Source organism: Pseudomonas sp. Irchel s3h17, from assembly GCF_900187505.1.
Taxonomy (GTDB): domain Bacteria; phylum Pseudomonadota; class Gammaproteobacteria; order Pseudomonadales; family Pseudomonadaceae; genus Aquipseudomonas.
Genome location: NZ_FYDL01000001.1, coordinates 1 through 57671 on the forward strand (window position 1 = coordinate 1; position 57671 = coordinate 57671).

A 57671-nucleotide genomic window follows, 5' to 3' on the forward strand; every position below is an offset into this window, starting at 1 on the left:
GCGACAACAGGTCGCGACCCAGCTCGTCGGTACCGAGCAGGAACTGCATTTGCCCGCCTTCCAGCCAGGCCGGTGGGGTCAGCAGGAAGTCGCGGTATTGCTCGCTCGGGTTATGAGGGGCAACCCAGGGGGCGAAGAGCGCGCAGAAGATCACCAGCAGCATGAACATCAGGCCGGCAACGGCGCCCTTGTTCTTGGAGAAGGCTTGCCAGAACTCTTTGTACGGCGACGGGTACAGCAGGCTCTGATCCACGACGGGCGTGGCGGTGGCTACTGAGGATGTTGGAGTGCTCATGGGTATTGACCTCAGCGCTGATGACGGATGCGTGGGTTGGCAAAGCCGTAGAGGATGTCCACTACGAAGTTGACCAGGATCACCAGGCAGGCGATCAGCAGAATGCCGTTTTGTACGACGGGGTAGTCCCGGGCGCCGATGGCTTCGATCAGCCACTTGCCGATGCCGGGCCAGGAGAAGATGGTTTCGGTCAGGACCGCACCGGCCAGCAGGGTGCCGACTTGCAGGCCGACCACGGTCAGGACCGGAATCAGCGCGTTACGCAGGCCGTGCACGAACACCACGCGCGACGGCGACAAGCCTTTGGCGCGAGCGGTACGGATGTAGTCTTCACGCAGCACTTCGAGCATCGACGAACGGGTCATCCGCGCAATCACCGCCAGCGGGATGGTGCCCAGGACGATGGCCGGCAGGATCAGGTGATGCAGGGCATCGAGGAACGCGCCGACGTCATCGGCCAGCAACGTATCGATGAGCATGAAGCCGGTACGTGGCTCGATGTCATAGAGCAGGTCGATCCGCCCGGAAACCGGGGTCCAGCCCAGGCTTACCGAGAAGAACATGATCAGGATCAGGCCCCACCAGAAGATCGGCATCGAGTATCCCGCCAGGGAAATGCCCATCACTCCATGGTCGAACAGGGACCCTCGCTTGAGTGCCGCGATCACCCCGGCCAGAAGGCCCAGGATGCCGGCGAACAACAGGGCGGCCATGGACAGTTCCAGGGTCGCGGGGAACAGGGAGGTGAATTCGGTCCAGACGCTTTCACGGGTCCGCAAGGATTCGCCGAGGTCGCCCTGGGCCAGCTTGCCGATGTAATCCCGGTACTGGGCATATAGGGGTTTGTTCAGACCTAGGCGTTCCATTGCCTGAGCGTGCATTTGCGGGTCGACTCTGCGTTCGCCCATCATGACTTCCACGGGGTCGCCCGGGATCATGCGAATCAACGCGAAGGTCAGCAAGGTGATGCCGAAAAACGTGGGGATCAACAACCCCAGTCGGCGGGTAATAAAACTCAGCATTTGGGCTTATCACTCCTTATTATTTTTGTAATGCCGGTCAGCGTGCTGGCCGTTCACAGCAGTTCAGGCCGCGTGGGTAAAGGCTCCGGCTCGACGTTTCCCGGTGGGGCGCTTATTTTTTTTCGTTGTGGCAGGTGAGAAAGTCCTCGCCGGTCTGGCGCCGGCTCGAGGAAGGGGAAGGGGGCCGCTTGGCCGGCCCCTGTTGCTCAGTGTTCGTTGTAGACGCCGTAGAAGCTGCTGAGTCCGAAGGGGCTGATCTGGAAGTCCTTCACACTGGTGCGCATCGGCTGGTAGACCGTGGAGTGGGCGACCGGGGTCATCGGCACCTGCGCTTTCAGGACATGCTGCGCTTCTTTGTACAGCGCGGTGCGCTTTTCCACATCGGCGGTGGCCTCGGCGGCCCCCACCAGTTTGTCGTAGCCAGCATTGCACCACTTGGAGAAGTTGTTGCCGTTGACCGCGTTACAGGTGTAGAGGGTGCCCAGCCAGTTGTCCGGGTCACCGTTGTCGCCAGTGAAGCCGATCAGCATGGCGTCGTGCTCGCCGGCGTGGGCGCGCTTGATGTACTCGCCCCATTCGTAGCTGACGATGTTGGCCTTGATGCCGATTTTGGCCCAGTCGGCCTGGAGCATTTCGGCCATCAGCCTGGCGTTGGGGTTGTAGGGGCGCTGCACCGGCATGGCCCAGAGGGTGATTTCCGTGCCTTCTTTCACGCCTGCAGCCTTCAGCAGCTCCTTGGCCTTCTGCGGGTTGTAGCCGGCGTCCTTGATGGTCTCGTCGTAAGACCACTGGGTCGGCGGCAGGCCGTTGACGGCCAACTGGCCGGCGCCCTGGTAAACCGCGTCGATGATGGCTTTCTTGTTTACCGCCATGTCTAGCGCCTGGCGTACTTCGAGCTTGTCGAACGGCTTGCGGGTGAAGTTGTAGGCGATGTAGCCAAGGTTGAAGCCTGGTTGACTAGGCATCTTGATGTTCTTGTCTTCCTGCAGCGGCTTGATATCGGCCGGGCGCGGGTAGGCGGTGATCTGGCATTCGTTCTTTTTCAGCTTTTGCATGCGCACCGAGGCGTCGGTGGTGATGGCGAAGATCAGATTGTCGATCTTCACGTCTTCAGGCTTCCAGTAATCCTTGTTGCCCTTGTAGCGAATCTGGGCGTCTTTCTGGTACTTGCTGAACACGAACGGGCCAGTGCCGATCGGCTTTTGGTTGATGTCCTGGGCCTTGCCTTCCTTGAGCAACTGGTCGGTGTATTCGGCCGACTGGATCGAGGCGAAGCTCATGGCCAGGTTCTGGATGAAGGCTGCGTCGACACCCTTGAGGGTGAACTTGACGGTATGGTCGTCGACTTTTTCGACCTTGGTGATGTTTTCGTTCATCCCCATGTCGGTGAAGTAGGGGAATTCGGTGGGGTAGGCCTTGCGAAACGGCATGCCCTTGTCGAGCATGCGGTTGAAGGTGAACAGCACGTCGTCGGCGTTGAAGTCGCGGGTCGGCTTGAAGTAGTCGGTGGTGTGGAACTTGACCCCGTCACGCAGGTGGAAGGTGTAGGTCAGGCCATCGGGAGAAACGTCCCAGCGGGTTGCCAGGCCCGGGATGACCTTGGTGCCGCCACGCTCAAACTGCGAGAGACGGTTGAATACGGTTTCGGCTGAGGCGTCGAAGTCGGTCCCCGTGGTGTATTGGCCTGGGTCGAAGCCAGCTGGGCTGCCTTCGGAGCAGAACACCAGGTTGCTGGCGGCGTGGGTGAAGCCGGAACCGAGGATCAGGCCGGCGGCGATCATGGTCTTGAGCGTGGTGTTTTTGCGCATGCGAACCTCATTGTTGTTATTTTTGAGGGCGGCAGATCAGGTAGTCCATTCCTGGGAGGGGATGCACCTGACCCTGCGGCTTTACGGGCTGTAGGCTGCCCGTCATTTGCGAACAGGCAGCCGAAGGCCGACGTGCTGGCTCGGGTGGTAGCGCTGAAGGGGGGAGAGAGGGATGCTCGCGCCGCCACCGGCCGAGGCAAAAATTAAGTTATTCTAAAATTAATTTCAACTTAAATTCAGTGATACTTACTTTTTGATGGCGGCCGGTCAGGCCGTGGGGTGATCGTCGAGCAGACCCCCCATGGTGGTGACGACCAGCACTTCGGCAACTTCGTCGCCAGAGTTAGCGATGGAATGCTGCTTGGTGGAGTCGAAATGCACCGAACCCCCCGGGCCGAGCGGGTAGGTGTGGCCTTCGATGGTGTAGATGATTTGCCCGGAGAGCACATAGGTAAACTCTGCGCCTTCGTGGGAGATGAGCTCGGACTGGTAGCCCACCGCCATGGTCATCTTCATCGCGTTGATCAGGTTGCCGGGGAAGTTGCTGGACAGGCGCTCGTAGACCAGCGGCTGGCTGCCGATGGAGTACCGTACACGCTGGCCCTGGTGGGAGTCGGGCTGGGGTTGGGCGGGCTGGTCGAACAGGGTGTTGAGCGGAATGCCCAAGGCATTTGCGATTCTCGCCAGCGAGGAGATGGACACGCCAGTGAGGTTACGCTCCGCCTGGGACAGGAAGCTGGCTGTGAGGCCTGTTTCAGTGGCGACTTGGTTCAGGGTCTTGTTGGCGGCGCGGCGGTGGCGGCGCAGCCGTTCCCCGATCTGTTCTGCGGTCATTGGCGTGGCTCGTATTCTGGAAGGCGCCAGTATAGCGGGCGGCGCATCGCAGAAAAGGCTTTTTGCCTAACTGAAATTAAGTGGCACTGAAAATATGCGTTGACGGAAGTTTAAGTCAGGCTTAAATTTCGAGCATTGCACATAATTCGGGAGAACGAGATGACAGTGGGTGTAGGTGGCAAAACTCCGCAACAGGCGCTGGCCGGCCTGGCGAAGATGACCGCGGGCATGCAGCCCATCGGCCTCGACGAATACCAGTCACGCATTGCCAAGGCCCAGGGCCTGATGCGAGAGCAGGGCATCGCTGCCCTCTATCTGAACGCTGGCAGCAACCTGTACTACTTCACCGGGGTGAAGTGGAGCCCGAGCGAACGCATGGTCGGTGCCGTGCTACCCGCCAACGGCCCGCTGGCCTATATCGCCCCGGCTTTTGAAGAGGGCACCATCCGCGACTTCCGCGAGGTGGATGGGGTTATCCATGGTTGGCAGGAGCACGAGAGTCCCTACCGCCTGCTGCTCGACATGCTCGCTGGAATGGGCATCGCCGCCGACGCAGTGGTGGGCCTGTGCCCGTCCCTGGCGTTCTGCATGTTCGACGCAATCCGCCGCCTCGGATCGGGCTTCGAGTTCGTAGACGCTTCTTGCGTGATAAACCTGTGTCGCTATCACAAGTGCGCTACAGAATTGGCGCTGATGCAGCGCGCCAAAGACATGACCTTGCAAGTGCATAAGGCTGCCGCCAGCATCCTGCGCGCAGGCATCAGCACCACCGAGGTTGCCGAGTTCATCCGCGAGGCGCACCGCAAGGTGGGCGCGCCGGGTTCGACCTTCTGCATCGTGCTGTTCGGCGAGGCCAGCGCCTTCCCCCATGGGGTGAAGCACGCGCAGGTGCTCAAGGACGGCGACATGGTGCTGATCGACACGGGCTGCCTGCTCCACGGCTACCAGTCGGATATCACTCGCAGTTACGTGTTCGGCACCCCGAGCGACCGCCAGCGCGCCGTGTGGAACCTGGAAAAGGCCGCCCAGCAGGCCGCCTTCGACGCCGCGCGCCTGGGCGTACCCTGCCAGGTGGTGGATGCCGCCGCGCGGCTTAGCCTGGAAACCGCCGGTCTCGGCCCGGACTACCAGTTACCCGGCCTGCCGCATCGCACCGGACATGGCATCGGCCTGGACATTCACGAAGGGCCCTACCTGGTGCGTGGTGACCAGACGCCGCTGGCCGAGGGCATGTGCTTCTCCAATGAGCCGATGATTTGCGTGCCGGGCGAGTTCGGCATTCGCCTGGAGGACCATTTCTACATGACCGCCACTGGCCCGCGCTGGTTTACCCAGCCGAGCCATTCCGTAGACGACCCGTTCGGGTTGGAGGCCTGAGGGCAGGCTTGTGACCCGGCGCGGACAGCACCTTCGCGTAATTACCGGCTAGCGGGTTCCCGGCTACCGCAGCGCTATCCAGAACTGCCATTGAAGCAACCTCGCTGATGGTCTGATTCAAGCATCGCCAGCAGAGCCGCTGCGTTTAGCGACTTGAAGGCAGCGAGTGGAGTTGGATCTGGGAATGTTTCGGGGCCGTCCTGCGGTGGCCTACATATCGGACCTATGGCATAAGGCCGCTATTGTAAATGCGGCATTAAGGTTGGTGCCATCAATTGTGCGGGAAAAGCCCGAGCCACTGGCCGTTCCCGAAGCGATCAATAAGTGCTGGTCGATGGACTTCATGCACGATCAACTAGCCGACGGACGCAGCTTTCGGATTTTCAATTTGATTGATGACTTCAACCGCGAAGCGTTGAGCATGGAAATTGATCTGTCGCTACCGGCCGAACGTGTGGTGCGCGCACTGGATCAGGTGATTGAGTGGCGAGGTAAACCACAAGCCATCCGCAGCGATAACGGTCCCGAGTACATCAGGGCGAATACTGAATTTCACTTGTGGGCTATGTCAGATGTTCACTAATAACTTAGCTCCAGAAAAACGAGGCTTTGGCGTATGTGAACCATCGTGATGGTTCACGGATATTCGTTCATGAGCAGAACTCCTCTATCGCTGGAAATCGCTTTGCGTTCAGTGCCATCATCACGCCATATGAAAATGTCGCCAATGGAGGGGATGAAGTGCCAGATTTGAAGGAAGACGGGGATCTCAGAGGCGCCTGTGCCCACTTGCTAGAACAGGTCCTGTCCTTGTCGGGGAACCAGCGCTGGGTTGAAGAATTTCAAGGGTGGCTGGTACGGGTTCGGGATGTTTCTCATGATGAGTTCGTGAGTGAGGAGTTTCAGCTTTCTCTTTGGAACACAGAGGCTGTCTCTGCCACTGGTATGGGTCATGTTGACGTCTCCGCGGTAATCAAAAGCGCAGAGATTGCAGAGAGTTTGTGGCAGCTCAAGCAGAAGTACGCCACGACCGAGGATGCGGCTGAAAGTGAACTGCTCATTTCCGAAGCCTGGAGACTAATTGCGGCTGACGTCGCACTCCTGACCAAACGAAACCCAAAGCTCAAGATGTATCGGCTTTTCGCCTTGCTGTGCCCTGGCTCGTTCACCTCAATCGCACATTTTCGCAAGCTTCGAGAGCTGGCGTACACCATGGGTCTGCCGCTACGTGGCCAGCGTCGACACCTGCATCGATTGGTGCTTAACCGACTTAACGACGTGTTTGGGGAGGTGCCCGACTATTTCTCGCGTGACGGTGTATCAAGGCTTACGTTGCCATGGCTGCTATTTGTCACCTATGTACAAAATCCAGAGGCTGAGGCCACTGAGACGTCTGATCCAGTAACTGGAGAAGAGGTGCTTAATCCGCTCCCGCCAGAGCGCAGAAGACGAGGAATGCTGGCGATTGGTGGAGGCACCGCCACCATACAAACCATGATCGAGTTTGCCGCCGATGGATGTACGCGCGAAGACTTCATGCAGCATCTTCAGTCGATCAACCCTCAATCGAAGAAGTCCACATTCAATACTCAATTGAACGCGTTGATCGCTGAATGGGGAGTGCTCAAGGCGGTCGGCAGCGATTTGCAACTGACCTTACGGGGTGAGGCATTTTTAGAGTCTGGGGAGCCCGACGAGGTGATCGATTGGATGATCACTCGCATTCTTGGCTTTGACTATTTGCTGAACGCATTGCGAAACGCATCATTGTCCAGTCGCGACGCGATCCTTGTACTTCGAAAAGCCAACCCGGGATGGACATCCGATTTTGCGCCCACAAGCCTAATCAGTTGGTTGCGCAACCTGGATCTTGTTAGTGTAAACAGCCGAGTGTTGGAACTCACTGAGAGAGGAACACAGTGGGTCGAGCGGATTCATTGGGTTCCCACAGAATTAGCTGTCCGCAATGGCCTGGATTCTGTGACGTCGCAAGTCGATCCGCAGCAGCCTGTTGCGGTCAACGTTGAAAGGCCATCCCTCAAGAACATCATTGCCGGCTTTAGCTCAGACTTCCCATTCCCCGAAGAGGTGGTTGGTCAGTTAGATGCTGGCCTGTGGAGTCATTCGAGACGTCACTTTGCCGTTCTAACAGGGTTGAGTGGCGCAGGTAAGACTCAATTGGCTCGTGGTTACGCTCTAAGCCTATGGCAAGGTGATCCCGAACCTTCCGAGGGCTTGCTTATCTTACCCATCCAGCCTGGTTGGCATGACTATTCATGCCTTTTGGGTTACGTCAATCCACTCGAACCTGATTCGTATGTGCGTACTGGCGTGTTGGATTTTCTGCTCCGGGCAAGCTCGAACCCTTCGAAGCCTTACACGTTAATTCTGGATGAAATGAACCTGTCTCACCCGGAACAATATCTGGCGCCGTTGCTGTCAACGATGGAGACCGGAGAGGCGATCGTATTTCACGGCCAGCCTGAGGATATCGACGGCGTACCGCCAGGTATTCCTTACCCGAGTAACCTTGTGATCATCGGTACGGTCAACATGGACGAGACTACCCATGGGTTGAGCGATAAAGTGCTTGATCGCGCTACAGTGATCGAATTCTGGGATATCAATGTTGTTGCCTTTCCTGGCTGGGCAACCTATTCATTGACATCAGACCAAGCAGTGATCGTGCGAGACCTGATGGTCGTGCTGATGGATATTCTTCGTCCTGCCCGTTTACATTTCGGATGGCGAACACTGCATGACATCCTCGGTTACCTCCAGCAAACCCAGCGAGGGGAGGTCATCGAGTTTTCACGTGCTATTGATCAGGCCATATACTCCAAAATCCTTCCGAAACTCAGAGGCGAAGACAGTCCGCGCCTTCAACGGGTATTCGCGTCACTCAAGGCAGCTTTGACCAGCGCAAAAATGGATTCGTCATTGAGTAAAGTTACCGAAATGTCTGAAGAACTGAACCACTGCGGCTCCACCAGGTTTTGGCGCTGACAATGACCTTTATATTGCGAGTGGAGCGCGACGGAACGTTCTTTGATCTTGATCCAGGGACCCTGAATACGGGTTTCATGGAGAAGGGGGCTTATCGATTTGCAGTGGTAGAAGGTTACTCATTCTACATTGACGATATTCGCCTTGATGACTCTAGCCATCAAGGTGGGCGAGCTTGGTGCTGGTCACCTGGCTACTTTGCTGGCGAGGTCGTGGCTGAGCTTTTGAACGAGCTGGGTGAGACGGTTGCGACGTATCGTTTGGATGTGTCAGCGGACGACAAGAAACTGGGTGGAGAATCATATGCCGACATGGTTAATACGATTTTGAACTTTGATCCGTCACTTTTATTCGGCACAGAGGAAGCCCAATTAGGGATTGGAACCCTGGGTGCATTGATCAACCCTCATCTGCAATACGCTCGTCTTCGACGGTACGGCGACCGAATGCTGGGCGCCCTTGTGCAGGTGAGTCAAAAACCACTGACATCACTGCGCACGGAACGCACAGCGGTTAGCGCTCATCAGGTCAAACGCCTGGACGTTTCCGGGGTTCGTAAGGCCCTGATGAGCCCTGCGGGTCTGGCGCTCCTGCATCAGGGAAACCCGCACAAACCGCCCCTGAACATTGTTCGGTTCGACGTTTCGACCGCTTACGAAGAGCAGGACAATCCTGCGAATCAGGCGCTTGGGCTTGTCTTGTCTGAGGTGATCAGACGATGCCGACAAGTCTGCAAGTCTCTGAAGGAAGTCGTGGCTACAGAGTCATTCAGTGAGACCCGGTCACCGCTTAGCCCGAGATTAGCGCGACGTATTGCCTTCATTGATAGATTGCTACAAAAGCTTGAACGAATTCAACGTACGCCGCCATTTCGCGACCTGACTCAAAGACGTCTATCAGCTGCAGGGTTAAACGCTATTTCTGCTCAGCCAATATATGCGCGGGCTTATCGGTTCGGATGGTATGCCTTGCGCACAGGAGTATTGGGCCAGGAAAAAAGCGAGTCGCTCTGGCTTAGCCCATCATGGGAGATCTATGAGAGGTGGTGTTTCGTAATAGTGGTAAATCAGTTGAAATGCCACTACCCAGATCTCAAGTGGAAACGCCGTTCTTCCTCCATGAAGGCGGGTCGGATTCTGTGGCGTGGTGTAGGCGACGGCATCACTCTAGATGTGTGGTTCCAAGTTAGGTGTCCAGCGATTGATCGCAAGCCGTATCACGGATTTTCGAGCCTATCCAGACTACGGTTACCTGACATCGTCGTAACAATGAGGTCACCCAAATCTCAGCGGTTCATTGTCCTAGATGCCAAGTACCGCAGCAGTCGGTTTGGAGTCTTGGATGGCATGGCATCAGCTCACCTCTATCACGACAGTTTATCTTGGGAAGGCCGCAAACCTGACGCCTCTCTGTTATTGATTCCCCGTGGAGGCGCTGTTCCGACGTTGGAAAGTGCCGAGTATCAGTTTGCGCATGGCGTAGGTGCTTTGGTGGTCAGGGATCGGCTAGGGAGCGAGGCCGTTGGCAATGAGTTGAAAAGGATCTTAACCGCTGAAATCCAGATATGAATTACAGGCAAGCAGGGGAGCTCCAGCATCGAAATTCGATAGCCAATGGAGCGTCGTTTGTGCCTGACAACCGTCGCTTCTCAGGGATGGCGTAACTATCCAGTAAAGCCAGAATCGCCTCAAAGTGGCAGCCCAAGATGGCATCATCAATATTCAGGTCTCGGCTTTTCGCATAGGTATAGAAAGTCTGGATCGCCCGCAGATGCGCCGCCGTAGTGTTGTACGCGGGTATCCGAATCCGCGTACCAGCAACCTATTAGATGAGCTCAAGCTGTTCGTATTGAACAGCCACCATCACCATCAGGCATTTTCGCACCGAGAAGAATTCATTCGTGAATTCGTGATCTTGGCGTCTTGGTGGCACACCCATCAAGAAGCGTACATTGAACGGCACTTCGTCTATATGAATATCCGAATTTACTGCGACATGATCAATGTTGCGGCTCCAAGTTGGACGCTTGTGAGGAGGCGGTTGTGCAAGTTAGAGAAGTTGAACAGCAACCGTAAAGCTAGGAGATGATGAAATGAGCCAGGAAAATGAAAAAAAAGGGGTGAGCCAGAAGAATGCAAAGAATGAGTTCGCCCAGTCGAGTCCAGAGGATGACAGGGCTCAACCAAGTTCAAATGGTGAGATGCCCCAGTCAAGCTCAAAGAGCCCGCCGCCTGGATTGAGTGATCAGCACAAAAAAGAGCTGGCCATATTCGTGGAAGATCGATTTGAAGTTGATGACGTCGTGCTGTTGAAGGACGATCCAGATCACAGCTACCGAATTGTCGGTCTTGGGAACGATGCTGATGTATACGTGGTGGAATCCGACGATCACACACTCAGAAGCGTCCTCAAAGAAGAACTGTTTGGCTTCACTCCCGATGACATCCGGGTGTTGCATGAGAAGCTCTCCGCGAGAAAGCTAGAGGCTGAGACTCAACCCTTGCCAGAGAGCGTTGTGTGCGCCGAAACCTATACTTGGGAGCAGCAAGAGGAAGCGCAGCGCCGTGAGAAAATACTGCTGAACTTCGAATCCAAGGTGATCAAGACCAAAGAAGAAGCAATGGAAAAAATGGGGTTAAAATCCACTGCCTTTGGCGATGTGAAACGCGCTTATGCGAAAGATCCGAGGTGGCAATCTCTCGTGCCCAAGCAGCCAGGTAGGGGCGTGGGCGAGAATGATCGTGATCCAGAGGTCGTTGATCTCTACATGAGGGCGTTTGATCTGACGTATAGGAACGATGGCGCAACAGCAGTGGCTATCTACCCTGTATTTGAGGAGCTTTGCCGGGATGCCGGTAAGCAACCCTTCTCCAGATCCACCGCCGTTCGGGTTTTCAATGAAATCGATCCAAGGTTGCGCGATCTGAGGAAATGGGGCAGTGACTACGTTTCAAAAAAGTATGGCGCTTACCCCAGCGACTTCGAGCCAAACGGGCCGCTCTCACGTGTGCAGATTGATGGCACGACCGGGAGCATCATGCTTATCGATGACGAAACGGGAAGGCTATTGGGACGTCCTTACCTGACTGTGGTGATCGATGACTATAGCGGTGCATTTCTAGCCGTTGACATCTCCTTCTGCCCACCCTCCCGAGCGACGACCGCGGCCGCCATGTATCAAGCGCTGATGAATAAACGAAGTTTGCTGTCTGCGCTCGGCATGAACGAAGAAGCATGGCCAGTATATGGTTGGCCAAGTAGCATTTTGGTCGACAAAGGATCTGAATACGATAACCATTATCTTCGGGCCACCTGTGACAAGTTTGGGGTTGATTATGAGTATCGTAATAGGGTTCAGCAAGGAGGCGAAGCAGAAGATGGAGTGAAGCTGTTGGATACCTTATTTGTGCAAAGTTTGGAGGGAAGCACAGGGGCACGCCCAAGAGGAGACGCTGATTTTAATCCAGAGGCGAAGGCGGTATATAACCTTAGACGGTTCACTCAGATGTTGTACGGTGAAGTTATTCGCCTGAACAATACCGTGCGTGAGATCGATCGACTGACCCCCATCCAGCGATGGGAAAATGGCTTGAAACGTCTCGGCATACAGCGTCCGCCTGCATTGAGCGCCAAGAAAGCTGAAGCATTTATGATCAACATGCTCCCAGGCGGCCGCGTGCAGGTGAGGCCAGAGGGCATTAAATATAAAGGGGTCGTCTATAATCACGGGCCAACACGGGCGCTCATAAATCGACACAAGAGCGTTTCGGTGCGTCGCAATCCATTGAACCTGCACCAGCTGTATGTATTGTACAACGGACTCTGGCACACCGTTAGAGCCCTCAAGTCCGGTAGGGTACCCCGTACCCATATCGAACAGCAGGCAATGCGGCGCTCTAGAATGCTTGCTGGCAGCATGACTCCACATGGCGTGGAAGCCCATCAAATAGTCCGCAAGCTTATTATCACTAGCAGGAAAGAGGGCAAGAAGTGTTTGAGGGCGAAAGCTTCAGTGGAGCAAGCCCAGAGGATGGGTCTCATCCCGGCTGACACACTCGAACCTGCCACCAAACCGGTAGAGACCAATCAGTTTGCCAACGTTGCCCCCTTCAAGGTGGAGGAACGGTCATGATTGAGCTCACTCCTGAAACACTCGCGCTCTTGCATCTGCCTGCTGAGGAGCGTGCGTTGGCATGCATGCGTGAGATCTGGATTGATTATCCGGCGGCGACCAGAGCTATGGATCTGGCTATGGAGCTCGTAAAACTTCCACGCCGCACCTACAACCCTGGAATGCTGATCACAGGCGCAATTGGCGCCGGTAAGTCGACGATGGTGCAGCGATGGGCTGACCAGAGCTGGGAACCAAACAGTGAATGGAAACGGAAAATCGTTTATGTCGACATGTCTGAGAATACCAATGAGCTTAACGTGCAGAAACGGGTTATCGAAGAAATAGGTATCCGGTGTGATCGCCCCTATATCCGTATCGCCACGGAGGCATGGCGTGCCATCAAGGACTTTAATATTGGCGCGCTGGTTGTCGATGAGTTTGGCGAAACAGAGGAAACCAGTATCGGTCGAATCTGGAAGAAGAACTTGCTGTCAGCGCGTGGTTTAGCTGGGCGACGGTGGTTGGTGAACCTCATCCTTGTTGGAACAGATGCGTTTTCTGACACTGTTATGGGAAATGAACATCTCAGATCGCGTTTCGCCAACCGTAGGCAATCTATGAAATCTTGGTTGTTAAATGCGGATCTCGCAGGCCTCATCGCTGCGTATGAGTCGTGCATGCCCATGAAGCAACACTCAGCAGTCACCACAGATTCCTTCCTTAGCGCGTTGCTTCAGCACAGCCTCGCGCCACCTGAAGGTAGTGACGCGGCAGTCGCTTCGTTGCGCCTGATTATCGATTTGTTTGCTGAGGCACACCGGTATGCGTTGCTGCATGGTCAGGAGTACGTGGACGAAAATACTCTGCGCGACACCCACTCCTACATGAGCAATTCGATGCCAACAGTTGAGTGGGGATCGCTCAAGGTTCTGGTCGATAGCGAGTGAGGCCGAAGACTCATAAACGCATTTTGTGACCGGAGCAATGAACCATTACGTGCGGGCAAGGTGTCAGCCATGGCCAGTCTTGATGAAGCGCCTTCAATTGATTTCTCTTGTACACCTGCTTTTCTGCAGCCTGCCCATGACCGTTGGCTCAGGAGTAGCGGAAATGAACGTGCTGTCATTAGATGCTTGGAAATGTTGTTGTCAGAATGCGAGCCGAGGGTAATCCTGATCGCTGGCGAACATAGCTCGGGATTGAGTTCAGTCGTCTATGAGATCGAGCGTAGATTGAGCCGAAGCAAAGGCCGGGCACTTGCCCTTTATGAAGATGACGACAGTGATCCGCGCTTCGTTCTGCAAGGTGTCGTCGAAGCGCTGCAGATGCCCAACAGGATCCGCAAAGACGCCAATCAGAAGATGCCCGCAGTTTTTGAGAGCGTGCTAGCCCTACGCGGTTATCGGTATTTCTTGATTCATGATGCTGGTAGATTTCTGATGTTCACCCCTCCTATTACTCGGGGTACATGTGCTTCGCTGACATACCTCTTGTCGTTACCTATGCGTGCGAAGCTTGTGATTGCCGCGACACATAACTATGTAAATAAGTATCTCCAGCTTCTGGAAGCATTGAACCCTGAGTGCCTGAGATTGGCCCCAATGACTAATGACAAACGTTACGCTGCTTTCGTGCAGGGTCTCGTGCAGCAAAATCTTTCAGCCCGGAGCACCTTTGCCCCTGATGTTAATGCGATTCATCACAAGACCCGCGGACTGGTAGGCGAGACGGCAGTCGAGGTATTTCAGCAATGCCAGGTGTGCGCTTGAGTTCGTGTAGTTAATCTTGTTAATAATGGTGAATGACATGCCAATATGCTCAAGACTGCTCAGCCCGGTTTACGACGAAACGCTTTCGTCTTGGATCGCACGACTGGTTCTGGGCAGATTTGTAGACCGAGCTCCTATCCAGGCGCACATCAAAGCTCACCTCCTTGGAATGTCTGGTGACATTGATGCTTTGGTAGTAAGCGAGAGTTTTACTCAACAGTTTGATGCTTTTTTCAGTGTCCGTAGTGCTTCTGTGTTCCGACTGCCAGAAATGCCGTTACTGATGTTTGATTCAAGTACAGTTTATTGCCCCGAGTGCCTCTGCGGCGATGTGGCAAGCAATCACGCACCTGCGTGGCGTCGCTCTTGGCGCGTCCAAGGTGCAGCTGTTTGCTTCCTGCATGAATCGCCGGTGTTGTTGAGAAGGGTGAAGGAGACCCGCTTGAATTACGTAAACAAAGCATGGGTTGCATTTGAAGAATATGTCGGCAGTCCCGCTATGAGGTTACAGGTCAACTTCGCATTGTCCAGTTCGAGTTCACACGTCGCTCTCGCGGAAAATCGTTTTCTGCTGCGTTTGACTGTACGGTCGCAGCAATGGCTCAATGTTCAGGTTAGACGCGGAAACATATCTGAACTGAGCTTCAGTTCTGCGAGATTCTTGATGTATCTATGGCTTTGGCGCGATGCCGGCGGGGGGGTGGTATCCGGATTCGCCAGCCAGTATTTCCGCCCCTTATCCGGACGGAGGTTTACGAGGTATCGCAGCGAAGTCCTTGGGGTTGATGCTGTATTCGATGAGGCAGAACCCATTCATTTATGTGTAGCGTATTGGCTGCTCGGTATTGCCTATGGGGTGATTTCAAAGCATGAGGCTGAGTTGATACAAGCGATGACTCGCTCGACCACCTGGTTTTTTCCTGTTGATCGTGCGGAAATTGCAGAGTGTGGGCGAGCAGCGTTGGGCAAGGAGGCCGTCATGGTTGCAAGGAAAGAGGCTAGTGAGCAGCTCTCCGCCCTCGAGCTTGAACAAATCGCTTGGGCGATCGGAAACCCTACTTGACCCTGACACTCACCTGCGTCTCCCCACAGTCTCCTTGCTAAGCTATTCAGGCTTGAGTCAGAGAGCTTGATCTGGCCTCCGGTAGTTGTTCGTCAGCAGGAAGGCCGGTTCTTTGTTCCGCAGGATTCATTGAGAAATCTAGTCGAACACGTAACGCCTGGTTGTGAAGGTGCGGCTTTCAAAGGTTCAGCCTGTAGTGTTTACCTGAGAAAGCTCTGCAGACTTTTGTTGTGCAAGTGACAATTTGAAAGCGCGCTGTGTTGGTGTTTAGCACGCTGACTGCGCATTCCACGCCATCTGGCCACCCAGTCCACCAACATCCGGCCACCCGTTCCACGCTCATCCGGCCAGGCAGTCGGAGCGCAGCGACGCAGGTTTGCATTGTTAGTCTGAAGTCCCTAGTGCCGTCAATTTCGTTGCGCGCCTGCGCATCGATTCGCCCTTGAGTTCGATGCGGTAAGCGTTGTGCACCAGACGGTCGAGGATCGCATCGCCCAAGGTTGGATCGCCGATCAGCGCATGCCATTTGTCCACCGGCATCTGGCTGGTGACCAGCGTCGAGCGGTTCCCGTAACGGTCGTCCAGCAGTTCCAGCATGTCGCGCCGTTGCGCAGCGGTAAATGGCGCCAGGCCCCAGTCGTCCAGGATCAGCAGGTCGGTCTTGGCGTAGCCGGCCATTAGTTTCGCGAAGCGGCCATCGCCGTGGGCCAGGCCAAGCTCTTCCATCAAGCGCGGCAGGCGCAGGTAGCGCACGCTGTAACCGTCGCGGCAGGCTTTGTGGGCCAGCGCGCAGGCGAGCCAGGTTTTGCCTACGCCAGTGGGGCCGCCGATGATCAGGTTCAGGCCGTCGCGCAGCCACTGGCCGCTGCCCAGTTGCAGGATCAGAGACTTGTCCAGGCCACGCGGGCTGCGATAATCGATGTCTTCCAGGCAGGCGTTGTGGCGCAGTCGGGCAGCTTTGAGGCGAGTCGTTAGGCGGGCGTTTTCGCGCTCGGTCAGCTCGCGATCCACCATCAGGCCGAGGCGTTCGTCGAAGCTGAGATCGTTGATGTCGGGCGTGGCGTGTTGCTCGCTCAGTGCCTTGATCATGCCGTGCAGCCTAAGGGTTTGCAGCTTGTCGAGTGTTGGATTGGGCAGCATGTTCGTACTCCTTTTTCAGGTCAGTGGTAGTAGCCAGGGCCGCGCAGGTTGATGTGCTCGTCGGGTAGTAACGGCAGGTTTTGCTGGGCCAGTGGCAGCCGTTCCAGTCCTTGGCGCAGGATCGATTCGAGGCTTTTATAACTGCATGCGCCCAGCGCCAGCGCACGCTGGCAAGCGGCTTCCAGCCGCTCTTCGCCGTGCTGTTTGCTCAGACGCAGGATGCCTAGGCAGGCGCGGAAGCCGTGCTGCGGATGGATTCGGCGTTCAAGGATGTAGGCGATGACGCCAGCGGTGTTCGGCCCGGTCTGCTCGGCCCAGCGGATCAGTCGCTGCGGCGTCCACTCGGCATGTTCGCGATGGCTCTTGGGCATGTGCTCGGTCTGAGTGGTGTGGCGGCCTTTGTGCGGCGAGCGACGATGGCTGGCCACGCGCTGGTTGGCATGGAAGCACTCCACCGTCTGCGCGGTCAGCCTCACTTCGAGCTGATGCTTCACCAGTTGGTACGGCACCGAGTAGTAAATCACAGGCGGCGTACGTCTGGCTCACTGGAGAACTGGACAAGCCCTTCGCCGGTAAAACTATTGTCGTCACGCACCATGCTCCTACGTCGGAATACGTGAGTCAGGCTTTTCCTGCGCACCTCATTGCCGCGTACGCAAACAATTGGCCTGAGCTTCTGGAGAAGGCCGATCTTTGGATTTATGGACATACCCACATCGCTGCGGATTTCGTTAAACGAGGATGCCGAGTAGTGTCAAATCCTCGCGGATACCCGACCGAAGAGACCGGTTTCGATCAGAGTTTTTTGCTCGAGATTTGATGCGCGGCATTCAGCGATAAACCTCAGCAATTTGAGTTTTTCCCTACGTTCTAGCGCTGGGATGACTTCCATTCGTGCGATCTAAACCTAAATCGATCGAGAAATTCACATGGTTACGTTAGAAGAGATTTCCCAGCTCCTTTACGGCGCAGGGGAGGAGATGCTCGGCTGACGTAGTTTTCTTGAGTTGCTTCGGTCGGGTGAACGCCTCGAATCTGATCCACGACTGAATTCTTGATCTCAACGGATGTGGAGACGTGACCGCATGCCAGATGAAGAGCGCTGGACGATTACTCGAGCAACGAGCAATTTCGATGAGTTGCTCGAGAAGGTAATCACGACTCGTAAACCGGTTCTCATCAGGGGGGGGAACGCAGGACTGCGGTGCTCCTTTCAATGATGGAATGGGAGTCGATTCAGGCCAAAACTCATTTCTCGAGCTCCTTCAGACCTCTGAAAAATCGCTTGCTAGCCATCTTACGGTTTCAATCAGCAGCGCTCCGAGTTAGCCGTGCGGAGCGCTTCAGACTGCCTCTATCCTGTGATGCTCATTTTGCCGTCGGAGAGATTCACAGCTCGCCTTAGCTCAGTAACCGTACTCGTTCAGCAGTTTCTGTAAAAACTCACGTCGCCGTTGGACGATGCTCAAAATGAGATAGTCGCGGTCGGTGTCTCTTGTCGACAAATGTCCAGCGTCCACAAGGCCATGGATGTAGCCTTCAGCTCTGCCTCTTGCTTCGAGCAAAGCCTCTTTGGATGTGCTTTTGTAGATGTCTTCAGCGATGAGCTGCCACCGCTTTTTCTGGCGGTGCCCAATAGGGTCATCGGAAAATTTAGGTGCGTTGATCAGGGTGGTGAAATCGGAGCGCGCGTCAGGTGCGTTCAAAGCGGATTCTCAGAACAGTGATAACTGAGCGGAGGCTATCATGCGCACACTATATCGCCTGCTGTTGGCTGGCTTTTGTAGGCGCTGGCGCGAAGAAACGATTTCAATGATGGTGCATGCTTTCGGTGGCGTCTTTGAACATTGTGGAGCGTATAGACAGTGCCATTCAGCGAGTACATTCTTAGCCCGGAGTTCGATATGGGATACCTCAGCCTAGAGGACATCTACCCCGATGACGTAGAAAAATATGGCCATCTGCGGGTAGGAATGACCGACCTCTACGTAAAAGACAATCACGCCATTTATGGTGTGGTTACGCTTGGCGAATACCGCGAGCTGACCAGCAAGTTACTGCGTGACAAAGCGGTGCAAATGATCATCAGCGCTAAGCTCGCCGCGTTGCCCGAGGACTACGATCCGTGGATTAGGCGGATCGAACGCAATCGCGCCTTACACGCTAGGTATGGGGACAAATTCGATCCCTGGGGAGACGACTGACAGCTCTCCGCGTCCAATCACGAATGCAGCGCCTCATCTTACTCGGCCGACCTTGTAGCTACGCTCCTCGAAAATCCATCGGTATTGTAAATAGTGGGGCGAACACGGCTACAATGACAGATCACGCTAACAATCGTTGTAAAGGATAGGGCGTTGAAGATATTCCTAGATTGCGAATTTACCCAGCTCAATCAGGACTCGAAACTGATATCCCTAGCGCTGGTATCGGAGTCAGGCGAAGAGTTCTATGTTGAGCTGACTGATACTTATTCGGTCGAGGACTGCAGTGATTTCGTCATCCGGAATGTTCTACCGCAGCTCGATCCTCTGCGATATGGGCAGTCGCTTGTCGAAGCCCAAGCGTCTCTTCGAAGATTTCTAGACGGTTTCGACGAGGAACTTGAGGTGTGTTCAGATGCGCCACAGTGGGATTGGGATTTTTTCTGCGATCTCGCTCGTGCAGATCATCAACCCTGGCCAGGCCAGGTTATGAATCAACCTACCAACCTCACGATCCTTTTCCATCAGGTAAATGCAGAAGCTCTTGAACAGGTAGAGCTGTGTGATCTACCACACCATGCGTTGCTAGACGCACGAGCGCTTGCAGAGCTTTTCAAGCTCTTGGCATCCCGGCTTGTTTTGTCACCATAAGGCGCATCTCAGTTCGACAGCTTCTTTTGTATCGTCCGGCATTAATGGCAGATGGCCTAGGAGCCAGCGAATGTGCCAACGATCCGGAATGGGGGGTGCAGGGAGATAATGAGTCAGCGCTTCACTGCAAGTGATTCGAGTTTCGCCATCGACAGAGGGGTGGGGAAAACGGCAAAACAGGATTATTCCAAATTATGGCTCAGCCATAATTATTGCTGAGCCATAATTTTTGGCTTCTCTGTTTCAGTCTCAGTTGTCGCAAGCAGTCCCTATTGCGATGACCGATTTGCAATATACTGTTAGGCAACTACCGAAAAGAGAACCGTCATGTCTAAACTCGCAGAATTCCGCCAGCTCGAAAAACACCTCGCCGAACAGCTTCAAGCTCTCGAGGCGCTGAAAGGCGACGCTGGCCTCAAGAAAGAAATCGAATTTGAAACCAAGCTGCGCGCTCTGCTTGCCGAGTACGGCTACAGCCTGCCGAACGTGATCAACCTGCTTGATCCGAAGTCTGGCCGTCGCGCACCAGCAGCCGAATCCAAATCCAGCAGCCGTAAGCCACGCCAAGTGAAGATCTACAAAAATCCGAACACAGGTGAAGTCGTCGAAACCAAAGGTGGCAATCACAAGACGTTGAAAGAGTGGAAGGCTGAACACGGTTCTGCAAAAGTCGAGTCTTGGCTGACCAAGTGATTTTGGTTTGAGTACAAACAAGGGCCCTGCGGGGCCCTTTCACTTTGGTAGACGATTCGAGATTTGATACATTGGAATGGTTACGTATAAGACTGATGTTAAACAGACGAGACCGAACAACGCTGCGAGTAGTTTTGGAAATAGCAAGGCTCCGCTATCGCACTAAGATCGGACGCTCATAGAATTGAAACGTCGACTCAGATACTGTAACATTTGATAGTTCATCCATGCCTTACTGATATACCTGATGGTGATTATGAGGCGCTGTGATGCTGACGCCTCGTGCACCCACCTTCAGCTCTCAGCAAGTCTGGTTAGACGGCAATCACCTTCATCCGTGGTTTAGCCTTGGCTAACGTCAATGCAGCATGCGTCAACGAAGCCTCGGTAGCATCCCACCCCAAACATGCATCAGTCACTGACACGCCATATCGCAGGGATTTGCCTAATACCTGACAGCCTTCATAAAGATGGCTCTCAAGCATCATCCCTTTGAGGGAATGCTCTCCGTCCAAGCGCTGCTCCAGTACGTTTGCAAATACTCCGGGTTGACGAGTATGGCTCTTACCGCTGTTGGAATGACTGCAGTCAACCAAAATCCGCGAGGGAAGGGCGGCTTTATCCATGGCTGTCTTAGCGGTAGCAACACTGAAACGATCATAATTCGGGCCTGCTATGCCGCCCCGCAAAACTAGATGAGTATCTGGATTGCCATCGGTTTTAATAACCGCCGCGACCCCTTGGCTGTTTACTCCAAAATGGGTATGTTGATGTGCTGCGGCGCGCATAGCATCACATGCAATTGCAACGCCGCCGTCGGTGCCATTCTTGAAGCCTACTGGGATGCCTAAACCGCTAACTAACTCTCGATGGACTTGCGATTCGGTAGTTCGAGCCCCAACAGCAGCCCAGCTCATCAGATCATCGAAGTATCCGGCTGCTATAGGATGAAGGACTTCATTTGCAATAGGTAAACCCTTGGCCACGATGTCTCGCAACAGTATCCGCGCAATCTCCAGTCCTGCATGTACATCGTTGCTACCGTTGAGCCAAGGATCATAAGCCAAGCCCTTCCAGCCAACCGTCGTGCGCGGCTTTTCAATATATGTACGCATCACTAAAAAAATTTCGTCATTTAACGATTGAGCTAAAGCTAAAAGCTTTTCGGCGTATTCAAGTGCAGAGTCTGGATGATGGAGCGAACAGGGCCCCACAATCACTAGTAGTCTTTCATCTTCACCGTTCAGAATTGCGCGTATTGTATTGCGATTGTCTTGGACTTGGCGCGTAAGCGCATCCGTTATTGGGAGTTTTTGTTTTAGTCCAAGAGTGCTTGGTAGCTGTAGTTGTGTGTCAGAACATACTGATAACGATGACGGTGACGTGCGTGAATTGGAGTTCATATTGGCTACCTGATCATAAGCAGAAATTCTGCAGCTCCCAATTAGCAGGAGCCGCAACTAAACCATTTCAAGGTTTTGTTTTTCGTCGAAAACAGTGATCGATAAAATCGACCATTTACGATTGATTCAAGCGGTTATGTACGTTTCTCTTGGCTTATAATTGTAATTGAGGTATGGCAGCAGAAGGGGCGCGATTTAACCCCTTAAGCAACTCTCCCAACAGTCCCAGGGATTGCAAGTCCGTTACATATTTTCGAATCAGAGATTTAGATATATGTGGGATTGCAAAGGTCTCTGAACCGGACTCGAATGCGTCAACGGCTCCTTGAAAACGATCGGAAGGAATGGTTGAGCCACTGATGACCTCTGTTGGTTTGCTAAAACCATGCATGAGCGGTAGTAACGAATGCTGTTTTAGGTGTTCCGGAAGGCCGCGCAACGCCGTTTCGAATCGATTATGCCAATCAGCATAGTCAAAAACTTTTCTGATGTTGACGCCATGGTCGATCATCCAGTCGACAAATGTATCCAGCGAAATTCCATCATTATGCGGATTCACCAGATTGAATGACCGATACGAATCCGCGTATTGTCTTACCCCAATTTTCAGTATCGCGGAGGCAGTGAAGTCGACCGGTAAACCATCGTAATGAGGCAGTCCCCCGTTTCCGGTGGAGCGATAAAATGATGATGGAGCAATGCCTGTGAGTGCGACGCTCAAAAGAAGGCGAGTAAACATATCGGGGACATTCAACTGTCCAGGATATTGGCTATGCGCCAGAATCATGCTTGAGCGGAATGTGGTGACAGGCAACCCGTAATGGTTGTGTGCTTCTCTAAGCAATACCTCACTCGCCCATTTACTGAGTCCATAGCCGGCTGCGTAGGTATCGTCCGCTTCAATTTCGGCGGCTGCAATACGGATGTCAGCGTCCTCATCCAAAATGGTTCGGGTGTTCACTAAAGATGCCACGGCAATGCTGGACAAGAATACAACAGGCTTTAGGTGGTGTGAGAGAGCCAGGCTGATGATCTCCGCTGTACCGGTCACATTGGCGTCAAACAAGTTACTGTACGGAAGGACGTGGTTCACCAGGGCTCCTGCATGGACAATGGTGTCTACTTCCTTACCTAGTCTGTCCCAGGTTTCCGGATCCAGTCCAAGCTTGGGTTCTCCAATATCGCCTGCCAGTACCTCAAGGTGTAGAGCGGACAGTGATCGTAGTTTTCTGAAAACCTGTGAGTTCTCGCTACCGAAGGACTCATGAAGCCGTTTGGTCGCCGACGCCACATTTTTACCTCGCACGACACAGATCAGCTTGCCTCCCGTTTCACCAAACGCTTCTAGTAACTGCAGGCACAAGAACCTACCTAGATAACCGGTCGAGCCCGTGAGCAGGATTGTTCGAGCTGAATTGGCGGACGCTTTTAGCCCTCGTGCTTTCTGCAGGACATCTGGGCTAATGAATTTTTCGAGTGAGAGATCCTTTGCGTGGAATACGTTTGGCTTTGCACCATGAATTGATGCAGCCGAGGGACGAATCTGGCCCGACTGGAGCGTCTTTTCAATGTAGTCAGAAACGTGCTGCAGATCGTACACGGGGCTAATCAGCATATCGACGGGAATGGTGATTCCATAAGCATCAGAAAGTATTGAAGCGAGACTGACCGCGGATAACGAGTCTCCCCCAAGCTCTCTGAACTGTGCATGAGGGCTGATTTCTTCGGTAGCTCCCCCCACTAAGCTGCGTACCGCTTGTTTTAGCGTTTCGAGTACCGACTGCTGGTTTATCCGTTCGTGAATATCATGGAGCTCATCCAGCTCTTTGGATACAAGCTGATCGTTTAGCTCCTCAAGCCGCTCAGCATACCTTTCGCGGAGCTTAGGCCACAAAGGTTTGCCGTGATCAGAAAGCAACCCGTTAGATTGGGTAAAGGGTTCACTTTCGATCAACAAGTCCCGTGGAATTTCATAGCTGCGCAGCTCGGATTTTTTCGCCAGCTTGCGAATGGCATCACCGAGAAATTGCTTGATCAGTTCTGCTTTACCGTCGAAGCGTTTTGTAAGTTGTTTGGAGGGAACAACAACAGCAAGTAAGTGAGACCATTCGCTTCTTCCATACACGAAGATACTTTGGATCTCTGGTATTGCCGAAAATGTAGTCTCCAATTGAGCCGTCGCGACAAATTCGCCTTGGGACAATTTGATCACATTCTTACGTCGATCTACATAGACCAGTCGATTATGACCTGTTTCGGCCACAATATCTCCGGTTTTGTAGTATCCATGTTCATCGAAGAGCTCAGTGGCTAACTCCGGTCGTTTGTAGTAACCAGGGATGATCGACTGCGTTTTCAAAAGCAACTCGCCGCGAGGGAAGGGCGAATCGGTACCGTAATAGCCGAGCTCGGGTACATCGATAATTCTATAGTCTTCGACTGGAGGACTGAGTAGCTCATTGTCAATCCAGATTGCACCTGCCTCCGTGGAGCCGTAAACATTGTGAAGCGGAATATTCAGTAGCTTTTGCGTAAAAATTTTCAGCTCATTGGACAGCGGGGCGGAACTGCAACTGGCCCAGCCAACTTGTCCTCCCAAGACATTTACCCGGATATCCTCCAAAATCGCCAAGGATGTATCATCGCCGTGGCTAGCTTTTTTTCTGACCAGTTCTGTTTGATATTTTTGATAAATCATCTCGCATATCCGTGGCACCAACGATAATTCCGTTGGCTTGCTTAACGAGATGTCTTCGAGCAAGGTGGAAAGATTGCTCTTGGCCGTGAAATAGCAGGTGCCGCCTCTAGCAAGAGTGCTTTTAAGCGAAGAGTGACCAGCGACGTGGCTCATCGGCATGTAGTGAAATGTAATAGCTCTCTCTTCTGAAAAAATAGTGGCCCACGAGCCGCCCCACATTCCAGATGCAAGCTTCTGTGTGTACATGGCACCTTTTGGCGTGCCTGTGCTGCCTGATGTATATATCAGCATCGACAGTTCGTCATCCGAGGACAGGCTGTTATACAAGGGGGGCTCAGGTAAGGAGGCCCCTTTTGTAAGCAGATCTTGCAGAGGAACGATTGATACCGCACTGGAATTGCTGTCCAGGTGACTGCGTACGGCATCGAGTTTTTTCGAGTGTTCGGACACCTCTGAATAATAATCCAGTAGCAAGACTCGACGAATAGAAGGGGTTTTCAATGCAACTTCCACAGCGATATCCAAGTAGTCAATACCTGCCGCGAAGATCAGAGGTTCGGTTTCTTGTAAAATAGAGTCTATTTGAGCTTGGGACGATCCTGTTTGAAGAGGGACGGTTATTGCACCGAGACGAATGCAAGCTAAATCTAATGTGGCGTAATCGCCGCTCGTGAAGGCCAGAAATGCAACCGAGCTGCCTGCAGTCAGAGGCGCACAGGTGTTGTGGTGTAGTTCGGCTGCCAACGCACCTGTTCGCTTCCAGAGTTCGCCATAAGTTATCGTGCTGTAACTTGGTAGCAGCTTAAATGACACCTCTTTACTGTATTCATCAGTAATAAACGTTCTGTCTCGCTCCCCAATAGCAGGGCGATCTGCGTACTTGCTCATCGTGTCAGCGACGATTTTTGCCAAGCTCATAATTCGTTCCTTGATAAAAAATTTGCGGATAGTGCTCAGATAATCGAATAATCCGATCCAGTGATTTATTCGGGAAGTGTCTTGGGTAGCCAGTAGATAGCGAGTAGTCCTACGGCAAAGGTAAGTAGGCCAGCAACAGCTATTGCGAGGTGCATGCCAGTCAAGAATGCCTGCTGTGCTTGGGCTATCGTTTCGGCGGCGAGACCTGACGTATCGAGCGTTTCGTTCAGAGTGCCAGCAATGTCAGGGCCCGATAGGCGAAACCACAGTGCTGCGAGTGAACCGAGTACAGATATACCCAAGGCGTTGCCGATCTCGTTACTGGTCTCTGCTATAGCGGCTGCAGCACCTGCTCGTTCAGATGGTACTGCTGATACTGCAATCTCGGCGACCAGGCTGAAGGAAAGGCCGTATCCGACGCCCGCAATTATCGTTGAGGCAACAAAAAATACTGCGCCATAGCTGGTGTCCGTCATAAGTAACAGCAACATCCCACCACTGATCAGGAAATGCGTGGCTACAAGCGCCCATTTCTTCCCGATTCGTTCAACGATCTTGCTAGTCCAAATACATGTGGCGGTGAGGACGAGTGCTCCAGGCACAGTGAGCATTGCAGTGGTGAAAACGTCGAACCCGAGTACTGATTGAATGTAGATACCTACGAGATAGCCGGTAGCAGACCAAACTACTAGGGACAATAGTCCGGTCAAAATCGCAATGGTGAAAATCCGATCTTTGAACAGGCTCACATCAAGCAAAGGGTGCTTAAGATGCCGCTGTCTACTGACAAACCAGAAAAGTCCAATAACTCCAATCACGCCAGAGACCAGCTGGCTGGTGGAAATGCCGTACGCAGCTGCCGTTTTGAGTGAGTAGGTGAAGAGCAGGATGCCAATAAACGACAGAGCGAGACTCGGTACGTCGATTCTGCCTGTCGACTCAGCATGTACCTCGCGTAGTAGATATGGCGCGGAGAGCATGAAAATCAACACCACGGGAACGTTGATAAGAAAGACAGACCCCCACGTGAAGTTGTTCAGCAGCATTCCGCCGATCAGTGGCCCGACGGCAAATCCGCCCGCGAAAGTCGCTGCAAAAATCCCAATAGCTTGCGCACGCTGCTTAGGGTCAGGAAAAAGATTGCTGACAATTGCCAGGCCAGAAGGCAATAGCGTTGCTCCTCCCAATCCCATAAGTGCTCTGAACGCAATTAGGCTCTCAGGGGTTGTCGAGAGTGCAGCTCCAACGGATGCCCCGCCGAAGATCATCGCTCCTACCATCACAAGCTTCAATCTTCCGTATCGGTCACCGATGTTTCCGAACGCCACCAGAAGTGATCCGACTACGAAACCGTAAATATCCAGAATCCATAGTGCTTGGTCAGCACTAGGCATAAGAGAGGAGGTGATTCTGGGCATAGCTAAGTACAGAACGGAACCATCCATCGCGACCAGTGCAACCAGTCCCAGTACCGTAAGTAATCCTAGCCATGCTTGCCTATCCGCAGGCTGAGCGATAGTAGCTTGGTGCATAATAAAATGACCTTTAGTTATGAGTTTGTTTGTGGGGCGAAGTTTTAGTGGGTGCTTCTTACTTAAGTAAGTCGCAAATAGCCGTGCCGAGTATTTTTGCACCGTGTTGGGTCAATACGGATTCCGGATGAAACTGAAAAGATGAGAATAGTGGCCCGCGTAGTGCATGCACTTCACCGGACTGAATATCATGGCTAACCTCAATCGTTATGCCTTTACTATATTGAAGTTCTGAGCAGTTTGTCATGGCGGCAAAGGTGTTATAGAAGCCAACTTTTTCTGCGACTCCAAAAAGATCAATTTCTTTCTGAGTTCCTTGATTTGGGGTTTCTTTGCGCATCAATTCTAGCCCTAAGTGAGAACAAAGCACTTGGTGGCTTAGACAGACAGCCAAAAAAGGGCGCCGTTGCTCAAGCAACGTTTTAACTGCATTATGCAGGCTGTTAATTCTCGCATCTTTTTGGTCGCAAGGGTCTCCTGGGCCAGGGCCTAATACAAAGATGTCGTAGCCATTGTAATCTATTGGTTTATTTGCATTTGCTACTGTCACTGACAGACTGAGCGCACTGAGTTGGTGGCATATCATCGAGGTAAACGTGTCCTCGGCATCCAATACCAAAACTCTAAGACCCTCTAGCTCCTTTTGTGGACGAGCACGGTCTTTCGCAGACGCTTGCCAAAAACTTGAAATGTGGTCATTACGTTTATTAAGCGCGGCGCTGATGCGAGGATGGGTGACGAGGTCTTTATATCGATTTTCAGGAGACGGTTCACCGGGCTTGGAATTAAGAGTCCCGGCTGTTGTATCCAAAACGCCAAGAGCTGAAAGCAGACCTGAAGCTTTTGCTCGGGTTTCGGCAGCTTCTGAAGTCGGGTTCGAGTTTCTTACCAGTGTGGATCCGGTAGAAATTCTGATCGTTCCGTACTTATTTATATCTGCAGTGCGGATCAGGATCGATGAATCAACGTAGTGCTGACCGCTTCGTTCGCGGCCTAACAGCGCAACGATTCCGCTGTAATAGGCGCGGCCCTCAGGCTCATATTTTTTGATGACTCGGCAGGCGTTTTCGAGTGGGCTTCCTGTGATAGTTGGAGCAAACAACGTCTCGCGCAGAATTTCCCAAGGTTCCGATTGGGTTTCCCCTTTTATGAGATATTCCGTGTGTGCCAGACGAGTCATTGCCTTCAGATAGGGGCCTTCGATAGTGCCTCCTAGGGTACAGACATTGCCCATCATCTTGAGCTCTTCATCCACGACCATATACAGTTCTTCGGTCTCCTTGCTGTCAGATAGGAAATCCAGAACTCCTTCGACGCTCGGCCCTGATGCCGGATATCGATAGGTACCACTGATGGGATTCATGGTGGCCACGTTCTGCTCCATGCTGACGTGCCGCTCTGGCGTCGCACCGACGAAGACTCTGTCACCGGTGTGGATGATGAAAATCCAATATGCTCCAATCTCCTGTTGCAACAGCCGGCGAAAGAGTGTCAACGCTTTGCGATGACTGAAATCATCAATGGATGCGAGGAATGAGCGTTTCAATACGAAATTCGAACCTGCCCCCATGCCAATTTCATCTTTGATGATCTTTAAAGCAGTCTCGGCGTAGGCGTCATCGTCGATGTCGTAATGTTCACCGCTTATTGTGATACCCGTATCAGGGATTTGCTCCAGGACTTCGCGTTTTGAGAGGGTCGTTGCTGCATCAATGGTCAGTGCGATCAGCGGTTCTTTATCATCAACGCATTCGAAGCCCCGTTCAGTTATCTGGCGGTAAGGAATGATCGCCAATACGTCATGTCCGCCTATTGTTGACGCTCGTGGACGATAGCACCTGGATAGATCAGCGAGTTTTTCTAAGTGCTCAACTGTACCTGTCAGAATCTCTACGGAGTCGCCGTTCGCGGACTCTGGCCGATAAATCAGCGCATACGCAGGAGGCGACATGGAAAGAACGCTATTGAGCAGCTCGTCTTTATTGTCGGGCGCGTTCAGAGGAGTGGTCATATAAAAACATCCTCAGTCGTGCAAACAACGGCGCAACGTTGTGCCGCATACTCGAGGGCAAGGCGATGATGTTTTTCCGAAAAGTCTGCGACGGCGTCTGCAACTAGAAACGTCTGAATGTCGTTGGTGAATGCTTCGACTGCGGTGAACAGTACCCCAACATGGGCGTAGACCCCGCAAATTACGAGTTGGTCACGACCTGCTTCACGCATGCGCTCGAGTAGGCCTGAGCGAAAGAAGGCGCTGTAACGCCATTTGGTAGAGATCCAGTCGTTGGGTGCAGGTGCTAGCTCCTCAACGATTTTTCGATCTTCCGGATCAACCTTCATTCCTGGGCCCCAAAAGTCCTTCAGCAAACCCCGTTGCTCTGGACTCATCCCACCTGGTTGGGCCGAGTACGCAATAGGTACACCCAATCTCCTGCCGCGCTCGCACAGTAATGAGATGTTTTGAACAAGGTGAGTACGATGTTGCCCATCGAACGGCTGAACGAAGTACCGCTGCATGTCATGAATGAGCAAAACAGCGCGGTTGGGGTCAATATCCCACTGGGCGATGTTTGGGGGAAGGTCGAATGAGGTGGGCATTTCGTACGGTGAAATGGAAGGTATGCCGGTCATGATTCTCTCCTTGAAAACCAACAAATGAATGCAACCTCTGCGAGGACAGTGCCCGCTAACGGACTACGGTACACATGGCGGATAGTCCATGCGCTTGCGTCAAATAATCCTGTCACTGCGCGACAGATTATGTCAACTGACAAAATTCGCAAGGTGATAACATTCAGCTTGCGACTAAAATTAAGTGTATTGTTTTCAATCGCTTAGAGATTTTTGTACCAAAATGATTCCGATTAAAAGTAAAAGCAGGCTCTCCATCCATTGATCGCAGCTGGTCTGGATAACCACCCCTGCAAAGGAGTCGTGTCCGCCGTCGAGATTTAGTTCGTTATCACGTAGTTTCGGCTCTCGGTGCGTGCGGGGGGTAATATTGGCGCTTGGCGCCATAGAAACTCGGGCAGTCGTGCCAAGGTCATCTAACATTGAGCTCAGCACAGCGTCACACTGACAGCCCTTGTTTAGGGGGGATGAACGCCCGGTTGTCATAATGACCAGAATAGGCTCTGCTGAAATCTCATCGCCATCTCTCAACGTTCACAGTGCAGAGGCCAAATCAGCAATTATTCAGTCGATGACATTTGTCTTGATGTGTTATTTATCTCATTGAGAAAATAGTCTGGCTGTGTTAAAAGCTTTAGTCGCTAAGCTGGCAGCGAGACGAAGGCGAGCAATAGAAATTAATCGGCAAGAGGTACATTGTGAAGGCACCTGAGGATCTCGGCCGCAGAGAGCGGAAGAAATTGATGTTACGTGAGGCTCTGATCGAGTCAGCGTACAATTTGTTCGAAGAAAAGGGATTTGACGAGACTAGAATCGAAGATATTACGGATAAAGTTGATGTCTCTTCGCGTACTTTTTTCCGATATTTCTCATCAAAAGAAGACGTAGTACTTGATTATCAAGAAGTCGAGCATGATGAAGTCATCGCAGCCTTGAGTGCGAGACCTGCGGGCGAGCCCATATTGACGGCTTTGCGTCACGCAGTTGTCGAGGTAGTCAATGGTTGTGAGTTGGGTTCTTATGGGCTGGACTCCGATAGATTTAAAATTCTAAAGCACCTGATTCGCGGCCATCCATTGGTTTGCGCCAGGAATTTAGAACGTACACAAATCCGGCAAGCTTCGCTGGTTTCAGTAATTGCAAGTAAGATGGGCGTCGATCCTGCTGAGGATATTCGTCCGGGTGTCGTCGCGGGAGTGTTAGAGTTTGCGTATAGCGCAGCTTATGATGTTTGGAAGGATCTTGAAGCACGCTCCGTCCTCTATTCGGATGTACTTGATGATATATTCGTGCTAATCGAAGATGGGCTGAATTTTAGCTGTCAGGGCTAGTACGAGTCTTGCTGTTAGTCTTGTGCGTGAGTAATTATCAATTGAGGAGCTATTTTAAATACTTGTGAGCTTAACAATCGCTCGTCGTAACCTACAGGAACTACAAGTAGTTGTCTTAACCTTCCAGCTATAGCGCATTTTTATATGGTTTTGAGGCTTTTTGGTCTAGGGAAGTGCTCGTGTAGTACACGTCAGTAACGCTGCGCTTCCTTATTTATCTATGTTTTGCACTTTTCTTGAGAGGTAAAGTATAACTTTGTGGGTGGTGTGTTGCTGGCTTGTTAAGCTTTAAATGTATCGACTGCTTTTGTTGTCATGCTGACTTAAGGCGCCGATCAATTAAATTTCTGGCGCGCTTTCTGGGTGAGTTGTGCATGCATAAACTTAACAAGGGCTGTTTTTGTTATTGTCAGATTCTCAATAATACCTTTGCTTGAAAGATATGCTCACGCGTCCATCTTGTTGGTGGGTGAGTGACATTTGTTCACCACGGACGCATAACTGAATGCCGGTTTAGTTGCAGGGGTGGGGCATTTCTCGAGACCATTTGTTTTTTCGTTGACCATTAATTACATTGATACTGAACGTCATTTTCATCAAGCCTTGGCCAATGTCGGTCGAAGATGAGACCAACAGATGACGTCGACACACGATATTTCAAACCATGGAAAAAAAACTTTCTCCCTTGCACATACACTCCCCGGATGCAGTGAACAGATTACGACCGAGAGTTCGTGCTGCTTCTAGGTGAAAGATTGGATCTCGGTTTTCCGACTCGAGCATCAGTTCAGATGTAACGACGCATGCACCGCAGTAATCGAAGATCCCGTGCTCAATCTGCGTCCTCATTGCATCAGCATATCCGTGTCGAGCGTAGGTTCCCTCATCGGCACCTCCGACAGCCACTAGATGAACCCGCAGGTGACGAAGTTTTTTCACAAGAGTGGTTTCCGGATTGAAGTCGAACGCCCAGCCATTAGTGAACACCCGATCAATCCACCCCTTGAGAAGTGCCGGCATTGACCACCAGTAAATGGGGTAGACCAGAACAAGTGCATCGGCACGATCAATCCTCGTCTGTTCGGCAGTAACATCTGCGGGAGGCGGCGCTTCCCTATGATGAACTGCGAGGTCATTCGTGGTGAACCTTGGATCGAAAGCCTGCGCCGAGAGGTCGGCAATTTCGAATGAGTTATTGGGGTCGCTGGATACGCCTTTAGCGACCTGCTTAGCGAGACTATGGGTGAGTGACCGGGAATCATGGTGAGCAATCACGATGAGTGCGTGCATGGCGAGAACTCCTGCTAGTGATTGAGAAGGAATGGCACAAACTATATACTTTTGGTAGGTTTCTATCTGTAAGTTACTTTTGGTATATAGCTATGTCAAGCACTGAAACAGGCGATAAGGACTTCAATCTAGAACCGCGTCGCCGTCTGTCGAGGGAGAATAGGCAGCGTCAGTTACTGGATATCGCCTGGCGGCTCGTTCGGAACGAGGGGACGGAAGCCCTGACACTCGGAAGACTCGCTGAACTCGCGGGCGTCACAAAACCCGTGGTTTATGACCATTTCATCAGCCGATCTGGTTTGCTCGCGGCGCTCTATCGGGAGTTCGACGCACGTCAAAGCGAACTCATGGACGCTGCTCTTCAGACCAGTGAGCCGACTTTGTTGAGTGCGGCCAAGGTCATTGCATCGTCTTATGTCGACTGTGTGATGCTCCAGGGTACCGAGATACCCGGCGTGATTGCGGCGTTGGCCAGTTCACCGGAGCTCGGGATGATCAAGCGCAAGTATGAAGAGGTTTTTCTGAACAAATGTCGGATGGTCTTTCTCCCCTTTGCTGGAAAGGGTGATATCTCATCGGCGAGCCTGCGAGCGATGCTTGGCGCGGCCGAGGCGTTGTCCCATGCCGCTACCAATGGAGAAATTACCCCCAAGCAGGCCATGGACGAGCTTTTGGAAATAATCATCGCGATGGTCGAAAGAAGTTCACGCCATGGATCCCCAAGCGCCATATAGGCAGACAGTTGCCGGCTACCGTATCTGTCCCCCCTACACTATTGTGACACCGCGCAGAGGCGATCTTGCATCACAAAGCACCACGAACGTTGCTGGCGACCTCCGCTGATCCGCGCTGCTCGACCCAAAGGGTAAGCTCCATAATCGCGGCTTCGAGGGCTAGCTGGTTCTGATTGATCTTGAAGAGCAGGGAAGGGAGCAGGTCTGCGTTCGACATTGTGATTCCTCCGTGGAAGAGGTCAGCGTAGCAGGCGGGTGCTACTCTCGTTCAAGCTGCCTGGCATCGGAGGTTACGGCTTCCATGATAGACATCAGCTCCTCAAGCAACTCCGCATAGTAGCGAGTGAGATAGCCGGCAATGGCATCGTTGCGAAGGATACGTACGAGATAACCCTTGGCCACAACCAAGACCAGCATGGTCTCACCCAGTGTGTCCTCAACCTGTTTGTAATCATGCTGAAGGTTCTCCATCTCCCGCTCCATGCGGGCTATGTCAACGGCACTGACGTCACTTGGTTTTTTCTTCTTCTCAACCAGCATCTCCGGTCGCGACGCCGTCAAGACCATTCGTGCATAATTTCTCGTAAAGCAGTTGGCTGAGATCATCATTTCAACTGTTTCAATCTGGCGGATGGGCTTCATCAGTCGAAGGGCTCGGAACACGTCCTGCGATACCATGCGAACCTTCAGCATCTCCGCGACCTCAGGCGCTATGCCTTTCAGCAGATTTTCTCTTTCGTGAACCCTATCCACATTGATCCCAAGCACCGCCGCAATGCGAGAGGCTTCAATACCTTTTTTTAGAGCGGAGATGATCATTTTATGTTCTTGGATTGGTGTCAGTCGGTTGATTTGCCGGTTGTAGGTAAAGCCCTCATCGTCGGTGGATATCAGGCATAGCGCCTCGGTTGCCCCCAAAGCCTTGAGTGCTTCTAAACGAAAATGCCCATCCAAAAGCATGAACGAAGTGACTCCATCAGCGACGACAGACTTGGGGTGTACCACCAATGGCTCAACGACTCCGAGTTCTCTTATTGAACTCAAAATGCTGGCGTACTTTTTACTTCCGGGTGTCAGTTGTTCGACCTTACGCGAGGGTAGGATTCGCTCTAGGGGAATCGCAATGACACGCTGCTCGAATGCCTGCTTGACCTCTATCATCACGGCGTCTCTCCAAATACCGGGGTCAAGATGACTGTCCAGAGCAACGCAGCAGTATCAAGCCAGCCTGGTTAGCCCTAGAAGTCGTGTGGCGCTGAAAATTTGCGGTTGTTGGTCGGCCGCGCTCGTCAGTGCCTTTTCCCTTGGTTGATTCGCTTTCCCAAGGATTGAAACAGGAACGACCATTTTGATAGAGAAGCCGATTAGATCCTTGGAAAGTGATCTAAAAGGAAATTGCGGGTCGCATCCAAACGGATCAGCCTCCTAAGAGATTTAACATTGCAAGCAGATGAAAAGCGTTACCCCAGAGATAGGTTTACGAAGCAACTTGTCCGAATCTGCAAGGCGCTGGATGAGGTATCGGTTCGCGACATTTCATACGACTCATATGGCACTACCGCAACGTGTCATTTAGAGGCTACCGAACTTTGGGTCGTTGGTTCATACGCACGGGGTGCGCTTACCTGCGGCGACTTGGATGTCGTTGTGAGTTTTACGGCCACTGGAGCGGGTCTTCCGATGCCACAGATTCTGTCCAGGGCGTTTTTCGGCGCTACTCCCGGTGTTCGGTTCTACAGCGGCACGCCTGAGGTGAACAGGTCGGGGGCTGCGTTTCCAGATGCGGTGCTGATCTGGTCAACGCAGGATTGCGATTGGCAGGCTCGGATTGATTCGATCAAGCCGGATCTGGCAGCGGGCAGGGCTGCCCGAGATACCGATTCTGTGCCGCTACGCGCTGAGCAGATGCGCTTCCCTAGTTGCACTCTGAACGATGTTGCGCGTTGGGAGCGCGACGGTATTCTGGAGTGGGATTTTGTTTCTTTAGATAACGAGCTGCTGAGCGCTGTGCCTCCACAAGAAATTGGGAGTAAGGAAAGGCAGCTGTTTGAGTGCATAACAGGCATGGGGCAGAAAACCCTCGACTTGATACCTGCCGTGTGGCGGGTCATGCGGGAGGCGGAGCCCGGCGCTTCCTGGAAAGCCGCTGAGAGCGAAAAGGCGACATTGAGGTGTGGTGGAACCTTGATTCATATGGGCGTCCCTGCTTTGGACTTGACGCATTTTGAGAACGCTAAGGTGAGGCAGTTGATGCTGGTGCCACATCGCACTGCGCGTGGCCCTAACGGAATGTGGCTCATCCGGCGTGGCCCCAAACATCCTCATATGCTCGGTTTCAAAAAATGCTGCATTTTCTACGTTGGCAAGCCAAGCATTCAGGCTGTGGCCAACCCTCTGCAGGAGGTGGGAGATGCGCGCATCATTGAGGTTTTCGACTTGAAAGCTGATGCCAAGGAGGCGCTCAAGAAGATGAAGCTGAACTCTGCGGTCTCTTCGCAGGTGATCCAAGCGAAAGGATTTGCACTATACGAGCTCATTATTCGCGCTGACGCGATTCAATATGGCGATGATCTGATTTCATTCACATCCAACAGGCTATCAGCATCGGTAAAGACATAGCTCTCTGGGCTTAAGACACCACAGAGGTCGTCTCAGCAGTTCTGCCCTTGCCTTCGGGCTTGCTGAGCTTTCCCCCCGCGAGAGGAAGGCGACCAAAGACATTATGGAAGCCCCGCATGGAAGAGAATCTACGCCGCCTATTGTTGGCATTCGAGGATTGGCTGGTACGCGAGGAGCTTTTGGGCGATGCATTTTTCCTATCGCCGGCAGAATGGCTGAAGCGTGGAGAAAGCTGGCTGAACGACGCCGTGTACGTTTTGGTGTTCGACAGCAGCAGTATCCACTACATGCTGAATTACGGGTGCGATCTCACCGAATTCGACGACATCTTCGAAAGCTTTGGCTTCTACTACGAGATGGGGCATAGCTGGAATCTGGGCATTTACCCGATTGAGGATTACGACTTCACTCCAACCCCGGCAAGATCCACGTACTCGCAGCTCCTTCGCGATCCCCGCTGGAAGCGTAAAGCTGACCTCGTGAAGCAAGTGGCTGAGCATAAATGCCAGGATTGCGGAGCTGCCGGCAGGCTTGAGGCGCACCATTGCTACTACGCCCGTATAAGCAATGGATTTCGGCCCTGGGAATACCCAATCAGTTCGCTTCGGGCGTTGTGCCCTCGATGCCACGAGACCCGAGAGAAGGTCGAGATGAGTTTCCGCGCCTGGTCTGCAAAGCTCACTCACCAGCAGCTTGTGCAGCTCCAGAAGGGGGTCGACCATGCGGGGTACTGGATAGGGAGCAACGAGCTTCTTGAGCTACTCAATGAATCCAGTCCCAACGAGTGCCGAGAACTCAAAGAATTGCACAAAAGATTAATGAACAAGCCCGCCACGTGATTATCTGCACTGGGGACAGCGACCTTTGGGCACAATTGCTCAAAAAAGCTGGATCATTTCGGGATTGATAGAGGGAATGTAATTCCACTATGGCAGCAGTCGTCTGTTACAAGTGCGTTAAAGAGTCGTACCTAGAGCGCCAGATGAAGCGTAAAGGTTTGTCCATGCTGTGTACTCTGTGTGGGGTGAAGCGCAAATGCTTTCCCCTTTCAAGTATCTCCAGCATGGTAAAAGCGGTCTTGGACGCCTATATATGCGAGGGTGAATACTACCGGCGCTTTAACCCAGGTTTTTCGCAGGAGGGAGATGAACCGGAGTTTTGGGTAAGTGAGGTTCTACGCTGCGACAATGTAGAGCCTATAGTTCAAGCGGTCTGCAATGACCTTGAGGGTTATTCTTATAGCCGAGACACCAACTATGTCCGTAAGCCATTTCTCCCCGATGGTATCGGTTGGCAGTGGGTCGAGTTCCAGGAAGGCATGCTGCACGGCAATCGCTTCTTCAACGACAGCGCCCGACAATTCCTGGGTTGGCTGTTCGACGGACTAGACAGCTATTCCAGTTCATCGCAGGTAAATGCCGTCGTAAGGCTGCTAGCATCGGATACGGCACCGCCAATTTTCCGAGCTCGCCCATGTGCCTCGTCTGAAGAAGTCGACTCCATTTCGGCTGATCCAGACCGCAATCTGGGAGCTCCTCCGAAAGAAAAAGCTAAAGATGGGCGAATGAACCCAGCAGGAGTGCCTGCGTTCTACGGAGCTTTTGAACGCAACACCTGTGTGGCCGAGCTCCGGCCACCAGTAGGCAGCAATGTTGTAAGCGGGGAGTTCCGTCTTAGCGGAACCGTCAGGGTATTGGACTTTGGGCGGTTTGCAGAGGCCGATCTGGGCGCGCATCCAAGCTTTTTTGAGCCCAATTACACCCTCAAAGCCGGGCGACGAGACTTTCTTCGCGACCTGCACGAGCAAATCACGGTTCCAGTGCTACCGGGATCAGGAAAAAGCTACCTGATCACTCAGGTCATCGCTGAATACCTTGCGACACAACATTTTCCTCGTTTCGACGGAGTCATCTTCAAGTCAGTTCAAAAGCCGGGGGGGCAGAACATCGTGCTGTTCTCGCATGTGGCGTCACGGGAGACCTCTGTCGTTCAACCTACCAGTGGTGGATACATGATTCTCGGGGCGAAAGCGTCGGCGGGCCCTCAGATAACTTTCGTTCCTGGAAGCTTGGTGATGCATACCATTACGGGTGTCCACTATGCGCAGGACGATCATGCACTTTGAGTGCTCGGCGAGGGCAAAGGGTGCAGCGAGTAATTGCTAGAGTGGGGCCTTGGCCGCCTCACTTGCCGTTAGCCAGTCGATTTAATATTGCCCTGGCGGTCACCAGCGCTATATGAAGTCGCAAGGTGGAATGATCTTCATCCGAGAGGCCTTTATGCGAACCATCCGAGTGCAACATCTTCAGCAACCCGTTGAGCATACCTTTCCCATCCTGGTTCCATTCGGAACGTCCCTCGGATAGAAACCCGCATTTGGCCAAGGCTTGAAAGCCGTTGTTCAAGCTGGGGTTCGGTGGCAGATCAGCGGACGCAATCCGTGTTGCTATTTCCAGAATGAGGCTCTCAAGGAATGTCCTGATCTGAGCGTTGGCAGCGGCCCAGTCCCCCCTGGTATGTGCGTCGATAGCCTGATCAAGATGACCACAAGATCTGACGAAGCCGAAATGCTTCAGGTGCTGGTGAACCAGATCATCGCCAGCAGGCAAGTCCACATTTTGTGGCAAGCTTCGCCGCAGCCAAGGTGGAGTGCCTTGTCCGCAATCGCCGGCATCCCATGAGACATTAAACCCATCTCGTGCCAGGCAGCGCTCAAGCTGCTTTTGCTCCTCATATCTGGGAGGCGAACTCATGAGCCGAACGGCTTCCCGAACTAGGGCCTCGCCATGCGTCATCTGACCCTCCCTGGCCCAGAAAACAAGCTCAGCTCTAGCCATGAGAGTCTTGTTGAATACCACTCTTTTCTTGGGAACCGACAGCTCACTTCCCGAAGGTACCCACTGATCCAGCTCAAGACGCTGCACCATCAGGTCAAAGCCTGCGTTTGTTCCTGCTTTCTCAATCAGATCCGATGCAGCCAGTAAGGTTTGACGAGTGAAATGCAGTTGCTCAGACATCATGTCCTCCAACGTTCATTAGGTACGCTGTCTCAACAGTCAGGCGGGCAATTGGACTCTCGTCTGGGCCTGCTAGCGAACAGCACGGACTAACTTTGCCATGCCATGCCACGCCACGCCACGCCACGCCACGCAGCTCGGCATCGGAGAGCTCCGATCTGCGAAAGAAGTCGGCGTCGCGATTATGGCGTTCAAAGCAAGTCAGTGGCTTGCTCCAAAAAACACTTGAATCTCCTTATTCGTGTATTCGCAGGGCATATGTCTAATCCATTTCCAGCATGTACCGACAATGATCGCACAGCGCATCGGAATGGAACCCTTCCATGTCCGCAACCGCATCAAGTGTCGCTCCGCACTCCGTGCATTCAGGAGCTTTCGGGCCGTAACCGCAAATGGCGCAGCACTGTTCCTCGATAACGTATGAGTCATGGTCACAGTGTTCGCAGACATCTAGCGGGCCTTCTCCGCCTTGAGTGGCCGCAATGTATAGGTCTGTGAAGTATTTCCCTGTGAGCATGGAGTCGACCACATCGTCAAACTGCGATGTAGATTCGCATCGGGTGCAGTGAAAGGCAGTTAGTGAAAGTGTATCGACGTCGCCTGAGGCTTTCATGAGCTTGGCCCTGCATTCTGGACAGCTCAGATGCTCTGTCGCGCTTGCAAGAATGTCCGATGGCCAAGAGACATGGCTGAGTGACTCTAGGCATGCCTTTCGCTCTCGCTCGTAGAAGGCTTCCTGCTCGGTCAGAAATGTCCAGGTGTCTGTGCCCAGCAGAGTCACCGGACTGATGCCTAAATGAGTGGGAACGAATTGCTGTATCAGGTGAAAGCAGTTGGCAACAATTTCCAGCAGTACCGATGTCGGACGGCTGCTGTAGTAGTGCTCTATATCATTTCTGATGGTGGTGAGTGCTTCCAGCAGGTTCCACTCTACTCCATCAACCCCTAGGCCCTTGAGCCGCGAAATTATCGTGTGGACATCAACGGTCTTTTTACCGCTGCCGACCCAAACCACTTGGCCAGCAGTACCCAAGGTAGGTGTCACTTTCTCTTTAAGGAGTGCCTCACCTGAACCAGGCGAGCTCATGGCCTGCAACTTGACCTTGAAGAGCAATAGGAGACCCGACGTTAGATTTCGAATGGATGAAAGGGCTCGGGCTTCATCGTGCTCCGCCGCTTTGAAGTCCTCCACCCCGAGTCGGATGGAAGCTACAGCGTTATCTTGCATTGACATCCCTTTCCCCCAGTTAAGTGTCTGCCTGCTGACGGCAGATCCGAGCGTACGGTTTTCCCTAGTTTCCGCTACTTATGTGTCGAGAGGCCATGAATATTCCAAGGTCATGAGTAGCAGCACCGATGTGGCCGGTAGCCGAACAGTTATTGCCTGCCGCATTTTTGGCAACAAAGTTGGCGAGAGCGATCTCTCCGTGATCACCTACTGGCAGTGGGCATGTTCGAGATGCTTGATGAAGCTCTCTATCAGATGATCGATATTTCGGGCCCTCGCGGCCCGGCGCAATGTCGGGTTCCGACTGATATCTCGGAGCAAAACTCAGCTAACATATAGGTGGTCAATCCCGCAGGTATTCCTCATGGCTACTGCCACTGTGAACGCCAAAGACCAAATCACCATCCCTGTCCAGGTACGGGCAACTCTTGGCCTAAGACCAGGAGATGAAATCGAATTCGTCGACCTGGAGAATGGTCAGTTCGCCATGGTGGCAGCAACGTATTCCGTTGAGCGACTGAAGTGCATGATTCGCAAGCCGAAGGTCATCGTGAGCATTGATGACATGAATTCCGTGTTTTGCGCGGAAGGAGTAAATGCTCGTCGATAGTGCTTCACAAGGAGTAAGGCTTGCTAAGGTTTGTCTCGCGCTTCCTTCCACGGCGGCCGATGAGACGGGTTGTTGCTATCGCGTTTTCGGGCCTAAGACCCGACTCATCGAGTGACTACTTTATTTCACCTCGGCGTTGCCACGCTGTCCGCTACCCCAGGCTTCAGTGAGCTCGTCTATTAGATCCACGATTTGAGCCGTTTTTGATAGGACTAGGCAGCGCGTGTTGCCGACAAATTCTTCAATCAGATACACGGCGTCGCCGACATCCAGCTCCAGCTCTTGCAGCGCCTCATCGGGAATTCGGATTGCACCGTCACCATCCCACTCTTCGATGATGATTTTCATAGGTGGCTTTCTCACGTGTGGTCTCCAGTGCTTCTGAGTCGGCACGCCATTCAAAGCCCGTAGGTTCTCGGCGACACTTTTTACAGACCCGGATAATCATCAAGCCTGAGGCTAGGAGCGCCTCCGTCCTCCGACTCGCCCTTAGGCATATGTATCACTCCAGCTTCGGCGTCTGCACGCATCTGCTCGAGCTCTTTGTGAAATGCCTTGTCCTGAACCGTGGGTTTGCTGGTATACGGTTTTCGGTCAGGGACAGGCTGGGCTGCATAAGTCGTTACCGCATCCGGGTCGTGCTGTAGTTTTTCTTGAACTTGCGATTCCAGCATTGCACGGAGCGCGTCTTTGTCGGGACGGTTCAGCAATTTGTTACTCCTATTCGGAAGCCAAGCACTAGCTATTCGATTGGTACATTGAGCAGTTGGTGAGGGTAAGGCCGTTTATATTTGTGCTTGCATCGCAGATTGGCAGTTACCCGGATTGCAGGTTAAGAATCCTAGTAAGCCTACCAAGGCTCGGCGGCAATCGTCTGTGATGAAAATGATGTCATAGCTACAGTCTTGGATGCAGCTTTCGAGATGACTGAAGTGGCAAAACCCTCACCTGCCGTTTTGCATGGAGGCTCAGAGGGCAGCAAGCAATCGTTCGAGTTGTTCACACTCCCAGGCACTCAATAGGTCGACAGGATCAACTCCGTCGCGCTGCCAGAGTTCGAGTGTCCCGACTCTACCATCAGGCGACCTGCAGTACTCGCAGTAGTCCAGGGTGTCACAGTCATTGAATAGCGTGAGCTGCCAGCCATCAATCTCTACAGGCATCAGGCCGTGATAGATCTCATTCCATGACTGGATGGTGCTTCGCTTCATGATGCGTTTGCCAAGCGCGACGTCCTTTAGCACTTGCTAGACCTCGCGGGGGGGTGAGGGAGGCGGTTGTGTTCAAATAATTCTGCGTTCGAGTCATCGCTTGCCCATAGCTAAGCTGTGGTGTGAAGTGTCGTCAGTGGGGGAGGTCGTTCGTTCTGGTCAGTGGGCCCGGCTAGAAATTTGCTTTCCGGACGATTTTTCAGAGAGTTCAGCTATGGGTTGCTCCGGCTGCAGCTCCGGCAGTATCTGTAGACGGAGGTGTGAGTGCTGTCATCGTTCAAAGAGTACCAACCTGGGGAGCTAATCTCAGGAAACATTTGGACAGCCTTGGGGTTGCCTTCACGCGGCACTTGCCTTTTTGATCTCATCCACACTGGACTACCTGTCAGGTTTCTCGACCGGATAGCGAGTCTCTCTGTATTCACGAGGCGAACACGTCATAATGCGCTTGAAAGCGTGGCTAAAAGCACTGTCGGAGTCATAGCCCAGCTTTTGTGCTATGGACGAAATGGTAGTGTGGTTCGTTTTCAACAATCTCGTAGCTAATTGCATGCGCCAGCGCAAGACGTACTCTAAAGGGGCAACACCAGATTTTTGCTTGAATCGTAAAGCGAAGGTCGAGCGAGAAACACCCGCGATTTTGGCAAGGTTCTCGACCGACCAAGAACGCGCCGGATCGGCATGAATGGCTTGAATGGTTGCCCCGATACGTGGATCGGATATAGCAAGCAACCAGCTCGGTGCGCTATTTCCGTCTTGGATCAAATAAATTCGTAAAACCTGCACCAGCATGATGTGGCCGAGATACTGAACCACAATCGAGTTACCAAGAGACGGATTGGTGAGTTCATAAGCAATGCGCTGCAAGGCCCAATTCAGCACAGATGCTTGATCCGAACCACTTTTGATGACTGCCACGGGAGGCAGTCCGTCAAATAGAAGGCGCGCTTCTACACCGAAGTCAAAACGACCCCCGATCAGAAAAAACGCATCGGCCGTCCCACAACTGGCGATGCCATCGACGGCATGGCGATAAATCGCATCCGACTGGATGGCCGGAAATGCCAAGTCGCTGCGGAGTGAAAACGCCCGCTTGCGCGGCAAAAGAAAGCAATCTCCGGCCGTCAATCGGATGGGTTGCTCCACGCCTTCCACTACCAGCCAACAAGTACCTTCAAGGATTGCATTGAACTTGATGCCGTCGGGTGGCGGAAAGTCGATGGCCCAGTCTCCACCAGCCTTCAGACCTGCAAAAAAGGAGCTATGAGTACTTAGGAGGGAGAGGGCTTCAGACAGAGGATCCATAAGGTGTTTAGGACGATCTCGATAGATAATGGGACTTTGCTGCATTCACAGTCCTAAGTCTAGCCTAGACAATAGTGGACGTGGGTTTTGCCCCGACTCCATGTCAGATGCCCAAGGACACGCCATGACCAGCAAACAGTCTCCCATCCGCTCCGGTTTCGGAGCGGTAACCACCGCATTAGAGTTACTTGAAGGGTGCGATCTGTCCAACACCACAGCCATCGTCACCGGGGGCCACTCCGGCCTGGGTCTGGAAACGACAAGAGCGCTGGCGAAGGCAGGCGCGAGTGTCGTTGTCGCAGCGCGTGATGTAGAAGCTGCTCGCGCAAAGACTAGCGGAATCTCCAATGTAGAAATCGAGCGACTGGATCTTTCCGATCTGACCAGCGTGCGCGACTTCGCTCAGCGTTTCTTGGCAAGCGACCGACACGTCGACATCCTGATCGGCAGCGCAGGAATCATGGCTTGCCCGGAAACCCGCGTAGGGGAGGGTTGGGAGGCACAGTTCGCCACCAATCATCTGGGGCACTACGCCCTCGTGAATTTGCTATGGCCTGCGCTCAAGGGTGGAGCAAGGGTGGTAGTAGTGTCATCGGCGGGGCATCACCAATCGGGTATCCGCTGGAACGATGTGCAATTTACGCAGGACTACGACAAGTGGTTGGCATATGGACAGTCGAAGACGGCCAATGCATTGTTTGCTGTCCACCTTGATCGGCTTGGTCAACACGAGGGTGTCCGGGCTTTCTCCCTTCACCCCGGTAAGATTCTCACTCCGCTCCAGCGTCATCTGGCGCAGGATGAAATGATTGCCGCCGGCTGGCTAGACGTCAACGGCCACCTTGCCGATCCGACTTTCAAGACGACGCAGCAAGGTGCGGCGACCCAAGTTTGGGCCGCAACAGCTCCACAGTTGAATGGCATGGGAGGCTTATATTGTGAGGACTGTGAGATCGCTTCGCTGGATGCAAGCGAACCACCATCTTTTGTCGGCGTCCGGCCTTATGCCGCCGACCCCGATCAAGCCGAACGCCTTTGGGCTCTATCCGCTCAACTTACAGGGATTGACGCTTTTGAAAGGAAATGAGTGAGCGGTATAGAACGTCCATACCTATGTTGCTCTCTGTCCGAGGCTGGAGAACTTCACTTCGGCTGCTCAGAAGAGAAACTGCCCATTGAGTCGCCGCCGCTGTCGCGCACGACGGAAGAACTGGACAAAGACCCTGGGCGAACAGTTGTTCATCCGCACTGGCCGGGATAGGGGCGGCGACTTCGCTGGACGGTTACAGAGCTTCACGACACGGGTCGAACAGCTTTGGACGGTGCGCTGCAGGTGATTCGAGTTTCGCCATCGACAGAGACGGTGGGGGGAAGCGGAAAAACTGAATTATTCCAAATTATGGCTCAGCAATAATTATGGCTGAACCATAATTTCTCACTTTAAAAAACTTCTGTTTAGGCATCGGAGCAACACGTCGTCATCAAAATAGACGGAAATTCCTACTGTTGCTGCAACGTCGAACTGCAGATAAGGTTGGGTCATGAACGATCCTCGTAACCCCATCACCACTTCTGCGAACCGCATTCAGAGCCAGACCGTATCGGCGCTTACTGAAGCGATGGAAGCTCATCCTTTCGCATCTCGAACTCTCGATCTATTGGCGGCTGACATGAATGCGCATCCAGAGCGCATTCAGCCTGTGAAAACGCGTCTGGTCGCTTGCATCATTTCGCTAGTCGGTCAGGTTGATGTTGACCTCAATTCGCCGCTCTTTTCAGAAGATGAATAAATCAGGGCAGCGAACCTAGGCTCTCCTGTACGCGGCTCCCTGATCTTTATCCATGATTTCGATAGGCAGCAAGATCCCCGCTAAAAACTACGGTGTGGTAGCCCTGTATTCAGTAGGGCCCTCCACAGATCATCTATGCCTGGTTCGAACCTTCACATAGGGCCAATTTCAGCCAGACATAAAATCAGTTCGTGCAGCTGAAACACCGACGCAACATTCCAACCTTATGATTCGCGACACCGAAAACTGAAGGGGCGATAGATGAATCGGCCATCAAGAAGCATGCGCAAACTGCTCGACGCAGTCGCCACCAACAATGAGAGCGCGGCGTTGGATGTGATGCGTGCGACAGAGCAGCTGCAAGACGAAGTGCTTCGTCAACGTTTGCTCAACCTGGTTCATCGGCTCAATCAAGACGCCAATGACCTGCGAATGGCGCGAGACGATATTCAGGGTGGATCCATCAAATTTGCGTGACTGTCTTCACTGCACTCTAGCGGGCGAAGAAGTGGATAACCGTAGCGAGCGGCATGGGGCAGGTGCTGCTTCGACAACAAGCACCTGCAGTGAATGCGCTCTATCTGTGCGGCACTTAGGCGGTTTCGGAGCCTTTATCCCTCAAAGCGAACGAACTAGGTGCCGCTTCAATCCGCCCTTGCAGCTGTGCAACATAGGCCTGCGCCTCTTTCAAGTTCTGAAATGACACAACGTTGTCGTCGAGCCAGACCTTGCATCCGCTTCCTTGCTCATTCACTTCGATTTTTACATTCATTGGCAGAGTCCCTATGCGTTTGGTGCGGCAGAGAGTAATGCATTTTGAAAATGTATCAAAATGAATTAAAGGCTCTAAATCAGGGCTTTCAGTGGGTTTTTGATTGGCGTTGGCGCAGCCACTTGGCAAGCCATCACTTGCTCCTTCTGGCATTCACTAACTTGGCTTGGGTATGGAGCGCCTGCGACCCTGGGCATCGCAGGAGGTATGTTGCTTCTGTATCTAATCGTCAGTATCGGTCGGCGCTATCTGGAACATCGATCACTCAAAAGTGAGGCAACGTCAATAGCCGCCGCGATCAGGCAGTCGGCTTTCGCCGAGCCAGGAGGATCCGTGAATCTTTCCGATAGCCGCATCCTGCGCTCCCTATTCATTGAGGTGAGGTTCATCTCACCCGGATGGGCTGCCGGCAGCATCACGTGTGCGGCTTCTGCCAGTTTGGTGGGGTAGAGGTTGATATTGGCAAGGAAAAGCCCGCCTTTGGTTTTCACCGCATCGTAAATCGCGTCGACCATCTCCGCGGTTGAACCGCCACGGACATTGGCCATGGCTTCTCTGACAATATTGGCGCGTCGCAGAATGACCGTGCGATGCTGCTCGGCATTGAGCGTGGTCTGGAACGGGTTGGCCCCCCATGCCGTATACATCATGCCCTTGCCGTTGATGATCTCCCCCCAGGTACGACGTTTAGGTTTAGCGGGGGCATGCCAGTATTTCAAGTCTTAGGGAACGCATGACAACCAAGCAATCGGCATCGGCGCCAACATGCTCACCCTTCACTGACATGATCATGTCTCCTGGGTGTGATCCAAAGGTTAAAAATGGATTTCGGCGGTCTTGAGTCCCAAGTCTCGAAGTTCGGCGATCAAGTCATCCAGATGCCCGAAAGACTCGACCTCCTCGTTGTCATCAACCAAAAAGTAACTTCTTCCGGCGTCCTTCTTGAAGAACACAATCCACTCTTTGGAGTTGGTCGGGTTTGCGATCACATGGGTGTCAAAGGTCATGCCTTCGGCATGTTTGCTTTTCACAGCTTTACGATTCATGTCAGACACCTCGCTACTCGCGCTCTCGTAATTTTCTATTTACAGTGCGCGCCCGTTTAGCCCCATGTGAATCTTCACGGTAAACATATCCAGCCGCACGGCGCAGTGGCTCAAAGGCTTTTAAATTATCACTGTATGTTAATACTATGCACATACACGAATAAGGAGCTAGCCATGATTGCGATAGGTGAGGCATGGAAGGCGGGGCTGTTGGGTCGAGAGCACTGGCTCAGCAATATGGTGTCTGGCGTGATAGTCGGGGTCGTGGCGCTCCCCCTGGCAATGGCTTTTGCCATTGCATCTGGCGTCAAGCCTGAGCAAGGCATCTACACCGCAATCATCGGCGGTCTGCTGGTTTCACTCTTTGGGGGAAGCCGCTTGCAGATTGCCGGGCCGACAGGTGCGTTCATCGTGATTCTGGCGGGAGTCACGGCCAAGCATGGCGTTGATGGTCTGCAAATCGCTACGATGATGGCGGGTGCCATGTTGTTCTTACTGGGTTTGGCCCGGCTCGGGGCAATCATTAAGTTTATCCCCGATCCGGTGATCGTCGGATTCACCGCTGGTATCGGCGTGATCATCTGGGTCGGACAGTGGAAGGATTTTTTCGGTTTACCGACGATCAGTGGAGAGCACTTCCATGAAAAGCTCTGGCATTTGCTCCAGGCGCTCCCAGATCTTCATATAGCCACCACGCTGCTGGCTACACTCAGTTTTTTCCTGGTCATCACCGCTTCCAAAATCCCCGGTCTCAAACGGGTGCCTGGCCCGCTAGTCGCAATGGCGGTAGCAACAGCAATACAGTCAGCTTTTCATTTCGAAGGGGTAGCCACGATTGGCAGCGCATTTGGTGGCATACCTCAAGGTCTTCCAGCGTTAAGCCTGCCTGAAATCACGCTGTCTCGCGTCATCGATTTGATTGGCCCTGCGTTCACTATCGCCATGCTTGGGGCAATTGAATCGCTGCTGTCCGCAATGGTGGCCGATGGCATGGCGGGCACTAAGCATGATTCCAATCAGGAACTGATCGGTCAGGGGGTGGCTAATCTGGTCACGCCATTGTTTGGCGGATTCGCAGCTACCGGAGCCATTGCCCGTACTGCAACCAATATCCGTAACGGCGGCACAAGCCCACTGGCCGGCATTACGCATGCGGTCACCTTGGTGCTTATTATTCTGTTTCTGGCACCTCTAGCCTCAAATATCCCACTGTGTGCCCTGGCCGCCATTCTTTTCGTGGTCGCATACAACATGAGCGAGTTGAAACACTTCAAGCGCATGCTCCAGCGAGCCCCACGCGCAGACGTGTCTATCCTGCTCATCACCTTCAGCCTCACCGTGTTCAGTGACTTGGTGATCGCCGTGAATATCGGCGTCATTCTCGCGATGCTGCAGTTCATGCGCCGCATGGCCTCATCTGTGGAGGTGCAGCAGGTAGTCGAGCACGAACTTGAAGAAGAGTTGAGGGCCAATGGTCATGCTCACTTGCCGCCAGGGATACTGATTTATACGATTGAAGGGCCACTGTTCTTTGGTGCGGCTGAGACCTTCGAGCGTGTGTTAGCACAGACCCATACCGACCCACGCCTGCTGATTATCCGCTTGAAGCGTGTACCGTTTATGGATATCACGGGCTTACAAGTGTTGGAGGAGGTCATTCAGCAGCTGCACAAGCGGGATATCGTGGTCAAACTCTGCGAAGCGAACACGAAGGTGCTCAACAAGCTCAATAGGGTGGGTATCCTGCAAGAAATCAGCCCGGAGCATTACCACGCCGACTTCAACGCCGCGCTGGCTAAAGCTGTCAGTCACGTCGAGGGTACGTCGACCCTCTAGAGACCAACTGCCAGTGTTGGGTTATGACTTGGTACTGGCGGCATGCTTGCTCTTCGTCGAATAGCTGGCGCCGTGAGTGTCAAGATAGTCACGAATCAATTGGCGGACTACCTGCGAAGACGTGAGGTCTTGTGCTGCACAGAGTTCCTCGAAAGCTTTTTTCTTGACGGGGTCAATGAGCACAGTGAGGCGCGCTGTCTTGCTTTCCATGGGGGTATTCAATCGCTCAAGTCGCAGGATATTAATCAAATTGTAATTGCCTTGTTCGGTGCTGTCACTGTAACGGCGGCCTGCTGCTCGGTACCTCGACTGTACTCACAAGAAAAGATTTAGTTCTCACGGTGGGTGATGAGCCGGATCTGGCCGACAGCTGTCTGGCATGAAGAAGTCACTCCGGAGCCATCAGCACTGCAAGCGTCATATTGATGAAATCCTCGTTCTTGCTGATTGTGTCCAAAGCGCCGCGCACGTTGCCGGCGACCTCCGCTGATCCTCTCTGTTCGACCCAGAGCGTTAGCTCCATGATCGCGGCTTCGAGGGCTAGCTGGTTCTGATTGATCTTGAAGAGTAGGGAAGGGAGTAAGTCTGCGTTCGACATTGTGATTCCTCCGTGGAAGAGCCCAGTTTTCGAAGGAAGGGGCTCGTGCTAACAGGCGTACCCGTGACTGACTCTCTCAAGTTCAGCTTTCACGAGTTCGTATCCCTCCTCAGTGTGAGCAAGCTCCAATGGCGTGCTTCCATCGAAGGCAGTTTTCGGTTGATTTAGCCAAATATCCGCTTTCGCTTTGTTGCCAAAGACCTGCTTGGCCTGAAGCCGAATCAACTCAACGTAACTCATCGCTGGCTCTCATGAAGTTTTCTGGTGTGGTGGTTTCGATCACTCTGAACCTGCTTGTATGGTTGCTTTCTCTGCATGAGATTGATGCCCTACAAGTACCGGCAAAAGGAGACGATTTCAAGAACGGGGCTTGCTTCAGCTGAGACAAATTACGACAGTGCAATGCGCTCGCCTTTGCTCGGAGGCCGGCTCAGCAGTAGGTGTATTTTTCTTAACGTCGCTGCTTCAGGCCGATGGGCCCAGCTTGAATGACTTCGAAGCTTTCACGATTATGGCACTGACTATCGACGGTAGTGTGGTGCTGCCTTCAATCAAACCGTTCTAACCTTATGAGCACCTACTTACTTTTCCCGTCAGAATAAACACCAATCAAGAAATTGCTGAGGAAGAGGTATAGAGATGGAGTGTACGTTCACCCTGAAGTACCAATTGCCGTCTGACGACAACGACATGGATGCGATCATGGATCGCTTGGCGGAAGAGGGCTGTGATGATGCGTTGGTCGGAGTCGGACAGCCAGGTCTACTGGCGTTGGAGTTTGTCCGTGAAGCACCCTCTGAACGTGACGCACTTGAGGGTGCCATAGAAGACGTGCGCCGAGCCGTACCTAACGCACGCTTGATCGAGGCAGTTTTCGCTCCAGCCTGACTGAAGCTCCTTCTCTTTCCGTGTCGAATAGCCCTACGCTGAGGGCGATGGAGATGTTGCTGGTTCGGGCCAACTGGCCCGGCTTGGTGGTAGGTTTTTAGATGGAGGTGCAAGTGCTGTCATCAATCAAGGAATACCAACCAGGGCCTCAGATGCCCCAGAGCATTTGGATGACCCTCGGCCTGCCGTCACGCGGTACTAGGCTTCATGACCTAATTCGCGAAGGACTGCCTTTTGAATTCCTCGACCGGATAGCGAGCCTGCTGCAGACGCAGCGAAGTACTTCCCCTCGACAAGGTACGTCTGCTTTTGCTAATAATGGCGAAGTGCCTTGCGGATTGGCAGCTAGCGCTGAATCTCCTCGTCTGCACGGGCATTGTGATCCACTGTGCTAAGGGACTTGGCGAAATCCATCAGTGATAATCCCGGCAGCGCTCCGCGTATCGGAGCACATTAGGGATGTCTAATCACGGCGCTCGACTAGCACTCCATCGTCCAGTTCAATCACTTGATTTTTGGCTGCCCCAGCTTAAGGTTTTTTTCTGAATGAATACTGAAAACATCGAAATGCTTCTAGAAAGGCTAGTGACTATCAATGAAGAAATCTCGGGGAAGTTAGATGATGTCAAGTATGACCTCGGCGCCATCAAGGAGGAATTGAACTGGGTGGGGGAGCATACATACGCTAAGGTTGTATATGATGGATTGAATGATATCACTGAAAAATTGCATGCTGTTGAGATGGGAATAACAAGCATAGAGTCCAATACATCTAGTACGTGAGATGGGCCTAGAGCGCTAAGCGCAGTGCTATGGGGGCGTGGTCTAAGTGATGGCTGAAGCTCATCACGGGTATTCGATTTCAATAGGTGAAATTTTGGTGGTTTGAAGTTTCAGCGGGGGTCGGCCTCCGTTGATTCTAAGAGTCTGACTTACATGACCCAAATATATCTCCTCAATAGATAGGGGTTCTGGCGCCATGTCGGCGGTTAGTACTCCGCGGCTGGCTGCAAACTGCACAGCCCCGCAAGGTTCGGTGAGTTCTGATGAATCCATGCGCTGTCGAGACGGGCGTTAATCCTATTTAGTTTCAGATAGGGGACAGTTCAGTTGTAGGGAGTACGAGTGGTGGTGTAGCAGTTAGGGGGCGGGTCTAGTACCCTTTCGTTTGGCGCTATTGTGCTGAACGGATTAAGCGCCTTCTAACGACCAAAGGCTCATTACGATTGGCGCAGGAAGCGCTATCATCCCGCCATTAGCTCAAGAGGGGCCCTCTGGCCGGCAAACTCCGGCACTCCCTTGGGCATTACGACAAGGAAGGTTGCGCATGGACGACATCGTTCAGCCCCTCACGCCTCAAGAAGAAACCCCGCCTAAAGAAATGAAGATCCTTGCCACCCTGGTGGCGAAGCTGAACCTTGCGGACTTCCAGAACGCCATCCCTGTGATTCGGGAGCTTCGAATCTCGAACGAAACCGAAGATCGCTTCGTCAATGCGACGCTGACATTGTCTTCGGAACCCGAGGTATTCAAGTCCAAGGTCTGGCGGATCGATGAAATAGCTGAGGACAGCTTCAGAGTCATCCCTGGACTCGATCTCGTCCTGGACGGCCCATTGCTGAGCCGTCTGACCGAGGCGGAGTTGACCACCTTCACCTTTGTCCTCGAGGCTGATGACAAGGAGGCGAAGATCGGTCGCAAGGAAGTTGCTCGTCTGGAGCAGGTCGTAGATCTTCTGCCCCGCAATCAATGGGGTGGCCTGCGTCATATCCCCGATATGACAGCCGCGTTCGTGCAACCCAACGATCCGGCAGTCGAACGCTTATTGAAGCAGACGGCTGAGCTGCTTCGTCTCAGTGATATGCCTTCATCGCTTGACGGATATGAAGGTGGCTCCAAGCGGGCATGGCAGCTGGCTTCGGCAGTATGGGGGGCCGTGGCGCGTATGAAGCTTGATTACGCCTTGCCGCCGGCAAGTTTCGAGCAGTCCGGCCAAAAGGTGCGCAGCCCAAGCCAGATTGCCGATACCGGCTTGGCTACCTGCATGGATCTGACCCTGCTTTTCTGTGCTGCTCTGGAGCAAATCGGGCTCAATCCTGTGATCGTCTTCACCAGAGGACATGCCTTCGCGGGGCTCTGGCTGAAGCCGGAAGAATTCACGACTGCTCTCGTGGACGATGTGACCGCGGTGCGCAAGCGGGTGAAGCTGCAGGAGCTGGTCTTGTTCGAGACCACGCTCGTCACTCATAACCCGATTCCGTCCTTCACGTACGCTGTCGAGCGAGGGGCGAAGCAGATTGCCGAGGACGCTGAGAGCGATTTCGAGATGCTGTTGGATATCCGCCGTGCTCGGTTGCAGCGGATCAAACCGCTCGCTAGTTCAGAAGCGCAGATTGCACGGGTTGCGGCTGAGGTGACGGATGACGCTCCACCCCTGTTGGTTGAAGAAGGTGCGGGCATCCCCGACGAGACGCATGAAGTGGTGGTCGAAGACCTTTCCAAGCTCGATCCTGCTGACCGTCTTGGCCGCTGGCAGCGCAAGCTCCTCGATCTGTCTCTTCGAAACAACCTGCTGAACTTCAAGATGGGCAAGCGGGCGCTGAAGCTCGAGTCGCCAGATCCTGGTGCGCTCGAGGATATTCTGGCCAGTGGTCAGTCGTTGAAGCTGCTGACCCGGCCTGACCTCATGGATGGGGCTGATCCGCGGGAGCGCGCGTTGTATGAACAGCGTGAGCGTGAGGATGTTCGCCGCCGCCATGCGGAGGATGCGCTCAAGCGCAGAGAGGTGTTCGTCGCGCTGACTTCCAACGAGATGGATGTTCGACTCACCGAACTGTATCGAGGTGCTCGAACAGCGTTGCAGGAAGGTGGTTCCAACACGCTCTTCCTGGCCATCGGTTTCCTGAGCTGGACGCGTGAAGATAGGGCAGGGCAGAAGTACAAAGCGCCACTGGTGCTGGTTCCGGTAACGCTTGAGCGCAAGAGCGCTCGCTCCGGATTCACTATGGTGCTGCACGATGATGAGCCGCGCTTTAACCCGACATTGATTGAAATGCTGCGCCAAGACTTCGAGCTTGGCCTGGGCTCTCTGGAGCATGAGCTACCTCGAGACGATTCCGGTCTGGACATTGCCGGCATCTGGAACAAAGTCGGTCATGCAATCAAGGACATTCCAGGTTGGGAGCTGAACGAAGACGTTGTGCTGTCGATGTTCTCGTTTGCCAAGTACCTCATGTGGAAGGATCTGGCCGAGAACGCCGAGCAGGGCTGCGGCGAGTTTGCGGGAAATGATCCGATAATCAACGTGATCGTTGAGTTAGGGTTTGCAACGAGGCCGTGCATCTGACGGAGAGTTTTTGTATCAGATTTGAGACTGGCCTCTGGGTACGCAATGTGCGTGGGCCTACCGGATAGATTGAACTGAAAGGGCACCGCTTGGTGCTTGGCCTAAGGAAATCCAGTGAGTGCTGCCGGCAAGCAGAAACCGTTGGCGGTGCTAGACTACGAAATGTTTTCTTTCTTTGCTGACTCTCTGTGACGCATGGAGATCTGAGATGGATTCATATATTCCGCTTAGACGCATAGAAGTTGACCGTACTCAATTGGATATCGTCGTAATTAGAGACGATGGAACGATTGCGGCGCCTCAACTTACAGTTTTCGTGGATCCGCTCACGAAGGCGATCACCCATACCGCCATCACATTCCCAGAAGACACTGGCGAGGACGAACCTTAGCGCTCCCTCTGCAATCGATGCAGATCACTCTAGGGACGCAGCAACCGAAGCTAGGCATTTTCTGAGTTGCTCGATACTCATGACGTCTGATCTTCGGTGAACGACGGCGTGACAGTTGGGGCAAAGAGAAATCAAATCGGTAACCGGGTTCAGTTGGTATTCTGCGCCGATCTGACTTAGCTGGATAACGTGTGGGCAATTGCACATAAATGGCCAACCCCTGAGGTCGCGTAGGAAGTCCTCGGCATTCTGACATGCGCTGCCGGTGGTGGTTTTGGAGCGATATCGACGAAGCCATGAGTGACCTAACCTGGCAATACATGGCATATCTATGCCCCTACAGACTGCGTCACCGGTGGGTAATTTTGCGACGAGTCACGAGTCCAAGACTGCCAGGCCTGGCAATACATGGCATATCTATGCCCCTGCAGACTGAGTCACTGGTGTGTAAAATTCGCAACAGAAGGAGAGAAGAGTTCGGAGCTGCCTAACCTGGCAATACATGGCATATCTGAGCTCCTAAAAAACTGCGCCACCGGTGGGGAAAACTCACAACAGAAGGAGAGAAAAGTCCGGAACCGCCTAACCTGGCAATACATGGCATATGAATCCCTGACGCCCGGTTCAACGCTGTGCAAAATTTGCAACAGGAGGAGAGAAGAGCTCAAGTCTGAAGCCAATCACGATGGCCAACGTCGATTTCTATCCACATAATGCGCCCAGGCTTCACAACTTTTTATCCTGCATCTCATTCGCGTCGATCAGCGACATTGGGCTTTACTCACAACCTAGGAATTACGGGCTGTATAGGGGAGAGAGGTGAACGTTTTGAGCCTTATAAGCCTAGGTTGTCTACCTGCCCCACCTCCTGACGTCCTTTCTAGTACTCAACTGATGGGCTAAACTCGGGTTAAGCGATTGAGCCACGGAGCTGGTAATGCCATGTCCAGATCTCACGAATTTTTAGCCCTTAGGCAGGCGGAAAATCGATTGGCTGAAGCCACCAGCGAGGTAGAGACAATCCGCACCTCCCGTGACTTTATTCTTGATGAGCAATTTTTCAAGGCCTTACACAGTTTGATGGATGCGTATGGTTTCAATGCTCCAGATGTTGCACGACTGCTGCTTGCCCGTGACCCTGATATCAACTCTCCAGAACACGATAATTCGACTATGTCTTATCTGGAGAATTTAAGCGAGTTAGTCATTCTGAACGAGGATGACCTCAGCGAACCCGAGCCGGCAGACATCTGTTATGAGGGGTACAGCCCGGAAGAGTTTCGAGCACGCATTCAAGCTTCAAAAACCAGCATCGACAAAACCAGCTCGCACGAAGGATGAAGTTAAGAGAGCTGGTGCGAGGTGGCGTTGTGAAGAAAATTGCCGAAGTTTTTCAAATCAACCGTCGTATTCAGTCCGAGTTTCAAACTGCTGCTGCCTTGTTACGCGATGCAGAAGTCATACGCGCGTTGCGCTTTCTGAACGACCTTGACGAGCTAGCCGAAAAATATCAATTTTCGCCTCGCGACATCCTCATGTACCTCGCGCCTCGAAAGGAATACTCCCAGCTCGCCCATGCTGACCAAGGCGTGATACAAAAATTGGCGGCAACAGCTGGTGCTACGAAATCTTCACGCCGCCCACGGGAATATCCTGTCAAACGCTACAAAAATCCTAATACCGGCGATGTGATAGAGACCCGCGGCGGAAACCACACTGTGCTCAAAAAGTGGAAGTCCACCTACGGCGGCGCCGTGGTTGAAGGATGGCGACTCGACTGAGAAAGTTGCTGCCAGTCGACACTCCACAGGCGAAGATGGGGAAGGGTGCTGATCCTGTTCTTAGGATATTTCCCATTGTTCCCACGACGGTAAGCGTCAAGCGAAGCGAGTCGAGCGGCGCACCATACTGAATGAGATTTTCCGAAAACAATCTGCCGACGCAGCGATACCGGGATCGTCGTCAGCAAGCGCTGCATCAGCAATGAGCTCGCGCATTCTCTTCAAATTGGTTGTCATGGAGTTGGAATTATAGCCGTCAACATTACTAAGCTGAGGGAACAGTGGCAGATTCGGCAATGCGCGGATCAGATTCACTTGTCGTGACTGCAGGTATCTTTCAATCAGCGGACTCATAGGTGCGGGTAAGCGTAACCAGTTGTCCGACACGCCGCTGGATGACGCTGAAAGGCTCCAGCCTCCATCAGGCTCGCGCTTTAAGCGGTCGAGTGTGAATTGCGCGCTTGGGGTACCAACTATTTGCTTTGCGGTCAGGTTGGTATAGCGCGCAAACCCAACGTACATCATCATCTGTAAGGCTTGGCGACGGTGGACGCGTGATGTCAGAGCATCCGTCAAAAGCCAGTCGAGCTGCCTTTCAGTGAGCACGTCCGAGCTCTTACTCCAGTTAAGGTGCCTGGAGGCGCTAGAAAATCCTTCGACAGGATTGGCGCGCGAGCTACCTGTGGACAATTGGTAGAAGTCAAAGAAATGCCTAACATGAAGAACCAAACCCGCAAAGACGCTGCGGGTGACGGGGTTCAGTGATCCATTTCCGCCGGTAGTCCGTCGGAATAGCCGCCAATCTGGATTGATCGCCCAGTCTTTGAATGGTGCGGAGTAGTCCTCCAAATATCGATTGCGAACGGACACCCCCGTGCATCCTATAGGAGGATCGCAGTAGAAACTCAGGAAGCCATCTACCTGTTGTTCGTCCCAGTCCAATAGAGGCACCCGGGTATGAAAGCTCCAAAGCAGCATACGTTCCAGGCACCTGGCCAATTCGTTGTACCTGAAGCCAGTGGGGTTCGTAATCGCGCTGCACTTGAGGAACTCCATGCAGTACCAAGTACCAGTGAAAGGCTGAGCATCGGGCCAAACCTTTTCCAGACGATCGCAGACGGCGATGGACTCGGGAACGTTGGTTCCGCGCTCAGGGCGCCATTGGCTGTATGCAGGAAAGATCGGAAAGAAGATGAATGGACGCATCGCCGCAGCCTCTAGAGAAGTATTATCAAGAGGTGCGATGCATCTGGGTGATTTAGGTTTAGCCTCGGTCTGAGGTTGAGTCAAATATCACCGGGCTTTGCAGCGCTCTAGTCGGTGATTGGTAAATTGGCTCCTGAGGATTTGGTTTCAGAAGCGGTGCTAAGCCGATAAGTGCGAACGGGTTCGGTGATGGCTGACAACGATGTCGGTGATTGTTGAAAAGGTCTAAATGAACATTTCTAACATAGCACATGATTTAACATAATATACATTATGCGAATCTTCGTATTGGAGTGTCAGGGTCAGTTGAGGTCAGATTGAGCGCAGCGTTTCTGTCGAGATTACTTAAAAGTGGAAAAGGCATTTAAATTTGAAAAATTCTTAAAAATCATTGTGTTACCGATCGCTGTGCGCTAGATGCTCAGAGCATTTTGGAAATTTAACGTGAAAAGTTACTTAAATGCAAAACGACAAAGTCGTGCTGAGTTCCTAACAATCAGCCCTGAGCCGACACTTCTAAGCTTAGCTTCTCTGCTAGGTGTTTCCATCTCGGCAGTTCTCAGAAGTCATCATGGGAAAAATGTGAAGTGACCGTGTAAATCAAGCATGGCATTTCTTACGTCACAGACCCGTCTGCAAGCACGTCGCTCTGTGAAATCTACAGCGTTCAGCATGGAGCTGGTGCGTAGATTTCAGTCGGTGCCAATCGCTGGCTGATTTACATGCAGGTGCGCAAGGTTTGCCAGGACACACCTTGCGCTTGAGCCGCTGATAATGCTGCTCCGATTCCTCGAGTTTCAGGCATGAGGAGTCGAGCCTCGAGCCGATCCTATGCAAGCAGGAAAGCCTGGTGAATGGCATTGTTCACCATGACGAACCCAAAACTTAACGTAATTCTCATGCAGAACTGCGGCTGTTCGAGAGGAACGCTTGTTGTGCGCATCCTCTGCTACAGATTTGTACTTCAAATTCGGCGCAAGCAGGCGAAACGATCATCGATTCCCTTTTTTGTACCGCTACCTCGCGAAAGCAGCGGCCACACTAACGCATGCCGCTAACTCATTGATAACTCAACTAAATAGTCCTTTAGTTGAGTTATTAGTTACTCCACCACCACGTCAAGAAGGATTGGGTATCGCCGAGCGCCATCCACTATCGCAACATGCGAGCTTCTCCTTCTTGCCGTGGATGCTCCACCCGATTTCGAACACGTGTAACGCCTGCGTGATCTGGTTCAGCCCAGGCTGGTTTATGAACATCCGGCATGGTCCACCTGGCGCGGCGATTATTACCCCCGACTTGTTGCCCTTCCCTTGCAGTTCGGAGTCGCCGTAGGCGTGCTGGTTAAAAAACGTGGATGGCGAGCGAGCCGGAACGTTTTCCTGCTCGATGCTTAGCAGTGCCCCACTCGCCTCCTCACCCGTCTCACTCTGCAGTGGCCTTGCGGAACATGCGAGGGTCATAAATGAAGTCGTAAACCTCGACCACTTTTATCTGGCTCACCGCCGGGTGAT

At 52.9% G+C, this 57671-nt stretch carries 50 protein-coding genes and 5 pseudogenes (1 of these 55 running past the window's edge); 27 read left to right on the plus strand and 28 right to left on the minus strand.

Translation table 11 applies throughout. The features are described from left to right. The 4 genes and pseudogenes from CKW25_RS00005 to CKW25_RS00020 all read right to left on the minus strand — a co-directional run. Positions 1-295, minus strand: a pseudogene (locus CKW25_RS00005) (dipeptide ABC transporter permease DppC); the annotation flags it as partial. 11 nt (positions 296-306) lie between these two features. Continuing rightward, positions 307-1317, minus strand: a complete 1011-nt coding sequence (locus CKW25_RS00010; RefSeq protein ID WP_095076996.1) for an ABC transporter permease subunit — start codon at positions 1315-1317, stop codon at positions 307-309. A gap of 206 nt (positions 1318-1523) precedes the next feature. Then, a complete protein-coding gene (locus CKW25_RS00015; protein WP_095076997.1) occupies positions 1524-3125 on the minus strand; it encodes an ABC transporter substrate-binding protein in 1602 nt (533 codons plus the stop codon). A gap of 267 nt (positions 3126-3392) precedes the next feature. Beyond that, a complete protein-coding gene (locus CKW25_RS00020) occupies positions 3393-3959 on the minus strand; it encodes a helix-turn-helix domain-containing protein (RefSeq protein ID WP_095076998.1) in 567 nt (188 codons plus the stop codon). A 159-nt stretch (positions 3960-4118) separates the two neighbouring features. Between CKW25_RS00020 and CKW25_RS00025 the strand changes: the two genes are divergently transcribed. The 9 genes and pseudogenes from CKW25_RS00025 to CKW25_RS25925 all read left to right on the plus strand — a co-directional run bounded on the left by CKW25_RS00025 (position 4119) and on the right by CKW25_RS25925 (position 15288). After that, positions 4119-5336: a Xaa-Pro peptidase family protein gene (locus CKW25_RS00025; RefSeq protein WP_095076999.1), complete on the plus strand. Its 1218-nt coding sequence runs from the start codon at positions 4119-4121 to the stop codon at positions 5334-5336. Between the two features lie 256 nt (positions 5337-5592). Continuing rightward, positions 5593-5901: pseudogene (locus CKW25_RS00030) on the plus strand (DDE-type integrase/transposase/recombinase); the annotation flags it as partial. A 53-nt stretch (positions 5902-5954) separates the two neighbouring features. Then, positions 5955-8342: an McrB family protein gene (locus CKW25_RS00035; protein ID WP_172736359.1), complete on the plus strand. Its 2388-nt coding sequence runs from the start codon at positions 5955-5957 to the stop codon at positions 8340-8342. Positions 8343-8344: 2 nt separating this feature from the next. Next, the gene (locus tag CKW25_RS00040) at positions 8345-9910 is read left to right on the plus strand and encodes a nuclease domain-containing protein (RefSeq protein ID WP_095077001.1); all 1566 of its coding nucleotides are present in this window, start codon (positions 8345-8347) and stop codon (positions 9908-9910) included. Positions 9911-10034: 124 nt separating this feature from the next. Next, a complete protein-coding gene (locus CKW25_RS26580) occupies positions 10035-10430 on the plus strand; it encodes a hypothetical protein (protein WP_172736361.1) in 396 nt (131 codons plus the stop codon). A 4-nt stretch (positions 10431-10434) separates the two neighbouring features. Then, positions 10435-12474 (plus strand): DDE-type integrase/transposase/recombinase, encoded by a 2040-nt coding sequence (locus CKW25_RS00050; RefSeq protein ID WP_095077002.1) that lies wholly within the window; start codon positions 10435-10437, stop codon positions 12472-12474. Continuing rightward, positions 12471-13403 carry a TniB family NTP-binding protein gene (locus CKW25_RS00055; protein WP_095077003.1) on the plus strand — a complete coding sequence of 311 codons (933 nt, stop codon included), beginning with the start codon at positions 12471-12473 and terminating at the stop codon, positions 13401-13403. Before CKW25_RS00050 ends, CKW25_RS00055 begins: the two co-directional genes overlap by 4 nt. Before the next feature lie 69 nt (positions 13404-13472). Then, positions 13473-14225, plus strand: a complete 753-nt coding sequence (locus tag CKW25_RS00060) for a hypothetical protein (RefSeq protein ID WP_143497201.1) — start codon at positions 13473-13475, stop codon at positions 14223-14225. Between the two features lie 169 nt (positions 14226-14394). Beyond that, the gene (locus tag CKW25_RS25925) at positions 14395-15288 is read left to right on the plus strand and encodes a TniQ family protein (protein ID WP_256577880.1); all 894 of its coding nucleotides are present in this window, start codon (positions 14395-14397) and stop codon (positions 15286-15288) included. Positions 15289-15672: 384 nt separating this feature from the next. On the opposite strand, the gene istB is transcribed toward CKW25_RS25925, so the two are convergent. The 3 genes and pseudogenes from istB to CKW25_RS00095 form a co-directional block, all read right to left on the minus strand. Next, complete coding sequence (istB, locus tag CKW25_RS00075; protein WP_095077006.1) at positions 15673-16428, minus strand: IS21-like element ISPre4 family helper ATPase IstB; 756 nt, start codon at positions 16426-16428, stop codon at positions 15673-15675. Between the two features lie 20 nt (positions 16429-16448). Next, positions 16449-16946 (minus strand): annotated as a pseudogene (locus CKW25_RS00080) (IS21 family transposase); the annotation flags it as partial. An 888-nt stretch (positions 16947-17834) separates the two neighbouring features. Further along, positions 17835-18134: a hypothetical protein gene (locus tag CKW25_RS00095; protein WP_095077007.1), complete on the minus strand. Its 300-nt coding sequence runs from the start codon at positions 18132-18134 to the stop codon at positions 17835-17837. Positions 18135-18332: 198 nt separating this feature from the next. On the opposite strand from CKW25_RS00095, the gene CKW25_RS00100 reads away from it, so the two are divergent. The 3 genes from CKW25_RS00100 to CKW25_RS00110 all read left to right on the plus strand — a co-directional run bounded on the left by CKW25_RS00100 (position 18333) and on the right by CKW25_RS00110 (position 19976). Beyond that, the gene (locus CKW25_RS00100) at positions 18333-18632 is read left to right on the plus strand and encodes a hypothetical protein (protein ID WP_095077008.1); all 300 of its coding nucleotides are present in this window, start codon (positions 18333-18335) and stop codon (positions 18630-18632) included. A 153-nt stretch (positions 18633-18785) separates the two neighbouring features. Continuing rightward, entirely contained in the window at positions 18786-19283 is a 498-nt protein-coding gene (locus CKW25_RS00105; RefSeq protein ID WP_095077009.1) for a 3'-5' exoribonuclease, read from the plus strand. Between the two features lie 327 nt (positions 19284-19610). Next, entirely contained in the window at positions 19611-19976 is a 366-nt protein-coding gene (locus tag CKW25_RS00110; protein WP_095077010.1) for a histone-like nucleoid-structuring protein, MvaT/MvaU family, read from the plus strand. Between the two features lie 314 nt (positions 19977-20290). On the opposite strand, the gene CKW25_RS00115 is transcribed toward CKW25_RS00110, so the two are convergent. The 5 genes from CKW25_RS00115 to CKW25_RS00135 all read right to left on the minus strand — a co-directional run bounded on the left by CKW25_RS00115 (position 20291) and on the right by CKW25_RS00135 (position 29158). After that, a complete protein-coding gene (locus tag CKW25_RS00115) occupies positions 20291-21379 on the minus strand; it encodes a 3-deoxy-7-phosphoheptulonate synthase (protein WP_095077011.1) in 1089 nt (362 codons plus the stop codon). A gap of 154 nt (positions 21380-21533) precedes the next feature. Beyond that, positions 21534-24995: a carboxylic acid reductase gene (gene car, locus CKW25_RS00120; protein ID WP_095077012.1), complete on the minus strand. Its 3462-nt coding sequence runs from the start codon at positions 24993-24995 to the stop codon at positions 21534-21536. A 65-nt stretch (positions 24996-25060) separates the two neighbouring features. Next, a complete protein-coding gene (locus tag CKW25_RS00125) occupies positions 25061-26629 on the minus strand; it encodes an MFS transporter (protein ID WP_256577882.1) in 1569 nt (522 codons plus the stop codon). Further along, positions 26586-28478, minus strand: coding sequence for an anthranilate synthase family protein (locus tag CKW25_RS00130; RefSeq protein ID WP_371854545.1), 1893 nt, complete (start codon positions 28476-28478; stop codon positions 26586-26588). Before CKW25_RS00130 ends, CKW25_RS00125 begins: the two co-directional genes overlap by 44 nt. 56 nt (positions 28479-28534) lie before the next feature. After that, positions 28535-29158, minus strand: a complete 624-nt coding sequence (locus tag CKW25_RS00135; protein WP_095077015.1) for an isochorismatase family protein — start codon at positions 29156-29158, stop codon at positions 28535-28537. Positions 29159-29856: 698 nt separating this feature from the next. Here CKW25_RS00135 and CKW25_RS00140 point away from each other — a divergent pair. Next, positions 29857-30489: a TetR family transcriptional regulator gene (locus CKW25_RS00140; protein ID WP_095077016.1), complete on the plus strand. Its 633-nt coding sequence runs from the start codon at positions 29857-29859 to the stop codon at positions 30487-30489. A 657-nt stretch (positions 30490-31146) separates the two neighbouring features. On the opposite strand, the gene CKW25_RS00145 is transcribed toward CKW25_RS00140, so the two are convergent. Then, on the minus strand, positions 31147-31779 hold the full coding sequence (locus CKW25_RS00145; protein WP_095077017.1) for an NAD(P)H-dependent oxidoreductase: 633 nt from the start codon (positions 31777-31779) through the stop codon (positions 31147-31149). Positions 31780-31871: 92 nt separating this feature from the next. Between CKW25_RS00145 and CKW25_RS00150 the strand changes: the two genes are divergently transcribed. After that, positions 31872-32513, plus strand: coding sequence for a TetR/AcrR family transcriptional regulator (locus CKW25_RS00150; RefSeq protein ID WP_095077018.1), 642 nt, complete (start codon positions 31872-31874; stop codon positions 32511-32513). Between the two features lie 70 nt (positions 32514-32583). On the opposite strand, the gene CKW25_RS26585 is transcribed toward CKW25_RS00150, so the two are convergent. After that, positions 32584-32730, minus strand: coding sequence for a hypothetical protein (locus CKW25_RS26585; protein WP_172736365.1), 147 nt, complete (start codon positions 32728-32730; stop codon positions 32584-32586). A gap of 41 nt (positions 32731-32771) precedes the next feature. Beyond that, entirely contained in the window at positions 32772-33674 is a 903-nt protein-coding gene (locus CKW25_RS00155; RefSeq protein ID WP_095077019.1) for a plasmid partitioning protein RepB C-terminal domain-containing protein, read from the minus strand. A gap of 519 nt (positions 33675-34193) precedes the next feature. Between CKW25_RS00155 and CKW25_RS00160 the strand changes: the two genes are divergently transcribed. From CKW25_RS00160 to CKW25_RS00170, 3 genes are all read left to right on the plus strand, one after another. Then, positions 34194-35132, plus strand: coding sequence for a hypothetical protein (locus CKW25_RS00160; RefSeq protein ID WP_095077020.1), 939 nt, complete (start codon positions 34194-34196; stop codon positions 35130-35132). A gap of 116 nt (positions 35133-35248) precedes the next feature. Further along, positions 35249-35971 (plus strand): hypothetical protein, encoded by a 723-nt coding sequence (locus CKW25_RS00165; RefSeq protein ID WP_095077021.1) that lies wholly within the window; start codon positions 35249-35251, stop codon positions 35969-35971. A gap of 143 nt (positions 35972-36114) precedes the next feature. Then, a complete protein-coding gene (locus CKW25_RS00170; RefSeq protein WP_256577883.1) occupies positions 36115-37257 on the plus strand; it encodes an RES family NAD+ phosphorylase in 1143 nt (380 codons plus the stop codon). A 58-nt stretch (positions 37258-37315) separates the two neighbouring features. Here CKW25_RS00170 and CKW25_RS00175 read toward each other — a convergent pair whose 3' ends face one another. Together CKW25_RS00175 and CKW25_RS00180 are read right to left on the minus strand one after the other, a co-directional pair. Next, on the minus strand, positions 37316-38149 hold the full coding sequence (locus CKW25_RS00175) for a hypothetical protein (protein WP_095077348.1): 834 nt from the start codon (positions 38147-38149) through the stop codon (positions 37316-37318). 262 nt (positions 38150-38411) lie between these two features. Continuing rightward, positions 38412-39377, minus strand: coding sequence for a hypothetical protein (locus CKW25_RS00180; protein ID WP_256577884.1), 966 nt, complete (start codon positions 39375-39377; stop codon positions 38412-38414). 364 nt (positions 39378-39741) lie between these two features. Here CKW25_RS00180 and CKW25_RS00185 point away from each other — a divergent pair, with 364 nt between their 5' ends. After that, the gene (locus CKW25_RS00185; protein WP_095077023.1) at positions 39742-39987 is read left to right on the plus strand and encodes an AbrB/MazE/SpoVT family DNA-binding domain-containing protein; all 246 of its coding nucleotides are present in this window, start codon (positions 39742-39744) and stop codon (positions 39985-39987) included. Positions 39988-40107: 120 nt separating this feature from the next. Here CKW25_RS00185 and CKW25_RS00190 read toward each other — a convergent pair whose 3' ends face one another. From CKW25_RS00190 to CKW25_RS00205, 3 genes are all read right to left on the minus strand, one after another. Continuing rightward, positions 40108-40335, minus strand: a complete 228-nt coding sequence (locus CKW25_RS00190; RefSeq protein ID WP_256577885.1) for an AbrB/MazE/SpoVT family DNA-binding domain-containing protein — start codon at positions 40333-40335, stop codon at positions 40108-40110. An 80-nt stretch (positions 40336-40415) separates the two neighbouring features. Further along, positions 40416-40697 carry a hypothetical protein gene (locus CKW25_RS00195; RefSeq protein WP_095077025.1) on the minus strand — a complete coding sequence of 94 codons (282 nt, stop codon included), beginning with the start codon at positions 40695-40697 and terminating at the stop codon, positions 40416-40418. A gap of 879 nt (positions 40698-41576) precedes the next feature. After that, the gene (locus CKW25_RS00205; protein ID WP_095077349.1) at positions 41577-42503 is read right to left on the minus strand and encodes an AraC family transcriptional regulator; all 927 of its coding nucleotides are present in this window, start codon (positions 42501-42503) and stop codon (positions 41577-41579) included. A 124-nt stretch (positions 42504-42627) separates the two neighbouring features. On the opposite strand from CKW25_RS00205, the gene CKW25_RS00210 reads away from it, so the two are divergent. The 3 genes from CKW25_RS00210 (at position 42628) to CKW25_RS00215 (ending at position 44770) form a co-directional block, all read left to right on the plus strand. Beyond that, the gene (locus CKW25_RS00210) at positions 42628-43590 is read left to right on the plus strand and encodes an SDR family NAD(P)-dependent oxidoreductase (protein WP_095077027.1); all 963 of its coding nucleotides are present in this window, start codon (positions 42628-42630) and stop codon (positions 43588-43590) included. Positions 43591-44044: 454 nt separating this feature from the next. Beyond that, positions 44045-44293 (plus strand): type II toxin-antitoxin system PrlF family antitoxin, encoded by a 249-nt coding sequence (locus tag CKW25_RS25930; protein WP_143497205.1) that lies wholly within the window; start codon positions 44045-44047, stop codon positions 44291-44293. Positions 44294-44554: 261 nt separating this feature from the next. Beyond that, a complete protein-coding gene (locus tag CKW25_RS00215) occupies positions 44555-44770 on the plus strand; it encodes a hypothetical protein (RefSeq protein ID WP_095077028.1) in 216 nt (71 codons plus the stop codon). Positions 44771-44885: 115 nt separating this feature from the next. Here the strand turns inward: CKW25_RS00215 and CKW25_RS25935 are convergent, their stop codons facing one another. The 3 genes from CKW25_RS25935 to CKW25_RS00230 all read right to left on the minus strand — a co-directional run bounded on the left by CKW25_RS25935 (position 44886) and on the right by CKW25_RS00230 (position 46111). After that, a complete protein-coding gene (locus tag CKW25_RS25935) occupies positions 44886-45218 on the minus strand; it encodes a hypothetical protein (RefSeq protein WP_143497207.1) in 333 nt (110 codons plus the stop codon). Between the two features lie 92 nt (positions 45219-45310). Further along, a complete protein-coding gene (locus tag CKW25_RS00225) occupies positions 45311-45784 on the minus strand; it encodes a molybdopterin-dependent oxidoreductase (protein ID WP_256577887.1) in 474 nt (157 codons plus the stop codon). Between the two features lie 96 nt (positions 45785-45880). Continuing rightward, entirely contained in the window at positions 45881-46111 is a 231-nt protein-coding gene (locus tag CKW25_RS00230) for a hypothetical protein (RefSeq protein ID WP_095077030.1), read from the minus strand. 174 nt (positions 46112-46285) lie between these two features. Between CKW25_RS00230 and CKW25_RS00235 the strand changes: the two genes are divergently transcribed. Continuing rightward, positions 46286-47947, plus strand: coding sequence for a SulP family inorganic anion transporter (locus tag CKW25_RS00235; RefSeq protein ID WP_095077031.1), 1662 nt, complete (start codon positions 46286-46288; stop codon positions 47945-47947). A gap of 21 nt (positions 47948-47968) precedes the next feature. Here the strand turns inward: CKW25_RS00235 and CKW25_RS00240 are convergent, their stop codons facing one another. The 3 genes from CKW25_RS00240 to CKW25_RS00250 all read right to left on the minus strand — a co-directional run bounded on the left by CKW25_RS00240 (position 47969) and on the right by CKW25_RS00250 (position 48785). Next, positions 47969-48157 (minus strand): ribbon-helix-helix protein, CopG family, encoded by a 189-nt coding sequence (locus CKW25_RS00240; RefSeq protein ID WP_095077032.1) that lies wholly within the window; start codon positions 48155-48157, stop codon positions 47969-47971. A gap of 178 nt (positions 48158-48335) precedes the next feature. Further along, positions 48336-48545, minus strand: coding sequence for a hypothetical protein (locus CKW25_RS00245; protein ID WP_095077033.1), 210 nt, complete (start codon positions 48543-48545; stop codon positions 48336-48338). A gap of 48 nt (positions 48546-48593) precedes the next feature. After that, positions 48594-48785: an MbcA/ParS/Xre antitoxin family protein gene (locus CKW25_RS00250; protein ID WP_095077034.1), complete on the minus strand. Its 192-nt coding sequence runs from the start codon at positions 48783-48785 to the stop codon at positions 48594-48596. A 399-nt stretch (positions 48786-49184) separates the two neighbouring features. Here CKW25_RS00250 and CKW25_RS00255 point away from each other — a divergent pair. The 5 genes and pseudogenes from CKW25_RS00255 to CKW25_RS00285 form a co-directional block, all read left to right on the plus strand. After that, a pseudogene (locus CKW25_RS00255) lies at positions 49185-49412 on the plus strand (hypothetical protein); the annotation flags it as partial. Positions 49413-49979: 567 nt separating this feature from the next. Next, positions 49980-50216 carry a hypothetical protein gene (locus CKW25_RS00265; protein WP_095077036.1) on the plus strand — a complete coding sequence of 79 codons (237 nt, stop codon included), beginning with the start codon at positions 49980-49982 and terminating at the stop codon, positions 50214-50216. A 544-nt stretch (positions 50217-50760) separates the two neighbouring features. After that, positions 50761-52695, plus strand: a pseudogene (locus CKW25_RS00270) (DUF4011 domain-containing protein); the annotation flags it as partial. Positions 52696-54112: 1417 nt separating this feature from the next. After that, positions 54113-54511: a hypothetical protein gene (locus CKW25_RS00280; protein WP_095077038.1), complete on the plus strand. Its 399-nt coding sequence runs from the start codon at positions 54113-54115 to the stop codon at positions 54509-54511. A 29-nt stretch (positions 54512-54540) separates the two neighbouring features. Beyond that, positions 54541-54951 carry a histone-like nucleoid-structuring protein, MvaT/MvaU family gene (locus CKW25_RS00285; protein WP_143497209.1) on the plus strand — a complete coding sequence of 137 codons (411 nt, stop codon included), beginning with the start codon at positions 54541-54543 and terminating at the stop codon, positions 54949-54951. Between the two features lie 96 nt (positions 54952-55047). Here CKW25_RS00285 and CKW25_RS00290 read toward each other — a convergent pair whose 3' ends face one another. Both CKW25_RS00290 and CKW25_RS00295 read right to left on the minus strand, forming a co-directional pair. After that, on the minus strand, positions 55048-56157 hold the full coding sequence (locus tag CKW25_RS00290; RefSeq protein WP_095077040.1) for a hypothetical protein: 1110 nt from the start codon (positions 56155-56157) through the stop codon (positions 55048-55050). 1425 nt (positions 56158-57582) lie between these two features. After that, on the minus strand, positions 57583-57671 hold the end of the coding sequence (locus CKW25_RS00295; RefSeq protein WP_095077041.1) for an RES family NAD+ phosphorylase. 385 nt of this gene lie beyond the right edge of the window; the window shows 89 of its 474 coding nt (coding positions 386-474); its start codon lies beyond the right edge, outside the window; the stop codon is at positions 57583-57585.

Excerpts from the sequence above, each read along its gene's own strand:
- CKW25_RS00010 (WP_095076996.1), bottom strand. The coding sequence starts at position 1,317 with ATGCTGAGTTTTATTACCCGCCGACTGGGGTTGTTGATCCCCACGTTT.
- CKW25_RS00015 (WP_095076997.1), bottom strand. The coding sequence starts at position 3,125 with ATGCGCAAAAACACCACGCTCAAGACCATGATCGCCGCCGGCCTGATC.
- CKW25_RS00020 (WP_095076998.1), bottom strand. The coding sequence starts at position 3,959 with ATGACCGCAGAACAGATCGGGGAACGGCTGCGCCGCCACCGCCGCGCC.
- CKW25_RS00025 (WP_095076999.1), top strand. The coding sequence starts at position 4,119 with ATGACAGTGGGTGTAGGTGGCAAAACTCCGCAACAGGCGCTGGCCGGC.
- CKW25_RS00040 (WP_095077001.1), top strand. The coding sequence starts at position 8,345 with ATGACCTTTATATTGCGAGTGGAGCGCGACGGAACGTTCTTTGATCTT.
- CKW25_RS00050 (WP_095077002.1), top strand. The coding sequence starts at position 10,435 with ATGAGCCAGGAAAATGAAAAAAAAGGGGTGAGCCAGAAGAATGCAAAG.
- CKW25_RS00055 (WP_095077003.1), top strand. The coding sequence starts at position 12,471 with ATGATTGAGCTCACTCCTGAAACACTCGCGCTCTTGCATCTGCCTGCT.
- CKW25_RS00060 (WP_143497201.1), top strand. The coding sequence starts at position 13,473 with ATGGCCAGTCTTGATGAAGCGCCTTCAATTGATTTCTCTTGTACACCT.
- CKW25_RS25925 (WP_256577880.1), top strand. The coding sequence starts at position 14,395 with ATGTCTGGTGACATTGATGCTTTGGTAGTAAGCGAGAGTTTTACTCAA.
- istB (WP_095077006.1), bottom strand. The coding sequence starts at position 16,428 with ATGCTGCCCAATCCAACACTCGACAAGCTGCAAACCCTTAGGCTGCAC.
- CKW25_RS00100 (WP_095077008.1), top strand. The coding sequence starts at position 18,333 with ATGGGATACCTCAGCCTAGAGGACATCTACCCCGATGACGTAGAAAAA.
- CKW25_RS00110 (WP_095077010.1), top strand. The coding sequence starts at position 19,611 with ATGTCTAAACTCGCAGAATTCCGCCAGCTCGAAAAACACCTCGCCGAA.
- CKW25_RS00115 (WP_095077011.1), bottom strand. The coding sequence starts at position 21,379 with ATGAACTCCAATTCACGCACGTCACCGTCATCGTTATCAGTATGTTCT.
- car (WP_095077012.1), bottom strand. The coding sequence starts at position 24,995 with ATGAGCTTGGCAAAAATCGTCGCTGACACGATGAGCAAGTACGCAGAT.
- CKW25_RS00130 (WP_371854545.1), bottom strand. The coding sequence starts at position 28,478 with ATGTCGCCTCCTGCGTATGCGCTGATTTATCGGCCAGAGTCCGCGAAC.
- CKW25_RS00135 (WP_095077015.1), bottom strand. The coding sequence starts at position 29,158 with ATGACCGGCATACCTTCCATTTCACCGTACGAAATGCCCACCTCATTC.
- CKW25_RS00145 (WP_095077017.1), bottom strand. The coding sequence starts at position 31,779 with ATGCACGCACTCATCGTGATTGCTCACCATGATTCCCGGTCACTCACC.
- CKW25_RS00150 (WP_095077018.1), top strand. The coding sequence starts at position 31,872 with ATGTCAAGCACTGAAACAGGCGATAAGGACTTCAATCTAGAACCGCGT.
- CKW25_RS26585 (WP_172736365.1), bottom strand. The coding sequence starts at position 32,730 with ATGTCGAACGCAGACCTGCTCCCTTCCCTGCTCTTCAAGATCAATCAG.
- CKW25_RS00155 (WP_095077019.1), bottom strand. The coding sequence starts at position 33,674 with ATGATAGAGGTCAAGCAGGCATTCGAGCAGCGTGTCATTGCGATTCCC.
- CKW25_RS00160 (WP_095077020.1), top strand. The coding sequence starts at position 34,194 with ATGCCACAGATTCTGTCCAGGGCGTTTTTCGGCGCTACTCCCGGTGTT.
- CKW25_RS00165 (WP_095077021.1), top strand. The coding sequence starts at position 35,249 with ATGGAAGAGAATCTACGCCGCCTATTGTTGGCATTCGAGGATTGGCTG.
- CKW25_RS00170 (WP_256577883.1), top strand. The coding sequence starts at position 36,115 with ATGAAGCGTAAAGGTTTGTCCATGCTGTGTACTCTGTGTGGGGTGAAG.
- CKW25_RS00175 (WP_095077348.1), bottom strand. The coding sequence starts at position 38,149 with ATGTCTGAGCAACTGCATTTCACTCGTCAAACCTTACTGGCTGCATCG.
- CKW25_RS00180 (WP_256577884.1), bottom strand. The coding sequence starts at position 39,377 with ATGCAAGATAACGCTGTAGCTTCCATCCGACTCGGGGTGGAGGACTTC.
- CKW25_RS00185 (WP_095077023.1), top strand. The coding sequence starts at position 39,742 with ATGGCTACTGCCACTGTGAACGCCAAAGACCAAATCACCATCCCTGTC.
- CKW25_RS00190 (WP_256577885.1), bottom strand. The coding sequence starts at position 40,335 with ATGAAAATCATCATCGAAGAGTGGGATGGTGACGGTGCAATCCGAATT.
- CKW25_RS00205 (WP_095077349.1), bottom strand. The coding sequence starts at position 42,503 with ATGGATCCTCTGTCTGAAGCCCTCTCCCTCCTAAGTACTCATAGCTCC.
- CKW25_RS00210 (WP_095077027.1), top strand. The coding sequence starts at position 42,628 with ATGACCAGCAAACAGTCTCCCATCCGCTCCGGTTTCGGAGCGGTAACC.
- CKW25_RS25930 (WP_143497205.1), top strand. The coding sequence starts at position 44,045 with ATGAACGATCCTCGTAACCCCATCACCACTTCTGCGAACCGCATTCAG.
- CKW25_RS00215 (WP_095077028.1), top strand. The coding sequence starts at position 44,555 with ATGAATCGGCCATCAAGAAGCATGCGCAAACTGCTCGACGCAGTCGCC.
- CKW25_RS25935 (WP_143497207.1), bottom strand. The coding sequence starts at position 45,218 with ATGCCAGAAGGAGCAAGTGATGGCTTGCCAAGTGGCTGCGCCAACGCC.
- CKW25_RS00230 (WP_095077030.1), bottom strand. The coding sequence starts at position 46,111 with ATGAATCGTAAAGCTGTGAAAAGCAAACATGCCGAAGGCATGACCTTT.
- CKW25_RS00235 (WP_095077031.1), top strand. The coding sequence starts at position 46,286 with ATGATTGCGATAGGTGAGGCATGGAAGGCGGGGCTGTTGGGTCGAGAG.
- CKW25_RS00240 (WP_095077032.1), bottom strand. The coding sequence starts at position 48,157 with ATGGAAAGCAAGACAGCGCGCCTCACTGTGCTCATTGACCCCGTCAAG.
- CKW25_RS00245 (WP_095077033.1), bottom strand. The coding sequence starts at position 48,545 with ATGTCGAACGCAGACTTACTCCCTTCCCTACTCTTCAAGATCAATCAG.
- CKW25_RS00250 (WP_095077034.1), bottom strand. The coding sequence starts at position 48,785 with ATGAGTTACGTTGAGTTGATTCGGCTTCAGGCCAAGCAGGTCTTTGGC.
- CKW25_RS00265 (WP_095077036.1), top strand. The coding sequence starts at position 49,980 with ATGAATACTGAAAACATCGAAATGCTTCTAGAAAGGCTAGTGACTATC.
- CKW25_RS00280 (WP_095077038.1), top strand. The coding sequence starts at position 54,113 with ATGTCCAGATCTCACGAATTTTTAGCCCTTAGGCAGGCGGAAAATCGA.
- CKW25_RS00290 (WP_095077040.1), bottom strand. The coding sequence starts at position 56,157 with ATGCGTCCATTCATCTTCTTTCCGATCTTTCCTGCATACAGCCAATGG.